At 64.5% G+C, this 54,368-nt stretch carries 63 protein-coding genes (1 of these 63 running past the window's edge); 42 read left to right on the top strand and 21 right to left on the bottom strand.

The genetic code is table 11. The annotated features are described in order from the left end of the window. The 4 genes from AC13EK_RS24145 to AC13EK_RS24130 all read left to right on the top strand — a co-directional run. A protein-coding gene (locus AC13EK_RS24145; protein ID WP_004210169.1) for a YebC/PmpR family DNA-binding transcriptional regulator crosses the window boundary here: on the top strand, window positions 1–505 show its 3' portion. The gene continues 239 nt to the left of window position 1, outside the view; the window shows 505 of its 744 coding nt (coding positions 240–744); the start codon falls outside the window, past its left edge; the stop codon is at window positions 503–505. 84 nt (window positions 506–589) lie between these two features. After that, window positions 590–1,081 (top strand): crossover junction endodeoxyribonuclease RuvC, encoded by a 492-nt coding sequence (ruvC, locus tag AC13EK_RS24140; RefSeq protein WP_004210168.1) that lies wholly within the window; start codon window positions 590–592, stop codon window positions 1,079–1,081. Between the two features lie 25 nt (window positions 1,082–1,106). Beyond that, window positions 1,107–1,337 (top strand): DUF2188 domain-containing protein, encoded by a 231-nt coding sequence (locus AC13EK_RS24135; RefSeq protein WP_029547950.1) that lies wholly within the window; start codon window positions 1,107–1,109, stop codon window positions 1,335–1,337. 69 nt (window positions 1,338–1,406) lie between these two features. Further along, a complete protein-coding gene (locus AC13EK_RS24130) occupies window positions 1,407–1,844 on the top strand; it encodes a response regulator (protein WP_010339293.1) in 438 nt (145 codons plus the stop codon). On the opposite strand, the gene AC13EK_RS24125 is transcribed toward AC13EK_RS24130, so the two are convergent. Both AC13EK_RS24125 and murA read right to left on the bottom strand, forming a co-directional pair. After that, window positions 1,789–3,306 (bottom strand): sensor histidine kinase, encoded by a 1,518-nt coding sequence (locus AC13EK_RS24125; RefSeq protein ID WP_069336862.1) that lies wholly within the window; start codon window positions 3,304–3,306, stop codon window positions 1,789–1,791. The genes AC13EK_RS24130 and AC13EK_RS24125 overlap by 56 nt on opposite strands. Next, window positions 3,299–4,582 (bottom strand): UDP-N-acetylglucosamine 1-carboxyvinyltransferase, encoded by a 1,284-nt coding sequence (gene murA / locus AC13EK_RS24120; protein ID WP_004210161.1) that lies wholly within the window; start codon window positions 4,580–4,582, stop codon window positions 3,299–3,301. The genes AC13EK_RS24125 and murA overlap by 8 nt, the downstream gene beginning before the upstream one ends. 208 nt (window positions 4,583–4,790) lie before the next feature. Here murA and AC13EK_RS24115 point away from each other — a divergent pair, with 208 nt between their 5' ends. Beyond that, window positions 4,791–5,528, top strand: a complete 738-nt coding sequence (locus tag AC13EK_RS24115) for a Crp/Fnr family transcriptional regulator (RefSeq protein WP_004210159.1) — start codon at window positions 4,791–4,793, stop codon at window positions 5,526–5,528. An 11-nt stretch (window positions 5,529–5,539) separates the two neighbouring features. Here the strand turns inward: AC13EK_RS24115 and AC13EK_RS24110 are convergent, their stop codons facing one another. Beyond that, window positions 5,540–6,106, bottom strand: coding sequence for an HNH endonuclease (locus tag AC13EK_RS24110; protein WP_037506283.1), 567 nt, complete (start codon window positions 6,104–6,106; stop codon window positions 5,540–5,542). A 93-nt stretch (window positions 6,107–6,199) separates the two neighbouring features. On the opposite strand from AC13EK_RS24110, the gene gluQRS reads away from it, so the two are divergent. The 8 genes from gluQRS to AC13EK_RS24070 all read left to right on the top strand — a co-directional run bounded on the left by gluQRS (window position 6,200) and on the right by AC13EK_RS24070 (window position 12,144). Further along, window positions 6,200–7,105, top strand: coding sequence for a tRNA glutamyl-Q(34) synthetase GluQRS (gene gluQRS, locus AC13EK_RS24105; protein WP_170828671.1), 906 nt, complete (start codon window positions 6,200–6,202; stop codon window positions 7,103–7,105). Between the two features lie 9 nt (window positions 7,106–7,114). Then, the gene (locus AC13EK_RS24100) at window positions 7,115–7,348 is read left to right on the top strand and encodes a twin transmembrane helix small protein (protein WP_004210155.1); all 234 of its coding nucleotides are present in this window, start codon (window positions 7,115–7,117) and stop codon (window positions 7,346–7,348) included. Between the two features lie 6 nt (window positions 7,349–7,354). Then, window positions 7,355–7,930: a cob(I)yrinic acid a,c-diamide adenosyltransferase gene (locus AC13EK_RS24095; protein ID WP_069336860.1), complete on the top strand. Its 576-nt coding sequence runs from the start codon at window positions 7,355–7,357 to the stop codon at window positions 7,928–7,930. Window positions 7,931–8,056: 126 nt separating this feature from the next. Next, entirely contained in the window at window positions 8,057–8,911 is an 855-nt protein-coding gene (locus AC13EK_RS24090) for a GGDEF domain-containing protein (protein WP_483022423.1), read from the top strand. Between the two features lie 93 nt (window positions 8,912–9,004). Further along, the gene (egtB, locus tag AC13EK_RS24085) at window positions 9,005–10,273 is read left to right on the top strand and encodes an ergothioneine biosynthesis protein EgtB (protein ID WP_010339288.1); all 1,269 of its coding nucleotides are present in this window, start codon (window positions 9,005–9,007) and stop codon (window positions 10,271–10,273) included. 5 nt (window positions 10,274–10,278) lie between these two features. Next, window positions 10,279–11,235, top strand: coding sequence for an L-histidine N(alpha)-methyltransferase (gene egtD, locus AC13EK_RS24080; RefSeq protein ID WP_069336859.1), 957 nt, complete (start codon window positions 10,279–10,281; stop codon window positions 11,233–11,235). A 358-nt stretch (window positions 11,236–11,593) separates the two neighbouring features. Continuing rightward, window positions 11,594–11,842, top strand: coding sequence for a ribbon-helix-helix domain-containing protein (locus AC13EK_RS24075; protein ID WP_099231618.1), 249 nt, complete (start codon window positions 11,594–11,596; stop codon window positions 11,840–11,842). Continuing rightward, on the top strand, window positions 11,839–12,144 hold the full coding sequence (locus AC13EK_RS24070) for a type II toxin-antitoxin system RelE/ParE family toxin (RefSeq protein WP_069336857.1): 306 nt from the start codon (window positions 11,839–11,841) through the stop codon (window positions 12,142–12,144). Before AC13EK_RS24075 ends, AC13EK_RS24070 begins: the two co-directional genes overlap by 4 nt. Window positions 12,145–12,161: 17 nt before the next feature. Here AC13EK_RS24070 and AC13EK_RS24065 read toward each other — a convergent pair whose 3' ends face one another. The 3 genes from AC13EK_RS24065 to AC13EK_RS24055 all read right to left on the bottom strand — a co-directional run bounded on the left by AC13EK_RS24065 (window position 12,162) and on the right by AC13EK_RS24055 (window position 15,391). Continuing rightward, entirely contained in the window at window positions 12,162–12,872 is a 711-nt protein-coding gene (locus AC13EK_RS24065; RefSeq protein WP_069336868.1) for an HAD family hydrolase, read from the bottom strand. A gap of 83 nt (window positions 12,873–12,955) precedes the next feature. After that, window positions 12,956–14,011, bottom strand: a complete 1,056-nt coding sequence (locus AC13EK_RS24060) for a DUF1176 domain-containing protein (RefSeq protein WP_069336856.1) — start codon at window positions 14,009–14,011, stop codon at window positions 12,956–12,958. A 66-nt stretch (window positions 14,012–14,077) separates the two neighbouring features. Further along, window positions 14,078–15,391 carry a NupC/NupG family nucleoside CNT transporter gene (locus AC13EK_RS24055; RefSeq protein ID WP_004210148.1) on the bottom strand — a complete coding sequence of 438 codons (1,314 nt, stop codon included), beginning with the start codon at window positions 15,389–15,391 and terminating at the stop codon, window positions 14,078–14,080. A gap of 128 nt (window positions 15,392–15,519) precedes the next feature. Here AC13EK_RS24055 and AC13EK_RS24050 point away from each other — a divergent pair, with 128 nt between their 5' ends. From AC13EK_RS24050 to AC13EK_RS24035, 4 genes are all read left to right on the top strand, one after another. Continuing rightward, a complete protein-coding gene (locus AC13EK_RS24050) occupies window positions 15,520–16,800 on the top strand; it encodes an MFS transporter (protein WP_234792234.1) in 1,281 nt (426 codons plus the stop codon). A 114-nt stretch (window positions 16,801–16,914) separates the two neighbouring features. After that, entirely contained in the window at window positions 16,915–17,817 is a 903-nt protein-coding gene (locus AC13EK_RS24045) for a dioxygenase family protein (RefSeq protein WP_069336854.1), read from the top strand. A 44-nt stretch (window positions 17,818–17,861) separates the two neighbouring features. Continuing rightward, window positions 17,862–18,593: a response regulator gene (locus AC13EK_RS24040; protein WP_037490911.1), complete on the top strand. Its 732-nt coding sequence runs from the start codon at window positions 17,862–17,864 to the stop codon at window positions 18,591–18,593. After that, entirely contained in the window at window positions 18,590–19,954 is a 1,365-nt protein-coding gene (locus tag AC13EK_RS24035) for a sensor histidine kinase (protein WP_375177936.1), read from the top strand. Before AC13EK_RS24040 ends, AC13EK_RS24035 begins: the two co-directional genes overlap by 4 nt. Here the strand turns inward: AC13EK_RS24035 and AC13EK_RS24030 are convergent. The 3 genes from AC13EK_RS24030 to typA all read right to left on the bottom strand — a co-directional run bounded on the left by AC13EK_RS24030 (window position 19,951) and on the right by typA (window position 23,328). Then, a complete protein-coding gene (locus tag AC13EK_RS24030) occupies window positions 19,951–21,126 on the bottom strand; it encodes a hypothetical protein (RefSeq protein WP_234792232.1) in 1,176 nt (391 codons plus the stop codon). The two genes, AC13EK_RS24035 and AC13EK_RS24030, sit on opposite strands and share 4 nt — an antisense overlap. 107 nt (window positions 21,127–21,233) lie before the next feature. Next, window positions 21,234–21,404: a hypothetical protein gene (locus AC13EK_RS24025; RefSeq protein WP_004210141.1), complete on the bottom strand. Its 171-nt coding sequence runs from the start codon at window positions 21,402–21,404 to the stop codon at window positions 21,234–21,236. 106 nt (window positions 21,405–21,510) lie between these two features. Then, window positions 21,511–23,328 (bottom strand): translational GTPase TypA, encoded by a 1,818-nt coding sequence (typA, locus tag AC13EK_RS24020; RefSeq protein WP_069336852.1) that lies wholly within the window; start codon window positions 23,326–23,328, stop codon window positions 21,511–21,513. Window positions 23,329–23,549: 221 nt separating this feature from the next. Between typA and AC13EK_RS24015 the strand changes: the two genes are divergently transcribed. Beyond that, a complete protein-coding gene (locus AC13EK_RS24015) occupies window positions 23,550–25,109 on the top strand; it encodes a S10 family peptidase (protein ID WP_069336851.1) in 1,560 nt (519 codons plus the stop codon). A 154-nt stretch (window positions 25,110–25,263) separates the two neighbouring features. Here the strand turns inward: AC13EK_RS24015 and AC13EK_RS24010 are convergent, their stop codons facing one another. Genes AC13EK_RS24010 through AC13EK_RS24000 form a run of 3 tightly spaced genes read right to left on the bottom strand, consistent with a single transcriptional unit; the run spans window position 25,264 to window position 28,045 of the window. After that, the gene (locus tag AC13EK_RS24010; protein ID WP_069336850.1) at window positions 25,264–25,962 is read right to left on the bottom strand and encodes a DUF899 family protein; all 699 of its coding nucleotides are present in this window, start codon (window positions 25,960–25,962) and stop codon (window positions 25,264–25,266) included. Between the two features lie 44 nt (window positions 25,963–26,006). Beyond that, window positions 26,007–27,707 carry a cation acetate symporter gene (locus AC13EK_RS24005; RefSeq protein ID WP_037515747.1) on the bottom strand — a complete coding sequence of 567 codons (1,701 nt, stop codon included), beginning with the start codon at window positions 27,705–27,707 and terminating at the stop codon, window positions 26,007–26,009. After that, window positions 27,704–28,045 carry a DUF485 domain-containing protein gene (locus AC13EK_RS24000; RefSeq protein WP_069336849.1) on the bottom strand — a complete coding sequence of 114 codons (342 nt, stop codon included), beginning with the start codon at window positions 28,043–28,045 and terminating at the stop codon, window positions 27,704–27,706. The genes AC13EK_RS24005 and AC13EK_RS24000 overlap by 4 nt, the downstream gene beginning before the upstream one ends. A 153-nt stretch (window positions 28,046–28,198) precedes the next feature. Between AC13EK_RS24000 and AC13EK_RS23995 the strand changes: the two genes are divergently transcribed. From AC13EK_RS23995 to AC13EK_RS23985, 3 genes are read left to right on the top strand one after another with little or no spacing between them, the layout of a single operon-like run. Continuing rightward, window positions 28,199–29,410: a toxic anion resistance protein gene (locus AC13EK_RS23995; RefSeq protein ID WP_037506304.1), complete on the top strand. Its 1,212-nt coding sequence runs from the start codon at window positions 28,199–28,201 to the stop codon at window positions 29,408–29,410. A gap of 40 nt (window positions 29,411–29,450) precedes the next feature. Then, window positions 29,451–30,161, top strand: a complete 711-nt coding sequence (locus AC13EK_RS23990) for a hypothetical protein (RefSeq protein ID WP_069336848.1) — start codon at window positions 29,451–29,453, stop codon at window positions 30,159–30,161. An 18-nt stretch (window positions 30,162–30,179) separates the two neighbouring features. Continuing rightward, on the top strand, window positions 30,180–30,335 hold the full coding sequence (locus tag AC13EK_RS23985; protein ID WP_004210133.1) for a hypothetical protein: 156 nt from the start codon (window positions 30,180–30,182) through the stop codon (window positions 30,333–30,335). A 67-nt stretch (window positions 30,336–30,402) separates the two neighbouring features. Here AC13EK_RS23985 and AC13EK_RS23980 read toward each other — a convergent pair whose 3' ends face one another. From AC13EK_RS23980 to AC13EK_RS23965, 4 genes are all read right to left on the bottom strand, one after another. After that, window positions 30,403–31,851 (bottom strand): alginate export family protein, encoded by a 1,449-nt coding sequence (locus AC13EK_RS23980; RefSeq protein WP_069336847.1) that lies wholly within the window; start codon window positions 31,849–31,851, stop codon window positions 30,403–30,405. Window positions 31,852–31,881: 30 nt separating this feature from the next. Beyond that, window positions 31,882–33,066, bottom strand: a complete 1,185-nt coding sequence (locus tag AC13EK_RS23975; protein WP_277788297.1) for a benzoate/H(+) symporter BenE family transporter — start codon at window positions 33,064–33,066, stop codon at window positions 31,882–31,884. 10 nt (window positions 33,067–33,076) lie between these two features. Continuing rightward, entirely contained in the window at window positions 33,077–34,405 is a 1,329-nt protein-coding gene (locus AC13EK_RS23970) for an MFS transporter (protein ID WP_069336844.1), read from the bottom strand. Window positions 34,406–34,530: 125 nt separating this feature from the next. Then, window positions 34,531–35,454 (bottom strand): LysR family transcriptional regulator, encoded by a 924-nt coding sequence (locus tag AC13EK_RS23965; protein ID WP_017499296.1) that lies wholly within the window; start codon window positions 35,452–35,454, stop codon window positions 34,531–34,533. 111 nt (window positions 35,455–35,565) lie between these two features. On the opposite strand from AC13EK_RS23965, the gene AC13EK_RS23960 reads away from it, so the two are divergent. From AC13EK_RS23960 to AC13EK_RS23900, 13 genes are all read left to right on the top strand, one after another. Beyond that, on the top strand, window positions 35,566–36,723 hold the full coding sequence (locus tag AC13EK_RS23960) for a muconate/chloromuconate family cycloisomerase (RefSeq protein WP_069336843.1): 1,158 nt from the start codon (window positions 35,566–35,568) through the stop codon (window positions 36,721–36,723). Window positions 36,724–36,728: 5 nt separating this feature from the next. Beyond that, a complete protein-coding gene (gene catC, locus AC13EK_RS23955; RefSeq protein WP_037511893.1) occupies window positions 36,729–37,019 on the top strand; it encodes a muconolactone Delta-isomerase in 291 nt (96 codons plus the stop codon). 37 nt (window positions 37,020–37,056) lie between these two features. Continuing rightward, window positions 37,057–37,983, top strand: a complete 927-nt coding sequence (locus AC13EK_RS23950; protein WP_069336842.1) for a dioxygenase family protein — start codon at window positions 37,057–37,059, stop codon at window positions 37,981–37,983. A gap of 26 nt (window positions 37,984–38,009) precedes the next feature. After that, the gene (locus AC13EK_RS23945; protein ID WP_081331669.1) at window positions 38,010–39,359 is read left to right on the top strand and encodes an SRPBCC family protein; all 1,350 of its coding nucleotides are present in this window, start codon (window positions 38,010–38,012) and stop codon (window positions 39,357–39,359) included. After that, complete coding sequence (benB, locus tag AC13EK_RS23940) at window positions 39,356–39,871, top strand: benzoate 1,2-dioxygenase small subunit (RefSeq protein WP_069336840.1); 516 nt, start codon at window positions 39,356–39,358, stop codon at window positions 39,869–39,871. The genes AC13EK_RS23945 and benB overlap by 4 nt, the downstream gene beginning before the upstream one ends. A 10-nt stretch (window positions 39,872–39,881) precedes the next feature. Further along, on the top strand, window positions 39,882–40,667 hold the full coding sequence (gene benD, locus AC13EK_RS23935; protein WP_069336839.1) for a benzoate diol dehydrogenase BenD: 786 nt from the start codon (window positions 39,882–39,884) through the stop codon (window positions 40,665–40,667). A 13-nt stretch (window positions 40,668–40,680) separates the two neighbouring features. Further along, a complete protein-coding gene (locus tag AC13EK_RS23930) occupies window positions 40,681–41,388 on the top strand; it encodes a CoA transferase subunit A (protein WP_069336838.1) in 708 nt (235 codons plus the stop codon). Then, entirely contained in the window at window positions 41,388–42,035 is a 648-nt protein-coding gene (locus AC13EK_RS23925) for a 3-oxoacid CoA-transferase subunit B (protein WP_069336837.1), read from the top strand. Before AC13EK_RS23930 ends, AC13EK_RS23925 begins: the two co-directional genes overlap by 1 nt. Window positions 42,036–42,049: 14 nt before the next feature. Further along, entirely contained in the window at window positions 42,050–42,367 is a 318-nt protein-coding gene (locus AC13EK_RS23920) for a 2Fe-2S iron-sulfur cluster-binding protein (RefSeq protein ID WP_483022422.1), read from the top strand. 2 nt (window positions 42,368–42,369) lie between these two features. After that, the gene (pcaD, locus tag AC13EK_RS23915; protein WP_483022421.1) at window positions 42,370–43,140 is read left to right on the top strand and encodes a 3-oxoadipate enol-lactonase; all 771 of its coding nucleotides are present in this window, start codon (window positions 42,370–42,372) and stop codon (window positions 43,138–43,140) included. Window positions 43,141–43,145: 5 nt separating this feature from the next. Continuing rightward, window positions 43,146–44,348 carry a 3-oxoadipyl-CoA thiolase gene (gene pcaF / locus AC13EK_RS23910; protein ID WP_483022420.1) on the top strand — a complete coding sequence of 401 codons (1,203 nt, stop codon included), beginning with the start codon at window positions 43,146–43,148 and terminating at the stop codon, window positions 44,346–44,348. Between the two features lie 5 nt (window positions 44,349–44,353). Beyond that, window positions 44,354–45,604 (top strand): NAD(P)/FAD-dependent oxidoreductase, encoded by a 1,251-nt coding sequence (locus AC13EK_RS23905; protein ID WP_069336846.1) that lies wholly within the window; start codon window positions 44,354–44,356, stop codon window positions 45,602–45,604. 311 nt (window positions 45,605–45,915) lie between these two features. Then, window positions 45,916–46,746, top strand: coding sequence for a 23S rRNA (adenine(2030)-N(6))-methyltransferase RlmJ (locus AC13EK_RS23900; RefSeq protein ID WP_069336834.1), 831 nt, complete (start codon window positions 45,916–45,918; stop codon window positions 46,744–46,746). 307 nt (window positions 46,747–47,053) lie between these two features. Here AC13EK_RS23900 and AC13EK_RS23895 read toward each other — a convergent pair whose 3' ends face one another. Beyond that, window positions 47,054–47,230 carry a hypothetical protein gene (locus AC13EK_RS23895; protein WP_279727630.1) on the bottom strand — a complete coding sequence of 59 codons (177 nt, stop codon included), beginning with the start codon at window positions 47,228–47,230 and terminating at the stop codon, window positions 47,054–47,056. A gap of 12 nt (window positions 47,231–47,242) precedes the next feature. Between AC13EK_RS23895 and AC13EK_RS23890 the strand changes: the two genes are divergently transcribed. Then, on the top strand, window positions 47,243–47,455 hold the full coding sequence (locus AC13EK_RS23890) for a hypothetical protein (RefSeq protein ID WP_048936326.1): 213 nt from the start codon (window positions 47,243–47,245) through the stop codon (window positions 47,453–47,455). A 292-nt stretch (window positions 47,456–47,747) separates the two neighbouring features. Here AC13EK_RS23890 and AC13EK_RS23885 read toward each other — a convergent pair whose 3' ends face one another. The 4 genes from AC13EK_RS23885 to AC13EK_RS23870 form a co-directional block, all read right to left on the bottom strand. After that, window positions 47,748–48,329 carry a PIN domain-containing protein gene (locus tag AC13EK_RS23885; protein ID WP_125985738.1) on the bottom strand — a complete coding sequence of 194 codons (582 nt, stop codon included), beginning with the start codon at window positions 48,327–48,329 and terminating at the stop codon, window positions 47,748–47,750. Beyond that, the gene (locus AC13EK_RS23880) at window positions 48,326–49,081 is read right to left on the bottom strand and encodes a hypothetical protein (RefSeq protein ID WP_125985739.1); all 756 of its coding nucleotides are present in this window, start codon (window positions 49,079–49,081) and stop codon (window positions 48,326–48,328) included. Before AC13EK_RS23880 ends, AC13EK_RS23885 begins: the two co-directional genes overlap by 4 nt. Before the next feature lie 91 nt (window positions 49,082–49,172). Beyond that, complete coding sequence (locus tag AC13EK_RS23875; RefSeq protein WP_139149982.1) at window positions 49,173–49,760, bottom strand: site-specific integrase; 588 nt, start codon at window positions 49,758–49,760, stop codon at window positions 49,173–49,175. Between the two features lie 306 nt (window positions 49,761–50,066). After that, entirely contained in the window at window positions 50,067–50,396 is a 330-nt protein-coding gene (locus AC13EK_RS23870) for a hypothetical protein (RefSeq protein ID WP_483022419.1), read from the bottom strand. A 313-nt stretch (window positions 50,397–50,709) separates the two neighbouring features. Here AC13EK_RS23870 and AC13EK_RS23865 point away from each other — a divergent pair, with 313 nt between their 5' ends. From AC13EK_RS23865 to AC13EK_RS23835, 7 genes are all read left to right on the top strand, one after another. Then, window positions 50,710–51,957, top strand: coding sequence for a tyrosine-type recombinase/integrase (locus tag AC13EK_RS23865; protein ID WP_483022418.1), 1,248 nt, complete (start codon window positions 50,710–50,712; stop codon window positions 51,955–51,957). Between the two features lie 173 nt (window positions 51,958–52,130). Next, window positions 52,131–52,616: a hypothetical protein gene (locus AC13EK_RS23860; protein ID WP_483022417.1), complete on the top strand. Its 486-nt coding sequence runs from the start codon at window positions 52,131–52,133 to the stop codon at window positions 52,614–52,616. A gap of 65 nt (window positions 52,617–52,681) precedes the next feature. Further along, complete coding sequence (locus AC13EK_RS23855; RefSeq protein WP_483022416.1) at window positions 52,682–52,870, top strand: helix-turn-helix domain-containing protein; 189 nt, start codon at window positions 52,682–52,684, stop codon at window positions 52,868–52,870. A gap of 3 nt (window positions 52,871–52,873) precedes the next feature. Next, window positions 52,874–53,062, top strand: a complete 189-nt coding sequence (locus tag AC13EK_RS23850) for a hypothetical protein (protein WP_483022415.1) — start codon at window positions 52,874–52,876, stop codon at window positions 53,060–53,062. Window positions 53,063–53,254: 192 nt separating this feature from the next. Then, entirely contained in the window at window positions 53,255–53,542 is a 288-nt protein-coding gene (locus AC13EK_RS23845; RefSeq protein ID WP_483022414.1) for a hypothetical protein, read from the top strand. Between the two features lie 9 nt (window positions 53,543–53,551). Then, complete coding sequence (locus AC13EK_RS23840) at window positions 53,552–53,998, top strand: hypothetical protein (RefSeq protein WP_483022413.1); 447 nt, start codon at window positions 53,552–53,554, stop codon at window positions 53,996–53,998. Between the two features lie 79 nt (window positions 53,999–54,077). Beyond that, window positions 54,078–54,368: transposase (locus AC13EK_RS23835; protein WP_483022412.1), on the top strand; the 291-nt coding region annotated here is incomplete at its 3' end.

The raw sequence follows: 54,368 nt of genomic DNA, 5'->3' as shown, positions 1-54,368 counted from the left end.
TTACGAGGAAATCCGCTATGAGGGCTATGGCCCCGGCGGCGTCGCCATCATCGTCGAGGCACTGACCGACAATCGCAATCGCACCGCGACCAATGTTCGCACCGCCTTTGCCAAGAATGGCGGCAACCTGGGCGCGTCGGGCGCGGTGAGCCATGGCTTCGACCGCCTGGGCCTGATCACCTATCCCGCCAGCGCCGGCGATGCCGACGCCGTCTTCGAAGCCGCGCTGGAAGCGGGTGCGGACGATGTCTCGTCGAACGAAGACGAGCATGAGATCTGGACCGCGATGGACGCGCTGCACGAAGTCGCCAAGGCGCTGGAAGCCAAGCTGGGCCCGGCAGAGGGCGCCAAGCTCGCCTGGAAGCCGCAGACCACGCTGGAAGTCGACGAAGCCAATGCCGCAACGCTGCTGAAGCTGGTCGACACGCTGGAAGATGATGACGACGTCCAGACCGTCTGGGGCAATTATGAAGTCTCCGACGCCGTGATGGAGAAGCTGGGCTAAGATGCCCGGCTCCCGTTCGCTTCGGGCGAGATCGCGCAGCGCCGATGCGCGCCGGTCTTGCCCGACGCGGACGATCCTGCACCCATGATCATACTTGGCCTCGACCCCGGCCTTGGCACCACCGGCTGGGGCCTGATTGCCGCCGACGGCAATCGCCTGACCCATGTCGGCAACGGCCAGATCAAGACCGACAGCGCGATGTCGCTGGCGACGCGGCTGATGGCGCTCGATCTGGCGCTGACCGACCTGATCTTGGAACATCGGCCCGATGGCGCCGCGGTCGAGGAAGTGTTCGTCAACGTCAATCCGCAATCGACGCTGAAGCTGGGCCAGGCGCGCGGCGTCATCCTGCTGAATGCCGCGCGGTCCGGCATGGAAGTGGGCGAATATGCCGCCCGCCTCGTCAAGAAATCGGTCGTCGGCGTCGGCAACGCGTCGAAGGACCAGGTCCATGCCATGGTCCAGCGGCTGCTGCCCGGCGCAAAGATCGTCGGCTCCGACGCGGCCGATGCCCTTGCGGTGGCGATCACCCATGCCCATCATCTGGCGAGCGCCCGGCGGATGCCCGCGCGCTGACCTGCCATCGGAGACCATCGCGACCATGACCGACCTGCCCCACGCCCGCTACATCATCGTCCCGCATGATGGCGCGTGGAAGATCAACCTCAACAACAGCTATTATGGCCCCTTCCCGACGCAGCAGGCAGCGATCGACAGCGCCACCGAAACGGCGAAGAAGGCGGCGGCAGGCGGCTATCCGGCATCGGTCCTGCTGATGAACGGCACCGCGTTCGACACCGCCTGGACCAGCATCGAAAACGAAGACACCTGATTTTTACATATTTCGGGAACTCTTCGTCCCTTTCCGCATTTATCGACACCAGCATAAGCGGGCGCAGGGATGAGCAAGAAGATTCTGATCGTCGAGGACGAGATTTTCGTCGCGTTGGAAATCGAACAGATCGTGCAGGATGCCGGCTTCGATGTCGGCGGCATCGCGGCCGACCGCGAGGCGGCGATGGCCGCCGCCGAATCCTGCGACATCGCCCTGGTCGACCTCAACCTGCGTGATGGCCCCACCGGCCCTGCCATCGGCATGGAACTGGCCAGTCGCTTCGGTATCAAGGTCATCTACGTGACCGCCAATCCGGCGCAGATCGGCACGGCTTCCGTTGCGGCGCTGGGCGTCGTCACCAAGCCCTTCCGCGCACAGAGCATTGCCCAGACCGTGCGTCTGGCCGCCACCGAAGCGACCGACCTCACCACAGCGGAGATTGCCGGCTTTACGCCCTTCCCGCCGCCGCGCGGTGCATCGAGCGTCGCGGTATCCGCAGGCTGAGCCGAAGCCCTTCGGGGCACCATTGCCGTTCGAGCTGACCACCCAGCTGACGCTCGACGCTGAGCGCGATCAGGCGACTGCCAAAGCCTTCGTTGGCCATCGGCGCCACACTCGGCCCGCCCTCTTCGCGCCAGTCGAGCCGGATATCCTCATCCTGCGTCACCACATGCAGCGCGATGAAGCCATCAGGCGTCGATAGCGCGCCATATTTTGCGGCATTGGTCGCCAGTTCATGAAACAGCAGCGCCAGCGGCGTCGCCGAGCGATCATCGATCGGCGGATTGTCGCCTGACAGTTGCAGTCGTTCCCGGCCGCCATAGGGCGCAAAAATCTCCTCCAGCACGCCATGAAGCGATGCCTGCTCCTCCGCCATGCTGACGCCACCGCCATGTGTGCGGACGAAGTCATGCGCCCGCCCCAGCGCCAGGATGCGGTCGCGCAGGTCGTCCGCCCCTTCCTGCATGCCCGGTCGCTCACGGGCTGACAGGCCGATAAGGCCGGCAATGACGGAGAAGATATTCTTGATCCGGTGCGACAGCTCATGCGCGATCATCTCGCGCTCTTCGAGCATGAGCTTCTGTTCGTGAATCTCGGTGCAGGTGCCGATCCAGCGGATGATCTGCCCCTGCGCGTCACGGATTGGCAAGGCGCGCCCCAGCGTCCAGCGATAGAGGCCGTCGCGGTGCCGCAGCCGATATTCGATTTCATAGGGATCGCCGCTCGCCAGCGAATGGCGCCATTTCTCCCAGGCCTTGGGCTGGTCATCGACATGGAACATGCCGTTCCAGGCATCGCCATCGGTCGATCCGGCGGGCACGCCGGTATATTCATACCAGCGCGCATTATAATAATCATGATAGCCGTCGGGCAGGGTCGACCAGACCATTTGCGGCATGGTGTCGGCCAGGGTGCGGAACATGCGATCGCTGTCCGCCACCGCTGCCGCGTCGAGCCGCTGCTGGGCGATCACGTCGCGATCGCGGCGGCGCCCTTCCAGTTCCACCATCACCTGCCGCGCCAGCAGCGACAGCCCCTGGCGCTGCAGCGGGGTCAGATCATCGCGCGGCACCGTGTCGATAACGCAGAGCGCACCCAGCGGCTCGCCATCGCCACCAACCAGCGGCGCCCCGGCATAGAAGCGGATATGCGGCGCACCGGTGACCAGCGCATTGTCGATGAAACGCACATCCTGCGTCGCGTCGGGCACGACGAAGATATTGTCGCCCAGCATGGCGAGGGCGCAGAAGGAGACGTCACGCGGCGTCTCCTCCGCATCCAGCCCGACCCGCGCCAGAAAGCGCTGCCTTACATCCTCGACAATGCTGACGAGCGCGATCGGCGCCCAGCATAGTTGCGCGGCGAAGCTGGTGATATCGTCAAGGGTACGGAAACCGCCGGCGTCGAGATCATAAAGCGCCAGCAGCGCCGCCCGATCCGTTGCCAGGCCGCGTCCGTCAGCCATCGCTGACCCGCTCGATGTCGGCGCCGACGGCCGAGAGCTTTTCCTCCAGCCGCTCATAACCGCGATCGAGATGATAGACGCGGCTGACGATGGTCTCGCCTTCGGCGGCAAGGCCGGCCAGGATCAGGCTCATCGAGGCGCGCAGATCGGTCGCCATCACCGGCGCACCGACCAGCTTGTCGACGCCGCGCACCACGGCGGTGCGGCCGTTGACGCTGATGTCGGCACCCATGCGCGCCAGTTCGGGCACATGCATGTAGCGATTCTCGAAGATCGTCTCGGTCAGGACCGACGCGCCCTCCGCCTTGGTCAGCATCGCCATGAACTGCGCCTGCATGTCGGTCGGGAAGGCCGGGAAAGGCGCGGTCGACAGCGTCAGCGGCTTGAGCTTGCCGTCGGACGAAACGCGGATGCCGTCGCGATGCTCATCGACCTGCACGCCAGCGTCGCGCAGCGCGGCCAGGATGGCGTGCATGTCGTCGGCATTGGCGCCGATCAGGTCAAGCGAACCGCCGGTGATCGCCGCAGCGCAGGCATAGCTGCCCGCCTCGATACGGTCGGGCATGACGCTGTAGGTCGCGCCGTGAAGACGATCGCGGCCATGGATCACCAGCTTGTCGGTGCCCACACCCTCGATATCGGCGCCCATTGCGATCAGCAGCTTGCAGAGATCGACGATCTCCGGCTCGCGCGCGGCATTTTCCAGGATGCAGGTGCCCTTGGCGAGCGAGGCCGCCATCAGCGCATTTTCAGTCGCACCGACCGACACCACCGGGAAGGTATAGATGCCACCGGGCAGGCCGCCATCGGGCAGGCTGGCGCGGACATAGCCGGCCGCGATCTCGATGATCGCGCCAAAGGCTTCCAGTGCCTTGAGGTGCAGGTCGATCGGGCGGTTGCCGATCGCGCAGCCGCCGGGCAGCGACACCCGTGCCTCGCCCGCGCGGGCGAGCAGCGGGCCGAGCACCAGGATCGACGCGCGCATCTTGCGCACGATGTCATAGGGCGCCTCGGTCGAGGTCACGCGGCCGGCACGCATCGTCATGACGCGGCCGAAATCCTCCGGACGGGCGCCTTCGATCATGGTCGACACGCCAAGCTGGTTGAGCAGATGGCCGAAGCTGTCGACGTCGGCCAGGCGCGGCAGATTGCGCAGCGCGACGGGCTCGTCGGTCAGCAACGCGCAGGGCAGCAGCGTCAGGGCAGCGTTCTTAGCGCCGGAGATGGGAAGGCGGCCATTGAGTTGCTTGCCGCCGCGAATGTGAATGCGGTCCATTGGCTAGGTTTCATAGCGTCTATTGCGCGCCGTGCAAGGCGCGCGCGCGGTCGTTCGGCGTGAAAAACGGGCAGGGACGGGCGCGACGGAAGACTATTTTCGCGGATCGCCGCAACCTTGATCGAGTTTAGTGCGCCTTGCCGAAATGCAGCCAAAAGGAGGTTGGGGCGTTCTGCCATCGTAACAACAATTTCAAGAAGAAGGTGTATTGGTGGCGACGAGCTGTTTCGCGGAAAGACTGGCCAAGACGGTTCCCCTGTCCGACGCAGAAAAAGCAGCATTGGCTCGGCTGGAAGAAAATCCCCGCAAGATCAAGCGCGGGGCCATGATCCAGCGCGTCAACGAGACGATCACTGAGTTGTTCGTGCTGCGCGAAGGTCGGGTCATGAGCTATGTCATCCTGCCCGATGGCAGCCGCCAGATATTGCGCGTCTACTTCCCCGGCGATTTCATCGGTTCGGCCAGCACCATCTATAGCAAGGCCCCTGAATCCTTGGTCGCCCTGTCGGACGCTATCGTCTGCCCGTTCGACAAGCATGCGCTGCGCCGGCTGCTGGAGGAATATCCGCGCGTCGCCGCCCTGCTGTTCCTGCTGTCCAATGCGGAGCGGGTAGCGATGACCGACCGGCTTGCCTCGCTCGGCCGCACATCGGCCAGGGCGCGGGTAGCCTCCTTCCTGCTCGACATGTTCGACCGGCTGCGCGTGACGGACGACAGCATCACCGACAGTTTCGACCTGAAGCTGACGCAGGAAGAGATTGGCGACGCGATCGGCCTGACGTCGGTTCATGTGAACCGGATGATACGACAGATGGAGCAGGAAAAGCTGATCAGCCGTGCCAATGGCCGGATCACGCTGGTCGACATGGCCCGGCTGGAAGAGATCGGCCATTATACCAACCGGCACAAACATATGGACCTGGACTGGCTGCCCGCAATGAGCTGACGCGCCGCGCGTCAGGCCAGCAGTTCGACATCCCAATAGAGCCAGTCGTGCCAGCTTTCGTGGAGATAGCCGGGCGGGAAGGCGCGGCCATGTTCCTGTAGCTGCCAGCTGGTCGGCCGGATCGGCTGAACATGCAACTGCATGCCCGCTTCGCGCGGCGTGCGCCCGCCCTTCTTGAGATTGCAGGGCGAACAAGCGGTCGCGACATTCTCCCAGGTGGTGCGGCCACCCGCGCGCCGCGGCACGACATGGTCGAAGGTCAGATCATGCGTCGTGCCGCAATATTGGCAGCTGAAACGATCGCGCAGGAACAGGTTGAACCGGGTGAAGGCCGGATGCTCCGAGGGTCGCACATATTGCTTGAGCGCGATGACCGAGGGGATGCGCATCTGCAGGCTGGGGCTGTGGACTTCCCGCTCATAGGAAGAGACGATATCCACCCGCTCCAGAAAAATCGCCTTGATGGCGGTCTGCCAGGGCCACAGGCTCAGGGGATAATAGCTGAGCGGGGTATAGTCCGCATTCAAAACCAGCGCCGGGCAGTTTTCCGGATGCCGTATCAGGTCGGGATGGTACATAGTCGCCTCTACCCCCTTGCCGACGCCGCTGATCGACCAACAACGTGACAAGAGCATGACAGCATTAACGAATATCCGCCGTCAAGAGCCTGTATGACTCAATCCACCGCACCACAGCATCTTGTGAGTCGTTTCGCGCCAAGCCCCACCGGTCGATTGCATGTCGGCCATGGCTGGTCGGCACTGATGGCGATGGACCTGGCACGGGCCGCGGGTGGTGCCTTTCGCCTGCGGATCGAGGATATCGACGGCACCCGCAGCCGGCCCGAACATGTCGACGGGATTGTCGAGGATCTGCGCTGGCTGGGCGTGGCATGGGATGGGGAGATCATCTTCCAGTCGCAGCGCCTGGCCGACTATGACGCGGCGCTCGACCGACTGCGCGCGATGAACCTGCTCTATCCCTGCTTCTGCACGCGCGCCGATATCCAGGCGAGCCTTACCGCGCCGCATGGCCCGGAAGGCCCGGTCTATCCCGGCACCTGTCGCGCCCTGCCGAACGCCCAGCGCGCGCAACGTATCGCGGCGGGCATGCCCCACGCCTGGCGGATCGACATGCAGGCGGCGGTCGCACAGACGGGGCCACTCCGCTGGGCCGCCCTGCCCTATCCGCCCGATCCCAACGCGGCGCCATGCGAAATAGCAGCCGATCCAGCGGCAGCGGGCGATGTCGTGCTGGCGCGCAAGGATGCGCCGGCCAGCTATCATCTGTCCTGCACGCTGGACGATGCGGCGATGGGCGTCACCCATGTGCTGCGCGGCAATGACCTGCGCGCCGCGACCGACATCCATCGCCTGCTGCAGGCGCTGCTCGACTTGCCAAGCCCCGCCTATATCCACCACCCGCTGCTGCTGGGCGCCGATGGCAAGAGGCTGGCGAAGCGGGACGGGGCGATCGCGCTCGCCGAACTGCGTGGCGCCGGCATGGACCCGCAGCGCCTGGCCGATGATCTGCGCGCCGGGCGCTTTCCGGTTGGCATCACCATCGGAGCGGCCTAGCATCCCCCCATGACCACCGTGCTCGTCATCGCCCTCATCCTTGCCATGGCCGCGACCCTGTTCGCGCTTGTCCGCGGCATCATCGCCTTCCTCCAGGCGACGAAGGAGGAACTGAACCTGCCGGAGGGGGCGCCGCGCCCGTCCAGCCTGAAGCAGAACCGGATGATGATGAACCGCATCCTGTTCCAGGCCGGCGCCGTCATCATCATCGCCCTGTTGCTGATGATGAAGGGCAATGGCTGAGGCCTGATGGTCAAGCTCAACAAGATCTACACCCGCACCGGGGACGCGGGCACCACCGGCCTGGTCGATGGGTCGCGCCTGCCCAAGCATGCGCCGCGCATGCAGGCGGTGGGCGACGTGGACGAGGCGAACAGCGCGATCGGCCTCGCCATCCTGGCGATCGGCGACAGGCCCGAAGCAGCCTGGCTGACCACCATCCAGAATGATTTGTTCGATCTGGGCGCGGACCTTGCCACCCCGATCCCGGATGGCGCGGACGAGCCCTGGGCGCTGCGCATCATTGCCGGCCAGGTCGCGCGACTGGAGCAGCAGATCGACGACATGAACGCCGATTTGGCTCCGCTCGACAGCTTCATCCTGCCGGGCGGCAGTCCGGCCGCTGCCGCCGTCCACCTCGCCCGTGCGATCACCCGCCGGGCCGAGCGCAGCGCCACGGCGGCCGCCGTCGATGTCGCGCTCAATCCGCAGGCGCTGGCCTATCTCAACCGCCTGTCCGACCTGCTGTTCGTGCTCGCCCGCCGGCTGAACGACAATGGCGCGCGCGATGTTAAATGGGTGCCGGGCGCGTCAAGACAGGTCTGATTTCAACGGCCTGGCTACCATCGGCCACGCTTTGCCTTGCAGCGCAACATTAACCCTATTCATTCAGAGCGCGTTTAGCCAATTCTCCAAATTTGCGGGTTATTCGCAATTAGTGAGAGGGCCAAGATGCAATTCTATCTGGCAACATCCTTCATCTTTCCGCACAGCCTGCGCCTGCGCCTGTTCGCACTCTGCTTCGTCGCGACCCATCTGCCGCTGATCGGCTATATCAGCTGGGGCATGGCCACCGGCCGGATCGCGCTGGCCGAGTTCCTGCTGCTGCTCGGCGCCACGCTGGTCGGCACGATCATGGCGCTGATGGGGATCGGCGCGCTGCTGAGCCCGATCCATGCGCTGGCCGATACGCTGCGCCCCGACAGTCCCGAGGCACCGGTCCTGCCCGAAGTCGGCGACGTGATCCGCACCCTCTATGCCGGCGTTCACCGCGCCGCGACATCGACCCGCGCGCAGATGGACGAATTGCAGGTGGCGGCGCATGAAGATCCGCTGACCGGCATCGCCAACCGGCGCGGCCTGCTGGCGCAGATCGACGAGCTGCCGGTCGAAAAGCGCCAGGGCTGCATCGCGATCATCGACATCGATCATTTCAAGCAGGTCAATGACCGGCTGGGCCATGACGAGGGCGACCGGGTGCTGCGCGATTTCGCCACCCGCCTGTCGGCCCAGATCCGGCGCATCGACATGGTCGCGCGCTGGGGCGGCGAGGAATTTGCCGTCTTCTTCCAGCATTGCATCGAGGATGAGGCGAGCTGGTCGCTGGCCCGCCTGGCCGAGCAGATTCGCGAACATCCGCTGGGCGATGTCGATGGCCGCCCGATCACCTTTTCCGCCGGCATCTGTCGCTGGAAGGGCGAGGAGATGGACGAGGTGCTGCGCCTTGCCGACCAGGCGCTGTACGAAGCCAAGGCCAATGGCCGCAACCAGCTGCGCCGTGCCCGGCCGGAGCGCACTGCCGCCTGATTCTGCGCCGCAGCGGGCCGGCAAGGAACCGACCTGCCCGGTCATGCGCTTACCCCTTGCGAGAGCGGTGCAACCGTATCGAAAGGGGCGTGCATGGCCAAAATCTGGATCCAGCCCGGACAGGAGGCGCTGGCGGAACGCTATCGCGCCGTCCGCGCCCTGACGCAGGCGCTGGCCGCCCCTTTGTCCGACGCGGATGCCACGGTGCAGTCGATGCCCGACGCATCGCCCGCCAAATGGCATCTGGCCCATGTCAGCTGGTTCTTCGAAACTTTTGTCCTGCGCGATCATGTCGAGGGTTATCGCCCGTTCGACGACCGCTTCGCCTATCTGTTCAACAGCTATTATGAGGCGGAAGGGCCGCGCCATGCCCGGCCGATGCGGGGCATGCTGACCCGGCCGAGCCTGAACGACGTGCGCGCCTATCGCGCCCATGTCGATGCCGCCCTGCTGGCCGCCATGCCGCATCTGCCGGAGGCCGCCTGCACGCTGGTGACGCTGGGCCTGCAGCATGAGCAGCAGCATCAGGAATTGCTGCTGACCGACCTGCAGCATCTTTTTTCGCTCAATCCCATCGCACCCGCCCTGTTCGATGCGCCCAGGGCGATGCCCGCGCCGGTGCCCGGCCCGCTGCACTGGATCGAGGGACGCGAGGGGCTGGTCGAGATCGGCGACGACGGCAAGACCGGTTTCGCCTTCGATTGCGAGGGGCCGCGCCACAAGGTCTTCCTGCGCCCCCATGCCCTGGCCCACCGGCCGATCACCAATGGCGAATGGGTCAGCTTCATCGAGGATGGCGGCTATCGCGACCCGGCGCTGTGGCTGTCGGATGGCTGGGCCTGGGTCCAGGCGGAAGGGATAGAGGCGCCGCTCTACTGGCAGCGCGGCGAGCAGGGCTGGACCCGTTTCGGCCTGGACGGACGCCAGCCGGTCAATCCCGCCGCCCCCGCCTGCCATATCAGCCTGTATGAGGCCGACGCCTATGCCAGTTGGGCGGGCGCGCGCCTGCCGACCGAGGCGGAATGGGAAAGCGCGGCGCTCAACATCGCGCCGACCAGTGGCGAACAACTGGACGGCGCCGCCTGCCCCCGCCCCCGCGCCGCCGAAGACGGCACCAGCCTGACCCAGATGTTCGGCGATGTATGGGAATGGACCGGCAGCGCCTATCGCCCCTATCCCGGCTTTCGCACCGCCCCCGGCGCGGTCGGCGAATATAATGGCAAGTTCATGTCCGGGCAGTTCGTGCTGAAGGGCGGCAGCTGCGCCACCCCGCGCGGCCATGTCCGCGCCAGTTACCGCAATTTCTTCCACCCCCATCAACGCTGGCAGTTCACGGGACTGCGGCTGGCCAAGGATCTGTAAGCCCCATGCTGCTGACACATGACATGCCCGCCGCCCGCACCATCGACCCGGCCTTTCGTCGCGATATCTTGGCCGGCCTTGCCCGATCGCCCAAGGCGACCCCGCCCATCTGGTTCTATGACCGGCGCGGATCGGAATTGTTCGAGGATATTACCGACCTGCCCGAATATTATCCGACCCGCACCGAAACCGCGCTGCTGGCCGGTCATGGCGATGATTTCGCCGCCGCCATCGGCGCCGGTCGGGCGGTGGTGGAATTCGGCGCCGGCAGCGCGCGCAAGACACCGCACCTGCTGCGCGCGATCAATCCCGCCGCCTATGTGCCGATCGACATCAGCGGCGATTTCCTGCGCACCAGCAGCGCCGAACTGGCGAGCGCCTTTCCCGGACTGCCGGTGCTGCCGCTGGTCGGCGACTTCACGGGCACATTGGCCCTGCCCGATGCGATCGACGGGCTGCCGCGGCTCGGCTTCTTCCCCGGCTCGACGATCGGCAACAGCGAACCCGACACCGCCGTCGACCTGCTGCGCGCGATGCGCAGGTTGTTGGGTGACGAGGCCATGCTGCTGATCGGCATGGACCGGATCAAGGATCGCGACCGGCTGATCGCCGCCTATGACGATGAAGCCGGTGTCACCGCCGCCTTCAACCGCAACCTGCTGGTACGGATCAACCGCGAACTGGAGGGCGACCTGCCGGTCGACGCCTTTGCCCATCGCGCCATCTGGAATGACGAGAAGGCGCGGATCGAGATGCATCTGGAAGCGACCGAGCCGCTGCATTTCCATGTCGCGGGCCAATGTTTCCACATGAAGATGGGCGAGACCATCCATACCGAGAGCAGCCATAAATATGGCGCGCGCGACGAACGGCTGCTGCTGCGCGCGGGCGGATGGGAACCCACGACCGAATGGATGGACCCGGACGGCCTGTTCGCGCTGGTGCTGGCGAAGGCGGGGTAGAATCTGCCGGGGAATTTCACGCGACAGTCGAAGTTCACAGTGTCGTGGGGCTGATTCCGGCCAAATGCGCCGGCCATGCGCCTGCCCCGCGCCGGTGAAGCGACAGTCGCGCGACAATCGGGTCAGGGCGACGCGCCTTCGACGCGACACGGACGCGACAGCGAGGCGACAGTGAAGCGACACTGGGCGGCTGGAGCGCAACGGTGCGGGGTGGGAATAGAGCGCGCCTTCCATTGCCGATGATAAATCAGAGAAAGGCTGAGTAGGAAAGCGAGGGCGAAACTCTTGCCGCGGCCCGGCAACTGGCATCGGAGCCGAAGATGCGATATGATAAAATCATATCGGAATGGAGGCAAGCATGGCCGCGAAAGCAATCACCGTGACGCTGGGCGAAATGACATCCCATGCCGAGCGCCATCTGGCATCCGGCCGCTATGCATCCATGAGTGAAGTCATGCGCGCCGGTCTGCGCGCGCTGGATCGGGAAGAGGCTGTGCTGGACGAACTGGTGCGCGTCCGCGTGGCAGAAGCGCTGGCCGATCCGCGTCCCCCGATGCCACTCGACAAGGCATTTGCGCAGGTCAGGGCCGCGATCGACAAGGCATGAGCCATCATGTCCAATTGTCGGCATTGGCGATCGAGGATCTGATTGCGATTCACCATTGGGTGCGTGCGGAAGCCGACCTCGCCACGGCCGACCGCTATCTGGCCCGGATCGAGGAGCGCGTTGCCGCACTGTCCGACTTCCCCGATCGCGGATCTCCGCGCGATGATCTGATCGCGGGCCTGAGGACGGTGACCTTCGAGCGCCGGCTATTGATCGCCTATCATGTGGACGGAGAGATGGTCACCGTCCAGCGCGTCATCCATGCGGTGCGCGATCTGGGGCCGACGCTTCAAACACCCTGAAGCCGGCGCCGACCCGCTTATTCCGTCGCCAGCAGCAGGTCGCGCAGGTCGTGCAGGCTGGGCAGGACGGCGGTGGCCGCGAGGACCAGTTCCTCGGTCGGCGGCAGGAGATCGGGAACCATCACCGTCGCCATGCCCGCCGCCACGCCGGCACGGACGCCGGCATGGCTGTCCTCCACCGCGACGCAATCGGCCGGATCGACGCCCAGTCGCTCGGCCGCCAGCAGATAGGGCTGCGGGTCGGGTTTGGGCCGGTCGACGTCATTGCGGGTGACAACGGTCTGGAAATAAGGAAGCAGCCCGGCCTTCTCCAGCCGCTGCTGGGCATAGGGGGCCATGGTCGAAGTCGCGATCGCCATCGGGATGCCGGCCCTGGCGAGATGATCCAATATGACCTCCGCGCCCGGCCGCAGTGGAATGCCCGCCTCCAGCGCGGCGACGAACAGCGCGTCGCTGTCGGCATAGAATTGATCGACCGGGAAGTCCGGCCCCATGCGGTCGGTCAGCATCCGCAGATTTTCGTCGCGATGGATGCCGACCATCGACAGCAGCATCTCGTCCGACATCGGCCAGCCCATCGCCGCGCCGGTGCGGGCGAAGGCGTCGCGATGCGCGGCCTCCGTATCCAGCAGCGTGCCGTCCATGTCGAAGATGACGGCGCGGATCGGGTTGGGCAGCGCAGCGGCGACTTGCGGCGGCGCGTCGGAAAGGGATGCGGTGCTTGCCATGCCCTTCATATGGTGTGTGCGCTGCAATATTTCCATTGCAAAGCGCGCCATCGGGGCTGCAATTTTCCTATTGCAGCCGCGTTCTATTCGACGACCTGCGCGGTCCAGACGGGAATCCAGCGCCAGGCGCCACGGCATTCGCCCATGCTGGTCGCTTCGGTCAGGCGGAAGCGGCTGCCATCCCAGACATAGGTCTGGCTGGTGCCGCAATCACCGATGCCGCGCCCCTTGGCGAAGCTTTGCAGCAGCGACTTTTCGGGCGCCCAGCCGGCATTGACCAGGGTGGGATGGCCGATCTCCTCCGTGCCCCAGCCGGGCGCATAGTCGAACGGCGCGAAGCGGAAGCTGCGGCGACCCGGAATGCCGCTGGCGATCACCGGCACGGTGGTGAAATTATAGGCGCCAGAGCCGCAGGGAACCAGGATCAGCGTGTCATTCTTCGACAGGCGATGCAGTTCGGACTGGCCGTTCGCCATCTCGTCGGTGCAGCCGGTGAACTTGCCGAGCGCGGTCCGCTCCTCGCGCCACAGTGCGGCCGGGGCATCGCCCGTCGCGATGATCGCGCGATGAATCGCCGGCGTCGGCGGTGCGACGCGCACCGCCAGCGGACCGAGCGGCCCGGTCGCGACCAGCGCGGTGGTGGTGCCGGCCCGGCCCTGGCGCGCATCCATGTAGCGGATTGCCGCGCCCGCGCCCGCAAGCGAGGGACGTCCGAGCGACCGGTTGCCGGTGCGCACTTCCATCGTGCTGCCACGCGCCATCGCGATCGCCAGCGCCGACGCCTGCGGCCCGCGCAGGGTGGCATCGCCATCGCGCGCGGTCACCGTCGCGACCTTGCGGCCGTCGACCAGGAAGCTGACGGCGGACGAACCCTTGGCATCGCGGCTGACCCAGACTTCGGCCGCGGCATCGGGACCGGCCGAACGGGCGACGCCGACCATCACCGGATTGTCGGGCCAGTCGCCACCGGGCAGCAGCGACACAGCCTCGCACCGGTTGCGATTGTCGCAACCGATGGTCCAGTCCTTGTAGGTTTCAAGCGCGCCCGGCTTGGGCGCGGGCGCGTTGGTCTGCGCCGTTGCCATGCCAATGGTGCCGATGGCCGTTAAGACGGCCGCGAAAAATCTAAGTTCCCCCATCGGTTAACCATAACCGATTTGTTAAGCCGGGGGTAGGGTCTCTGTTAAGTAATCGAAATGATTTGGTTAAAGGCTTAACATCAACCCGGCCAGCGCGGCGCTCATCAGATTGGCCAGGCTGCCGGCGACCAGCGCCTTCAGCCCCAGCTTGGCGATCATCGGCCGCTGATTGGGGGCAAGGTTGCCGGTCACCGCCATCTGGATCGCGATCGAGCTGAAATTGGCGAAACCACATAGGGCAAAGGTGATGATGGCGATGGTCGAGGGCGAGAGGCCGTCCTGCACCTGGCCAAGGTTGATATAGGCAACGAATTCGTTGAGCACGACCTTGGTGCCGAACAGGCCGCCAGCCACCTGCGCCTCGTTCCAGGGGATGTTGAGCAGGTACATGACCGGCGAGAAGACATAGCCGAGCAGCTGCTGGAAGCTGAGTTCGGGATAGCCGAAGATGCCGCCGATACCGCCGAGGATGCCGTTGGCGAGCGCCACCAGCGCGACGAAGGCCAGCACCATGGCGCCGACGGCGACGGCCAGCTTGACGCCGGTCTGGGCGCCCTGCGCCGCCGCCATGATGATGTTGGCGGGCTTTTCCTCGTCATGCGTGGCTACGGGCATGGGCTCGCCCGGTGTGGTTTCCGCATTCAGCACCGCCGCGACCGCAGCCGCACGGCGCGTTTCGGGCAGGTGGATATCATCCTCCAGCGGCAGTTCGGGTTCGCATTCCGGCTCGTCGGGCATCATGATCTTGGCCATCAGCAGGCCGCCGGGCGCCGCCATGAAGCTGGCCGCGAGCAGATAGTCGATCTTGATCCCCATCGAGGCATAGGCGGCGAGGATGGTGCCGGCGACGCCCGCCATGCCGCTGGTCATCACCGCGAACAGCTGCGGCCCGTTGAGGCCGGCAAGATAGGGACGGATCACCAGCGGGCTTTCGCTCTGGCCGACGAAGATGTTGGCGGCGGCGCACAGGCTTTCCACCTTCGACACGCCCGTCACCTTCTCGATCGCGCCGCCGACCCAGCGGACGATGAACTGCATGATGCCCAGATAATAGAGGATAGACACCAGGCTGGCGAAGAAGATGATCACCGGCAGCGCGGCGATGGCGAAGCTGGCGCCGCCGATTTCGGGCTTCGCCAGCGGGCCGAAGATGAAATTGGTCCCCGCCTGCGCATAGCCCAGCAGATTGGCGACGCCATGCGACATGCCCGCGATGATGGCGCGTCCGGCCGGCACATAGAGCACCAGCAGCGCGATGCCCGCCTGCAGCAGGAAGGCCGCGCCGACCACGCGCAGCCGGATCGCGCGGCGGTTGGAAGAGAGGGCAAAGGCAATGGCAAGAATCAGCAATATGCCGGCGAGGCCGATGAGAAGATGCATGAAGCGCTTTCGCGGGAATGGGCAAACCGCGCGACTATACAGGGCCAGCGCGCGGAAACCAGCAGGGAATCCCGCCCCGCGATATAAATGAGATAGCCTCGCTTTTTGTTCCCAAATCGATCAGAACCATGACGACACAGAAGATGCGATGGGGAGAGGCGATGCTGATGGAAACCGACAAGCCCGGTGCCGCTACGGAATGGCGGCATCATTATATGCTGCCGATCGCGGCCGCGCTCGGCTATGCCACCAGCGTCATCCATATCTATGGGCTTGGCCCCTATATCCAGCCGATCAGCGACCAGTTTGGCTGGACGCGGACGCAGGTGACGGTGGGCCTGACCCTGTCCACCCTGGTCCAGGCGGTCTTTTCCGTGCCGATCGGCCTGATGGTCGACCGGTTGGGGCCGCGCCTGTTCGGGCTGGTCGGCGTGCTGCTGACCTGCGGCGCCTTTGCCCTGCTGGGCACGGCGACCGGCAGCCCCGGCCAATGGTATCTGCTCTGGGCGCTGCTGGCGCTCGCGACCCTGCCGGTGCAGGCGACGATCTGGACCAGCGCCGTCGCCACCCGGTTCGAGGCGTCACGCGGCCTGGCCTTTGCCATCACCCTGTGTGGCGCATCGATCGCGGTCGCCATCTTTCCGCTGATGGGCAGTTGGCTGATCGGCCACTATGGCTGGCAACGCGCCGCGCCGATCCAGGCGGCGATCTGGGCGGCGTGCAGCTTCCCGCTGATCTTCCTCTTCTTCCGCGGCGCGCGAGATCGGCGGCGCGGCGAGGCCGTTGCGGCCACCGCTGCAACACCCGCAGTCGGCTCCACACTGGCCGAAGGGGTGCGATCCTCCATCTATCATCGCCTGCTGCTCGCCAGCCTGCTCTTCACCTTCACCATCATCGCGCTGGTCGTGCATTTCGTGCCGATCCTGACCGATCGCGGCGCGGACCCGATGCGGGCGGCCGGCATCGCATCGGTCGTGGGTCTCTGCTCGATCATCGGCCGGCTGGCGACCGGACTGCTGCTCGACCGGTTCCGCGGATCGCTGGTCGGCGCCGGCGTTTTCCTGCTGCCGGCGGCTGCCAGCCTGTTGTTGCTGGGCGCGGGGAATAATGTCGCGCTGCTGATCGCGGCGGCAGCGCTGATCGGCCTGACACTGGGTGCGGAGGTCGATGTGATCGTCTATCTCACCACCCAGCATTTCGGCCTCAAGACCTTTGGCGGCCTTTATGGCGGGCTGCTGATGGCACTATCGGTCGGCACCGCCACCGGGCCATTGGGCGCGTCGGCGATTTTCGACCGCTTCGGCAATTATGCGCCCTTCCTGTGGATAACGCTTGTCCTGATGGTCGGTAGCAGCCTCGCGCTTGCCAGCCTGCCGCGCCCGGCCTTTGCCCGGCCGCGCGGCCATTGAGGGGGCATTGACATAAAGCGCTACAAAGCCGCCACGTCGAGACATCGGGAGGATATATGGCGCGCCTAGTCCTGCCCTTCTGACAGTCCACAGACGACAGAAGGGTAGAGCGAGATGATGCAGGATGGCGCGCATGACGACCATGGCCATGGCCTGGCCGATGACCTGGCGCAGATGCGCAAGCTGGCTGGCGAGGCGATGGGCCGCCGCCGCACGCTGCGCCTGCTCTTTTCGGCCGGCAGCGCCGCGCTGATCACCGCCTGCGGTGGCGGCGGCAGTGACAGCGACACTGACACATCGACCGCCACGCCGACGCCCACCCCTACCCCTACGCCGACACCCACGCCGACCCCGACGTCGAGCAGCTGCATCGCCGATCCGGAAGAGACCAACGGCCCCTATCCGGCCGACGGGTCCAACAGCAGCAATGGCAGCGTCGTCAATGTGCTGGACGATACCGGCATCGTGCGCACCGACATCCGGTCGAGCTTCGGATCGTCGAGCGGCACGGCCGAGGGCATCTATATGCAGCTCACCATCACGGTGGTGAACGTCAATGGCAGCTGCGCGCCGCTGGAGGGCTATGCCGTCTATATCTGGCATTGCACCCGCGACGGCCTCTATTCGCTCTACACCGTGCCGGGCGAAAATTACCTGCGCGGCGTGGGCGTGACCGATGCCAATGGCCAGGTGACCTTCACCAGCATCTTCCCCGGCTGCTATGACGGGCGCTTCCCGCATATCCATTTCGAGGTCTATCCCAGCCTCGCCAAGGCGACCAGCTATGCCAATCGCGTGCTGACGTCGCAGTTCGCGATGCCGACGGATGCCTGCAACACGGTCTATGCGACCAGCGGCTATTCCAGCAGCAAGACCAACTTCGCCAAGATCACCACTAGCAGCGACAATGTGTTCGGCGACAACACGTCGGCCCAGGTCGCGGCGATGACGCCCACCATGACCGGCGATACGACCAATGGCTTCACCGGCACGGTGACGGTCGGCATCGCCATCTGACAGGAATTATGCGGATGACTTTGCAGGGATCGCCTTCAATCGATATGCTGACCGCCAATATGGACGGATCGCGCATATTGGTGGTCGACGATGATGCGGACATCCGCATCCTGTTGTCGGATTTTCTGGAGCAGCATGGCTTTGCCGTGACCGCGGTCGCGGACGGCGTGGCGATGGATCAGGCGCTGGCGGCGCAGACGTTCGACATCGCGGTGCTGGACGTGATGATGCCGGGCGAGGACGGGCTGTCGATCCTGCGCCGGCTGGCCGCGAGCGGCGACCTGCCGATCATCATGCTGTCGGCGATCGGCGGCGATATCGACCGCATCGTCGGGCTGGAAATGGGGGCGGAGGATTATCTGCCCAAGCCGTGCAATCCGCGCGAACTGCTCGCCCGCGTCCGCACCGTGCTGCGCCGCAATCGCCGCCAGACATCGGAACCGCAGGTGCCCGCCGGGCAGCGGCTGCGCTTTGCCGGCTGGCAGGTCGACATGGGCGTGCGCCTGCTGACCGACCCTGACAATGTCGTCGTCACCTTGACCGATGGCGAGTTCCGCCTGCTGCGCGCCTTCATCGAGCATCCGCGCCGGGTGCTGAGCCGCGACCAGTTGCTCGACTATTCGGCCGGCAGCGACGCGGAAAGCTATGACCGGGCGATCGATGTCCAGGTCAGCCGGCTGCGCCGCAAGCTGGAACGTGGCGAGATGGGCGACGAACTGGTCCGTACGATCCGCAACGAAGGCTATATGTTCACCGCCGAGGTCCGCCCGGCGTGAGCCCGGCGATGCTGCCGGGCGCCGGCGAGCGGGGGCGCTACAATCCCTCGATCCTGACCCGGATCGTCTTTCTGGTCGCCGCGACCCTGTTGCTGGCGCTCGGCGCGATGATGCTGGTCGCCTTTCGCGGCCCTCCGCCCCATGCCCGGCCGATGATGCTGGTGGAGGCGACCGGCCTGCTGCGCGGCGGCACCCAGCCGCCCGGCAGCTGGCAGATCAGCCGCTATCAATCGGATCGCGCGCCCACGGCCGACGCGGGACAGGAAAGCAATCGTGCGGGCGCCGAGCGCATTGCCGGCCTGCTGGGCGTGCCGGCCAATGCGGTGGCGCTGATCCAGGAACGGCCGCCGATCGGCATGCCGCGCCCCGGACCGGAGATCGGGCCCCGACCCGACATGGGGATGGAGTTCGACCCCGGCCGGATGATGCTGCGCGGCAGCTTTGCCCTGGCCGTGCGCGAGGATGGCAGGAACTGGTCGGTGCTGCTGGGTCGGCAGGGGCCGAACTGGCGCTGGTATGCGATCACCCTGTCGCTGATGGCGGGCATCTTCATCCTGCTGCTGCTGCCGGCCTATTGGGTGGCGCGGCGCATCACCCAGCCGATCCGCCTGCTGGCCGAAGGGGCCGCGCGCGAGCGCCCCGAACGCGCAGAGCCGCTGCCGATCGGTGGCCCGCCCGAGGTGCGCGCCATGGGCATCGCCTATAATCACATGCGTGCGCGGATCGCCGATTATGTGTCGGAACGCACCGCCATGCTGGTGGCGATCGCCCATGACCTGCGCACGCCGATGACCCGCCTGTCCTTCCGCCTGGAACAATTGCCCGATGGCCCGCGCGCCAAGGCGCAGGCGGATGTGCAGGAAATGCGGGCGATGGTCACCGACCTGCTCGACTTCATGCGCGAAGGGACCGAAGGGCGCCAGCGCGCGCGCATCGACCTGTCGGCGATTGTCGAGACGCTGGCCGACGACCTGGCCGACATGGGCCATGATGTCGTCGTCACCGCCAGCCAGCGCGCAGTGATAGAGGGCGACGCGCTCGCGCTGCGCCGCTGCATCGGCAACATGGTCGAGAATGCGGTGCGCTATGGCGGATCGGCGCGGGTCAGCCTGCGCGTCGAGGGTAGCCGGGCGATCGTCGATGTCGAGGATTCCGGCCCCGGCGTTCCGCCCGAGATTCTCGACCGGCTGTGCGAGCCCTTCTATCGCGGCGAAGCGTCGCGCAATCGCGAGACCGGCGGCGTGGGCCTGGGCCTGTCGATCGCCCGCACCATCGCCGAAGGGCATGAGGGCAGCATCGGCTTTGCCAACCGGGCCGAGGGCGGATTGCGCGCGACGGTGATCCTGCCGCTCGACCGCTAAAGCATCATCCCCTTCAGCTCCTGCAGCACCATCGCGGTCGGCATCGACAGGAACATCGCCACCAGAAAAGGTGCCAGCGTCGCCGCGATCAGGATCAGCAGGCTGCGCAGGTCGACCGGCAGGAAACGCATGGCATAGACGTTGGAGACCACGCCATAGAGGTCGGCCGCCGCCGAAAAATCCGGCGCGGAGAGAAGGTCGGGCTGTTCCTTCGCGCTGCCATCGAACCAGCGATCCTCGAACGACCGGCCCAGCGCCACCGCCAGCGCGCCATAATGCATCGCGTTGCGCCGCCAGGCCCGCGCCATGACCGGGCGGAACACGCCCAGCGGCGCCACGCACAGCAGCAGCACCAGCGCCACCGTGCCACCGATCAGGAAGCCGCCGGTCATCGGCGTCGCCGCGCCCTGCAGATGGACGTTGGCGAAACGGCCCGCGGTGATGCAGCCAATCCCCAGCGCAAAGGTGCCGAAGGCCCGGACCGACTGGGCCAGAAAGCCCAGGCCGCCGGCATTGTCGGGATGGGCGACGACCAGCCGCAGGTCCATGGCTGCAACCTTGTGCAGCAGCCGCGTCCAGATGAGGATGCGCCAGAGCCAGCCCATGAGCAGCGTCAGCAACAGCGGCAGGCTGACCAGCATATGCCACCAGCCGGCCGCCGATAGCCGCCCCGGCCCGGCGATGGTCCAGGCCGGCAGGCCATGGTTCGAAATGCCGGTCGCGAACAACCACAGGATGATCACATAGGCGGCGAGCAGCACCAGCAGTTCGGCGACCGGCGCACGCACCGCGGCGCGCGCCCTGGCCAGTTCAGCCTTCAATCCGTCCCCGGCATCGGGCGGGATCAGCCCGGAAATGGCGAAATGGCGCACCACCGCGCCCAGCCGCCGCGCGGTTTCGACATGGGCGACCAGCAGGAGCGGCACGGCAAAGGCGAAGCGGGCATGCGCCCCGACGTCGCGCAGGAAATGGCGCAGGTCACTGGCCCGGTCATGGCCAGGCAGGACGAGGATGAGCAGCAGGAGCGGCAGCCAGCCGACCGCCAGCGCAAGCAGGGCGCGGGCGCGCACCGTGGGCAGGGCCGGCACCGACAGGCGGACAAGGCCGGGCAGCCCGCGCGGCGGCCCCCATTCGAACAGGTCGTGCCCCTCCGCGTCCGCTTCGTTGGTCACATGCACGCCCTTCCGCTTCGCCTCGGCTCATCCGAACCGCGACGATAGGAAGCATGCCCTTCCCGCCTATCGGGATTTATGCTGAGCCGACCGGAAAATGGCGGCCGTCACGGGTTGGCGGACTTGCCGTCCTTCTTGGCCTTGTGCGCCTTGAGCAGCGCGTCGATCTCGACGATCCGCTCGCGTTCCGGCGTGCCCTTGGGCAGGCCCTTGAGGCGGCATTCGGCCCATAATTTGCGCCGCTCGGATTCCAACGCCTTGAGATAGAGATCGGCCATTGCAGCCTCCTGGATAAAGGAAAAGGGCCGGCGCCTCGCGACACCGGCCCTTTCGTAACTTGTCTAGCCGAAAATCAGGCGGCCTTAATAGGGCCACCCTGATAAATCAGGCGGCCTTCGAGCGGCTCATGCGCTTGCGCTCGTTCGGGTCGAGGTAGCGCTTGCGCAGACGGATGGTCTTGGGCGTGACTTCGACCATTTCATCGTCGTCGATGTAAGCGATCGCCTGTTCCAGCGTCATCTTCTTCGGCGGGGTCAGGCGGACGGCGTCGTCCTTGCCGCTGGCGCGGAAGTTGGTCAGCGCCTTCGACTTCATCGGGTTGACTTCGAGGTCTTCCGGCTTGGCGTTTTCGCCGATGATCATGCCTTCATAGAGGGCTTCACCCACGCCGACGAACAGGATGCCGCGATCTTCCAGCGGACCCAGGGCGTAGGCATTGGCTTCGCCGGCGCCGTTCGAGATCAGAACGCCATTCTTGCGGCCTTCGATCTTGCCCTTGTGGGGGCCGTACTTCTCGAACAGGCGGTTCATGATGCCGGTGCCGCGCGTGTCGGACAGGAATTCGCCATGATAGCCGATCAGGCCGCGCGAGGGCGCGGAGAAGGTGATGCGGGTCTTGCCACCGCCCGAGGGACGCATGTCGGTCATCTCGGCCTTGCGGATGTTCATCTTGTCGACGACCGTGCCCGAGAATTCGTCGTCCACGTCGATGACGACGGTTTCATAAGGCTCGGTCTTGCCGCCATTTTCGTCTTCGCCGAACAGCACGCGCGGACGCGAGATGCCGAGTTCAAAGCCTTCGCGGCGCATGGTTTCGATGAGGACGCCCAGCTGCAGTTCGCCACGGCCAGCGACTTCGAAGCTGTCCTTGTCGTCCGATTCCGTCACCTTGATGGCGACGTTGGATTCGGCTTCGCGGGCCAGACGATCGCGGATCATGCGGCTCGTCACCTTGCTGCCTTCACGGCCGGCCATCGGCGAGTCGTTCACGGCAAAGCGCATCGACAGGGTCGGCGGATCGATCGGCTGTGCCTTGATCGGGGTGCTGACCTGCGGGTCGGAAATGGTGTTGGCCACAGTCGCGACGGTCAGGCCGGCGAGCGAGATGATGTCGCCTGCCTTGGCTTCCTCGACCGGCACGCGGTCCAGCCCCTGGAACGACATGATCTTCGACGCACGGCCGGTTTCGATCACATTGCCGTCGGCGTCGAGCGCGTGGATCGGCTGGTTGACCTTGACCGTGCCCGACTGGACGCGGCCGGTCAGGATACGACCCAAGAAGTTGTCGCGATCGAGCAGCGTGACGAGGAAGCTGAACGGCGCGTCCTGATCCAGCGACGGCGGCGGGACGTGATCGACGATCTTCTGGAACAGCGGCTCCAGCGTGCCTTCACGGCGCTGCGAATCCTCGCTGGCATAGCCGTTGCGGCCCGAGGCGTAGAGGACGGGGAAGTCGAGCTGTTCGTCGGTGGCGTCGAGCGTCACGAACAGGTCGAACACTTCGTCCAGCACTTCCTGGATGCGCTCGTCGGGACGGTCGACCTTGTTGACGACGACGATGGGCTTGAGACCCAGCGCCAGCGCCTTGCCGGTGACGAACTTGGTCTGCGGCATCGCGCCTTCCGACGAGTCGACCAGCAGGATCACGCCGTCGACCATCGAAAGGATGCGCTCCACTTCGCCGCCGAAGTCGGCGTGGCCGGGCGTATCGACGATGTTGATGCGGGTGCCGTTCCATTCGACCGAGGTGGGCTTCGCCAGAATGGTGATGCCGCGTTCCTTTTCCAGGTCGTTCGAGTCCATGGCGCGCTCTTCGACGCGCTGGTTGTCGCGGAAGGTGCCGGACTGGCGGAAAAGCTGGTCGACGAGCGTGGTCTTGCCATGGTCGACGTGCGCGATGATCGCGATATTACGCAGGGACATGTCTTGCCTTTGGGATATGGGGCTCCCCTGGCCGACACAAGGCCGCGCAGAGGCTTCGGGCGCGCCCCTACAGGAAATGACGCGATGCGGCAAGGGCAGCGGAAGGATCGGCCGGAGCGCAGATGAATATCCTGTCATGTTATGATGTTTCCCTTGCCCCGCTGTGGCAGCCGCCTATGACACCGCGTCAGGTTCGCACCCTGAAAAGAAAAGGACACCCCATGCGGCTGACCGCCTCCCTTGCCTTTGCCTCCCTCCTCGCCCTTTCCCTGTCCCACCCTGCCTTCGCCCAGAAGGATGGCGCGCCCGACGCGGCCAAACAGCATGCCGAGCAGACGGCGGACGAGATCGCCAAGAACTGGGCCAGTGCCCCGGTCGAGGAAGTGACCAAGACCAGCAAGGGCACAGCCAGCGTCGACGGCAAGTCGATCGCCTACACCGCGACCGCCGGCACGCTGACCATCCGCGACGCCCAGGGCAAGCCGACCGCCAGCGTCTTCTACACCGCCTATACCGCGCCGGGTAAGCATCGGCCGCTGACCTTCTTCTATAATGGCGGTCCCGGTTCGGCCTCGCTGTGGCTGCGCATGGGCAGCTTTGCGCCCGATCATGTCCGCACCGGCAATCCCGAGGCGGTCGCGCCCGCGCCCTTCGATGTCGGCCCCAATCCTGACAGCCTGATCGGCAGCACCGACATGGTGTTCCTGGACGCGGTGGGATCGGGCTATTCGCGGCCGCTGGGCGATGCCAAGGGCGCCGACTTCTATGGCGTCGACCAGGATGTCGATGCCTTTGCCAAGGCGATCCTGCGCTACACCACTAAGAATGGCCGCTGGGGCGACCCCAAATATATTTTCGGCGAAAGCTATGGCACCACCCGATCGGGCGCGCTCGCCTATCAGCTGGAAGATCGCGGCATGGCGCTGAACGGCGTCATCCTGCTGTCGTCGATCATGAATTATGGTATCCGCCAGTCGGGCTTCGACACAATCCATATCGGCTATCTGCCCAGCTATGCGGCGACCGCCTGGTATCATAACCGGGTGCCCGGCGGCCGCCCGGCCAGCCTGGAAGCCTTTGTCGAGGAAGCGCGCCAGTTCGCCAACGGCCCCTATGCCGCCGCGCTGCTGAAGGGCCAGGACATCAGCGCCCAGGAAGAGGACGCCGTCGCCCAGCAAATGAGCCGCTTCACCGGCCTGTCGGTGGATTATTTGAAGCGCGCCAACCTGCGCGTCAGCCTCGGCCGCTTCCGCAAGGAATTGCTGCGCGATGGGCGCGAAACGCTGGGTCGGTTCGACAGCCGCTACAAGGGGATCGACGAGGATGCGGCGGGCGAGGATCCCGAATATGATCCGTCGGACACCGCGATCAGCGGCCTTTATGTCGGCAGCTTCCTCGACCAGCTGACCAACAAGCTCGGCTATCAGACCGACCTCAGCTATCGGCTGAGCGCACGGGAAGGCGGCGCCTTCAACTGGGACTGGAGCCATGAGCCGCCGTCGGGCCGCAAGCAGAATGTCGCCGACGTCACCGCCGACCTCAGCACCGCGATGCGCATCAATCCGCATCTGCGCGTGCTGTCCTTGAACGGCTATTATGACATGGCGACACCCTTCTTCTCGACCGAGCGGGACTTGAAGCACATGATGCTGGAGCCGGCACTGCGGCCGAACCTGCAGTTCAAATATTATCCGGCGGGCCACATGGTCTATCTGAACCCGGAAGCGCTGCACCAGATGCGCCTCGACATGGAGCGCTACTACGCCGAGGGCGCGCGCTGACCTGATTTCCATCCTCCCCTGCAAGGGGAGGTGGCAGGGCGAAGCCCTGACGGAGGGGTGTTCTGCTATCGATAGCGAAGACACCCCTCCACCACTTCGTGGTCCCCCTCCCCTTGCAGGGGAGGATGGAGACGTCCTGCGATCCTTGGATCGCTCAATAGCGCAATTTGGGATACCAGTCGGCCGGCCGGCCCTGCGGCGTCAGGTCGAGGATCAACCAGAGCGCGGCGATGTCGGGCGCGTCGCGAGGATCCTGACCCGGATCGGCCATTTCGCGTCCCATTTCGCTCATCCAGAAGAGCCGCACCTGATCGCCGTCGCGGCGATAGACGACCAGCGCGGGATATTCGCCGTCAGGCTGGAGCAGGTCGAGATCACGGGCATAATCGTCGCCGATCGTCTGGATGAAGTCGGTGTTGCGCCAGCCCCGCTCCTGCGCGAAGGCGAATTGGCGTTCGACCGGGCTACGGCTCAGTATCTTGTAGGCGACGCGCTGCTTGATATCGCTGGCATTGCCATCGACCGCGCCGATCCAGTTGGTACACATCGGGCAGGGCCGTTCACGTTCCGGCCCATACATCCAATAGTAGCTGACCAGCACATCCTTGTCGCCGAACAGGTCGATCAGGCCGATCTCGAAGCCCTGTTCGTCCTTGAAGCGATAATCCTTTTCGATCAGCGGGCCGGGTGGCAGCGCCTGGCGCTGGGCGGTCAGGCGCGTCATGCGGCGGCGAAAGTCGATCTCCGCCGCCAGCAGTTCCTGCCGCGCCTTCGCATAGTCCGCGCTTTCGCCCGGAAATGCCGGCTGGCGATGCGCCGCCATATCGGCGGCCGGTGTCAGTTGTTGGTCCATGGCCTCTCTCCTCCCGCGCCGAACGCGGCGCGGGAGGAGAAGGTTCAATGGTCGCTGGCGGCGAAGGCACCGATGCCGGTTTCCGCCCGCACCCGCTGGGCCGGATAGCCGGCCTTGTCGACGGCCGCGCGTGGCGAACGGTCGAGCCGGGAGATCAGCCAGATGGCGATGAAGCCGGCCGGGACCGAGAAGATCGCCGCCGAGCTATAGGGGAAAGGCGCCGGGCCGAGGCCGAAGGTGGTGGTCCACACCGCCGGCGACAGCAGCGTCAGGACGAAGGCCGTCAGCAGCCCGATCGTGCCGCCCCAGGCCGCACCGCGCGTGGTGCAGCCGCTCCACAGCAGCGACAGGATCAGCACCGGGAAATTGCCCGATGCCGCCAGCGCGAAGGCGAGGCTGACCATGAAGGCGACATTCTGCTTCTCGAACACCAGCCCCAGCAGCACCGCCAGCGCGCCGAGCGCCAGCGTGGTGATCCGCGAGACGCGCAGTTCGTCGGCGGAGTTGGCCCGTCCCTGTTTCAGCACCGTGGCATAAAGGTCATGGCTGACCGCCGAGGCTGCCGACAAGGTGAGCCCCGCCACCACCGCCAGGATCGTCGCGAAGGCGACGGCCGAGATGAAGCCGAGGAAGGCATTGCCGCCGACCGCATGAGCGAGATGGATCGCGGCCATATTGCCGCCGCCGCGCAGCGTGCCGTCCGCCATCTTGTAGCCGACATCGGTGCCGACCAGAATGATCGCGCCGAAGCCGATGATGAAGGTGAGGATATAGAAATAGCCGATCCAGCCCGTCGCCCACAACACCGACTTGCGCGCTTCCTTGGCATCGGGGACGGTGAAGAAGCGCATCAAGATATGCGGCAGGCCGGCCGTGCCCAGCATCAGCGCGAGGCCGAAGGAGATGGCCGAGACCGGATCCTTGATGAAGCCGCCCGGCGCCATGATCGCCCGCCCCCTTGCCGCGGCTTCGGCGGGGGGTGCACCGGCGGCCTGTGCCGCCGCGCTCTTCACCTCGACCGCGCGGGCGAACAGGGCTTCGAGTGAGAAGCCGAACTGGGCCAGCACCATCAGCGCCATGAAGCTGGCGCCGCCGAGCAACAGCACCGCCTTGATGATCTGCACCCAGGTGGTCGCGCGCATGCCACCGAACAGCACATAGAGCATCATCAGCGCGCCGACGATCACCACCGCCACCGCATAGGGCAGGCCGAACAACAATTTGATGAGCTGCCCCGCGCCCACCATCTGGGCGATCAGGTAGAAGCTGACCACCAGCAGGGTGGAGATGGCCGCGAAGCTGCGCACCGGCGGCTGGGCGAAGCGGTAGGAGGCAACATCGGCAAAGGTGAAGCGGCCAAGGTTGCGTAGCCGTTCCGCCATCAGGAACAGCAGGATCGGCCAGCCGACGAGGAAGCCGGTAGAATAGATGAGGCCGTCATAGCCGTCGGTGAAGATCTGCGCCGAAATGCCGAGGAAGGAGGCGGCGGACATATAGTCGCCCGCCATGGCGAGGCCGTTCTGGAAGCCGCTGATGCCGCCGCCGGCGGTGTAGAAGTCCGACGCGGTGCGGGTGCGCGCGGCCGCCGCCTTGGTTATCCACAGGGTCAGGCCGACAAAGGCGACGAACATCGCGATCGCCACCCAGTTGATCGGCTGGCGCTGCGCCTCCCCCTCCAGCGCGGCGGCGAAGGCGGGAGCGGGGAGCAGAGCAAGGGCGAGCGCGCCGGCAAGTCGCGCCCTCATGCGCCATGGTCCTTGAGGATGGCGGCCATCTGCGCGTCATGATGGCGGTTGGCATAGGCGACATAAAGGCCGGTCAGCGCGATCGCGAGCAGGATGAGGCCCAGGCCGATCGGGATGCCGATCGAGGTGATGCCGTCGCCGATCGGCATGCCCAGCAGCGCCTTGTCGAAGGCGATCAGCGCGAGATAGCCAACGAAGGCGGTGAAGATGATCGCCGACAGCCACCAGCCCAGCCGCGCCCGCCGCGCCACCAGTTCGCCATAACGGGGATCGGCCGCCACCGCCGCGATCATCGCGGCCTGTGCATCAGCCGGGGCATGCCCTTCCTGCTGCGTCATTCACTCTCCTCTGGTCTTTGCGCCATGCTAACCAGACGTCCCCCGATTGCAATGGCATGGCCCGAGCGCCTATATCTGCACGGAGAGAGACTTGCAGCCTTACTGTTTTATGCACATATGACAGTAAGGCCGATCTGGCCCCTGGGAGATGACATGGCTTCGACCGCGCCGACCGCGACCGCTGATACGCTGAACCTGACGCCGCCCGATCCGGTGCCGGTGGTCGCGCCCGAAAAGGCAGCCGGGCTGGTGCCGATCGACGAGGAGAAGCGATCCAAGCTGGACGAGAAGGTCGACGCCTTCATCGACGATCTGGTGGCGCAGGACGCCAATTCGCCCGCCTTTGGCCAGCGCGTCGACCAGCTGACCAATATGGGTCGTAAGGAAATCGCCGAGGCCGCCGGGCACAGCAACCGCTTCCTCGATCGGCCGGTGCGCGCGATGGACAGCGACAACAAGGTCGGTGCGGACCTCGCAGAACTGCGCCGCACGGTGGAGGATCTGGACCCCGGCAAGCGCGGCAGCCTGACCGCGCCCAAGAAGCTGTTCGGCATCATCCCGTTCGGCAACAAGATGCGCGACTATTTCGACAGCTACAAGTCGAGCCAGACGCATATCAACTCGATCCTGGGCAGCCTTGCCAGCGGCAAGGACGTGCTGATCAAGGACAATGCCGCGATCGACGTGGAACGCCAGAATATGTGGCAGACCATGGGCAAGCTGGAGCAGATGATCCACATCAGCAAGACCATGGACGCGCGCCTCGAGTCCAAAGCGCTGGAGCTGGATTCGACTGATCCGACCAAGGCCAAGGCGATCCGCGAGAGCGCACTCTTCTACATCCGCCAGCGCACCCAGGATCTGCTGACCCAGATGGCGGTCACGGTGCAGGGCTATCTGGCGCTCGACCTGGTAAAGAAGAATAATGTCGAGCTGGTGAAGGGCGTGGACCGCGCCAGCACCACCACCGTCGCCGCGCTGCGCACCGCCGTCACCGTGGCGCAGGCGCTGGTCGGCCAGCGGCTGGTACTCGAGCAGATCACCGCGCTCAATACCACCACCGCCAACATCATCGATTCGACCGGCGAACTGCTCAAGAGCCAGACCGCACAGATCCACGAGCAGGCCGCCAGCAGCACCATCCCGATCGAGACGCTGCAGCGTGCCTTCCAGAATATCTACGACACGATGGACAATATCGACACGTTCAAGCTCAAGGCGCTCGAAAACATGAAGACGACGGTCAATGTGCTGTCGAGCGAGGTGGAAAAGTCCAAGGGCTATATCGCCCGGTCCGAGGGCCAGGCCCAGGCCGCCAAGGAAGCGCGGGCGGAAAACCCGCTGTTGAGCGCGATCGAGGGATAAGGATGCGCCCCACCCTGCCCCTTTTCGCGGAGTTGATGGCATGAGCCGGTCCGACCGCGTGCTGGCCGATGCCGAGGCGGTGCTGCGCCGCCATAGCGAGCGCGGCAAGAGCCTGACCAGCCGTGCGCGCGAACGGCGCAACGCGTCGATCATGCGGCGGCTGGGCCGGATCGCGGGCGCCGCCTTCGCGATCATCATCGCCGCCATGATCGCCGGCTGGTTCATGCCGCTGGGCACCAGTGGCGTGATGATCGTGCTTGGCCTGCTGCTGGTCACCACGCTGTTCTTTGCGCTGCTGCCGGGCGAACGCGCGGTCAGCCCGGACAAGCTGGCGGACACGGCGCTGACCGCCCTGCCGCTCAAGACCGAAATCTGGCTGGAAAATCAGCGCAAGGCCTTGCCCGCGCCAGCGGTCAGCCTGGTCGACAGCATCGGCGTCAAGCTGGAGACGCTGGCGCCGCAGCTCGAACGGCTGGGAGAGCAGGATCCGGCCGCGCACGAGATTCGCAAGCTGCTGGCCGATCATCTGCCCGAACTGGTCACCGGCTATCAGTCGATCCCCGCGCCGCTGCGCCGCGAGGAACGCAATGGCCGCGTGCCCGAGAAGCAGCTGATCGAGGGGCTGTCCGTGATCGACGCCGAGATCGGCCGGATGAGTGAGCAGCTGGCGAGCGGCGATCTCGACAAGCTGGCGACCCAGAATCGTTTTCTGGAGCTGAAATATCAGGAGGCGAAGGAACTTGGCGCCTAGCGCCGTCTTCCTTCCTGCATGATCCACCTCACCCTCATCATCGTCGATTTCCTGACGGGCCTGCTGGCCGCCGGGGCCTGGGCGCTGGCCTCGGCCGGCGGCGCGATCGCGGCCGTGGTGGGCGGCGGGGTGCTGGGGCTATCCTTGTTCCGCCGCTGGCGACGGCGGGGCTGACAGCCGCTGCCTGTGCCGGAGGAGACCGGCGATCCCGCCTGCCTCCGGCACACCCACACTGCCTGATCTAGAAGCGGAAGGTCAGGTAGGTGGCGGCGTAATAGAGGTCGCGGCCGGGTTTGAACTTTTCCGAGACGTCGCCATAGATGGTGTAGAAGCCCAGCGTCATGAACGGGTTGAGCGCATATTGGCCGGCCGCCGTCGCGCGCTTGCCAAAGAAGCGGCTGTCGCTTTCGTCGCCGCGCCGAAGCACCTGGCCCCCGAGCGAATAGACGCCATCCTTGGTGGAGGTGCGCCACAGGCCCGCCGCCGAGAAATCGAGCTTCAGCTTCGCGGTCGGCTGGATTGACAGCTGCGGCTGGATAATCGTCAGATTATGCGGGCCAAGGTCGCCATTATAGGTGAGCGGCTTGGGGAAGAGCGGCGCATAGGTGCCGATCTTGCCGTCATTGGGGTTCTTGTCGCCCGAGCCGACATCGACGCGCAAGGCCAGCTTGGGCTTCCATCCGCCCTGCCAGCCATAGGCGGCTGTGCCGGTGACATAATAGGCGTCGATGTCGAGATCGCCGAACGAGCCCCATTGGCGGATGCCCTCGACATCGATGCTCCAGGCGTCGCGCTTGCCGGCATAGCGCAGCGACAGGGTGCGGCGCTGGTCGCGTGCGGCGGCTTCGCTGTCGAAGGCCAGGCTGGCGCGGTCGGAGGAGACGAACAGCGCTTCGGCGCGACCGGTGCGGGCGCCGGCGCCGAAGCTGCGGCCGGCATGAAAGCCGGTCAGGTCATAATCATGGTTGGTTTCGTCATCGAAGGTGCCGAGCTTTTCCAGCACCGCATGGCCGGTGAGGAAGCCGCCATCCCATGGTCCCTGGGTCGCTATGACGCGCAGCAGGTCGAGCGAGCGGCGAGTGTTGGCGCCTTCGCGCATGTCGAACACGGTCTGGTTGCCGATGCCGATTTCCTGCCGGCCGAGGCGGGCGGTGATGCGACCCTTGCCGACCGGGACATGCGCCTCGACAAAGGCCTGATTGAAATCGAGCCGGCCTTCCTCGATCGGGGCGACGACGGAATCGAGGCCAGTGCTGGTTGCATGTTCGAGATCGACGAAAGCGCGGAACAGACCTTCGACCTGGAGATCGCCCCAGATGCGGCTGCGCTGCTGGAAATTGCCGTCATCATCCTGCGGGCCGCGGCCCCAGCGTTCGCCCAATCGCAGTTCGGGGCGCAGGCGCAGTTCACCGCCTAGCGTGGCATAGGTGTTGCCGACGATCGGCAGATATTTGAGGCGGGTCCACAGGTTCGCGTCGCGCACGTCGCGGAAGCCGGAATAATCCTCGTCATGGTTGATCGGGCGGAAGGCGGGCTTGGGTGCCTTGGGCCGCTCGCCGGTCTGCGATAGGGGCAGTTGGGCCTCGGCCGGCGCCGCATCCTTCTGCGCGACTTCGACAGGAGCGGGCGGCGGGGCGGGGGTGGCTTGTGCCGCGGAGGCGGCCAGGACGGGCGCCAGAAGATCGAACATGCATACTCTCCGGGATATGGGTTTTTCTGGTTATGCGGTGGCCTGGTCGGGCCGTTTTGCGACGAGGCTCTGGAGCAGGTGGACGGCGAGGCCGAAGATCAGGCCCCAGAAGGCGGAGCCAAGCCCGGCCAGCGTCATCCCCGATGCGCTGACAGCGAAAGTGACAAGGGCGGCGTCGCGTCCCCGTTCGGCACGCAGTGCGGTGCTGAGCGAATTGGCGACGACCGGAAACAAGGCGAGGCCCGCCAGCGCGGCGATCAGCGTCTTGGGCAGGGTGGCGAACAGCGCCAGAACGGTGGCGGCAAAGGCGCCGAAGACGAGATAGGTGACACCGCCCGCGATGCCGGCCATGTAGCGGCGGGCGGGATCGGGATGGGCGTCGGGGCCAAGGCAGATGGCGGCGGTGAAGGCGGCGAGATTGAGGCCGTGGCAGCCGAAGGGCGCAAGCGCGATCGAGGCGATGGCGCTGGTCGAGACGATCGGCCGGGCGGCGGGCTGGTCGTAACCGGCGGCGCGCAGCACGGCGATGCCGGGCAGGAACTGGCCGGTCAGCGCGACCACGGCCAGCGGCACCGCGATGCTGGCGGTCGCGGCCCAGTCGAAGCGCGGCGTCGTCCAGACCGGCATGGTGAGGTGCGGCGTGCCGATCGATCCCGACAGGCCGCCGCTGAGTGCGGTGATGGCGACGCCGGTTATCAGCACCGCGACCACGGCATAGCGCGGCGCCAGCACGCGGCCGGCGAAGAAGGCGGCGATCATCGCGATCAGCATCAGCGGCGCGGACGGCACGGCGCCAATCATATCGATAACGAAACGAAAAAGGATGCCAGCCAGCATCGCGGCGGTGATCGCGGCGGGCAGCCGCTGCATCAACCGGTCGAAGGCGCCCGACAGGCCGACCAGCAGGACCGCGAGATTGGCGACGATATAGGCGCCGATCGCGGTCGCGAAATCAGTCTGCGGCAGCATCGTCACCAGCAGCGCCGATCCCGGCGCTGACCAGGCGATGACGATCGGCACGCGCCAGCGCCAGCTTAGCAATATGCCCAACAGGCCGCTGCCGATGGAGATCGCCCAGATCCACGAGGCGACGAGGGCAGGTTCGAGGCCCTGCGCCGCCTGGAAGATGATCACCAGCGGACCGGCATAGGATATGGTGGTGGCGATGATCCCGGCGATGATCGCCGGGATCCAGCCTGTCTGGCTTGCAGTCATGATGGTCCGATCACGCCGCCAGGGCGTAGCTTTCCCGGTTGGCCTGCTGGCGACGGCTCAGCATGAAGACCAGGGTGGCCAGCACCGAGACGAGGCCCGGTATGGCGAAGGCGACGAAATTGAGCGTCATCGGCAGTTGCGCCGCGAGCAGCACGCCGCCCAGCATCGGCCCGACGATCGCGCCGACCCGGCCCATGCCCGATGCCCAACCAAGTCCGGTCGAGCGGACCGACAGGTCATAGAAGTCGGCGACGCTGGCATAGAGCAATATCTGCGTGCCGGTGGTGCCGGCGCCGGCGACGAAGATCAGCAGATAGAGGATCGGCATCGGCCCGTTGAGGCCGAGCAGGCTGATGCAGATCGCGCCGAGCAGGAAATAGGCGATGACCACCTGGGGCAGGCCGAACCGGTCGGCCAGGCGTCCGCCGGCGATCGCGCCGAACATGCCGCCGAAATTGAGTGCCAGCAGGAAGGACAGGCTGGACCCGAGGCTGTATCCGGCGCTGCGCATCAGCTGTGGTAGCCAGGAGCCGAGCGCATAGACCATCAGCAGGCAGCAGAAGAAGCAGAGCCACATCGACAGCGTGCCGAGCGTGCGATTGTGCTGGAAAAGCGCGGCAATGCTGGTCTTGGCGGCGATACCCTGCGGCTGGAGCAGCGGGCCGTCGAGGCGCTCGCCGGGCGACAGCCGCTGAAGGATGGCGCGGGCCTGTTCCTGGCGCCCCTGACGGACCAGGAAGCCGGCCGATTCCGGCAGGCCGCGCAGGACGAGCGGCAGGAGGACGAGCGGCACGGCAGCGGCAAAGAACATCGCCTGCCAGCCGAACAGCGGCAGCAGCCAGATGCCCAGGCCCGCAGCCGCCATGCCGCCCACGGCATAGCCGCTGAACATCAGCGCGACGAGTGTGCTGCGCATCCGCTTGGGCGCATATTCATTGGTCAGTGCGACCGCATTGGGCATCAGCCCCCCGCAGCCGAGGCCGGCGAGAAAGCGCAGCGCGCCGAACATGGTCGGCGTGGTGGCGAAGCCGTTGACGAAGGTGGCGGCGCTGAACAGCGCGAAGCAGATGGTGATGCAGGTCTTGCGGCCGATCCGGTCGCCCAGAGGACCGAAGAAGAGCGCGCCGGACATCATGCCGAACAAGGCCCAGCTGGCGAGCGACCCGGCCTGCGGGGCGCTAAGTCCCCATTGGTCCATCAACTGTGGAAGGACGACGCCGTAAATGAAGACGTCATAGCCATCGACTATAAGCAGGATGGCGCAAGCAATGATGATCTTGAGATGTAGGTTTCCGAACCTGGCTTCGTCGATGTGACGATTTATATCGATACCCTGCATATCGATTCCTCTCCCTTATTGATGGGTATGATTTCTCGGGAAAGTGAATGACATGCAGGGCGACGCCAAATACCAATTAAGTCCCGTTGAAATACGCTACGGGTATGGCGGGCGGTTCGGTGGCTTCAAAGCTCCTCGGTCAGGGCGGCCGGCACCTCATAGCCCCATTGTGCATATTGGCGCGCGATCACCGACGCCATCAGCGCCAGTTCGGGCGAACGGTCGCCGGGGCGGTGGCTCATGATGATCGGGGAGGTGGCCGGCTCGACCAGGTCGCGAAAGGCGACATCGTGGCTGCGGGCGCGATGGACCGATTCGGGGACGATCGCCATCCCCTCCTGCGCCGCGACCAGGCCGATGGCGATCTGCAGTTCGCGCGCCTCATGGACGATGCGCGGTTCGATCGCATGGTCGCGGAACAGTGATATGACCTGGTCGGCATAGCTGGGGCGCGGCGCGCGCGGATAGATGATCTGTGGTTCTTCGGCCAGGTCGCGGATCGAGATCGGTCCTTCGCCGCGGGCCAGCGGGTGGTCCATCGGGAAGGCGGCGACCATCTTCTCATTGCGCAGGATGATGCGACGGACGGCAGGATCCTCGAACCGGATGCGGCCGAAGCCGACATCGATGCGTCCGTCCTTGAGCGCAGCGATCTGTTCCAGGGTGGTGCTTTCCACCATGACCAGTTCGACATTGTCGGCGACCTTGCGAAATTCGCGGATCAGTTCGGGCAGGCGGGCATAGATGGTCGAGGCGACGAAGCCGATCACCAGCCGGCGGCGCTGGCTGGTTGCGGCGGTCTTCACCATCGTCTCGACATCCTCCATCCGCGCCAGCAACTGCAGCGCCTGGGCATGAAGCAGGCGCCCGACATCGGTCAGTCGCAGCGGGCGGCTGGCGCGGTCGAGCAGAGGCGCGCCGACATGCGCCTCCAGTTGCTGGATCGCGCGGGACAATGGCGGCTGGGCAATATGCAGCCGGTCGGCGGCGCGGTTGAAATTGCCTTCGTCGGCCACCGCCACGAAATAGCGCAAGAGGCGCAGGTCCATCACTGACTTATACCTCCAGAGTATGGCCCCTTGACCGCATTGATCTTTGAAACCGGCGCGGACGAGGCATAGCTATCCCATGAAACGTAAGCATTTGGGAGAGTCGCCGCAATGGCTGGATTGAGCCACGCCGATACCTTCATCGTCGATGTGCCGACGATCCGCCCGCATGTGCTGGCCATGGCGACCATGCACGCCCAATCGATGGTGATCGTCCGCCTGACCGATGCCGACGGTATCGAGGGGATTGGCGAGGGGACCACGATCGGCGGCCTCAGCTATGGCGAGGAAAGCCCCGAAAGCATCAAGTCGGCGATCGACACCTATATCGTCCCCGTACTGGAAACCTGCGACCTGGCGCAGGTCGGCGCCACCATGGCCAAAGTCGCCCGCTGCGTGCGCGGCAATCATTTCGCCAAATGCGCGGTTGAAACGGCGCTGCTCGACATGGCGGGCAAGCGGCTGGGCATCGCCGTGTCCGAACTGATCGGCGGCGGCCGGGTGCGCGACAGCCTGCCCGTCGCCTGGACGCTGGCCAGCGGTGATACCGCGCGCGACATTGCCGAGGGCGAGGAAATGCTCGACCGCCGGCGCCACCGCATCTTCAAGCTGAAGATCGGCAAGCGCGAGGTGCGCGATGACGTCGCCCATGTCGGCGCCATCTGCAAGGCGCTGGGCGACCGCGCCAGCGTGCGCGTCGACGTCAACCAGAACTGGTCGGAGGCGCAGGCCAAGATCGGCATGGCCATGCTGCATGATGTCGGCTGCGACCTGGTCGAACAGCCGATCGCCGGCGACGCGATCGCCGCAATGGCGCGCCTGTCGAAGAACCAGCCGGTGCCGCTGATGGCGGACGAGGCGTTGAATGGTCCGCGCAGCGCGATGCGGATCGCCTCGGCCCATGCCGCCGGCGTCTTCGCGCTCAAGATCGCCCAGTCGGGCGGCCTGTTCGCAGCGGCTGACGTGGCCGCGATCGGCACGGCGGCCGGCATCGGACTTTATGGCGGCACGATGCTGGAGGGCGGTGTCGGCACCGTCGCGTCGGCCCATGTCTTTGCCACCCTGCCGGACCTTGCCTGGGGCACCGAATTGTTCGGTCCGCTGCTCCAGACCGAGGACATATTGCGCGATCCGCTTGGCTATGCCGACTTCTCGCTCGCCGTGCCGACCGGGCCGGGCCTGGGCATCGCCTTTGACGAGGACAAGCTCGCCTTCTTCCGACGCGATCGCACGTCGCCGATCCTTCACGCCGTTACCGCAGGAGCCTGAAACCCATGCTGTTCATGGTCGAAATGGACGTCAACATCCCGCTGGATTTCGATGCGGCGGAAGCCGCCCGGATCAAGGCCGCGGAAAAGGCCTATTTCCAGACGCTGCAGGCCGCCGGCACCTGGCGCCATATCTGGCGCAAGGTCGGCCTCTATTCCAACGTCTCGATCTTCGATGTCGAGAGCAATGCCGCCCTGCACGACACGCTGATGGCGCTGCCGCTCTACCCCTTCATGACGATGAAGATCACGCCGCTCTGCCGCCATCCGTCCTCGATCCATGAGGATGATCGCTGATCGTCCGACACAGACCGCAAAGCTTAGGAGAGAAAATATGGGTACCAGCTTCGTAGAAACACCGGAAATCCAGAACCTGCTCGACCGTGTCGCGGGGCTGGGCTGCGACGGTGGCAACGCCCGCATGAAGGGCATCGTTCGCGACCTGATCCAATCCTGCATGACCGTCATCGCCCGCTATGACGTCAGCGAGGACGAGGTGTGGAATGCCGTCAACTTCCTGCAGGGCGCGGCGGGCGCGGGCGAACTGGGCCTGTTGATGCCGGGCGTCGGCCTGGAACATTTCATCGATCTCTACATGGATGCCAAGGATGCCGAGGCCGGCAAGTCGGGCGGCACCCCGCGCACGATCGAAGGGCCGCTCTATGTCGAGGGTGCGCCGATCGTCGAGAGCGGCGCCTATCTGACCGACGATGCCGACGATACCGACACGCTCTACATGACCGGCCGCATCATCGGCCCCGATGGCGAGGCGGTGACGGACGGGTTGGTCCATGTCTGGCATGCGGACTCGCACGGCTTCTATTCGCATTTCGACCCGACCCATGAACAGACGCCGTTCAACAATCGCCGTCGCCTCAAGATCGCGGCCGATGGCACCTATGCCTTCTCGTCGAAGATGCCGAACGGCTATTCGGTGCCGCCGGGCGGCGCGTCCGACAGGCTGATGAAGGCGCTCGGCCGGCACGGCAATCGCCCCGCCCATGTGCATTTCTTCATCGAGGCGCCGGGCTATCGCCGCCTGACCACCCAGATCAACTTCGGCGATGATCCGTTCGCTGCCGACGATTTCGCCTTCGGCACCCGCGAAGGGCTGCTGCCGGTGCCCAACCGTCAGGGTGACAGTGCCCATATCGCCTTCGATTTCCATCTGCAGCGCGCGGACGATGAGGGCGACGAGGCCTTCTCGACCCGCAAGCGCCTGGTGGTGGATGCCGTCGAACCGGTCGCAGAACCGGCCTGAGAGGAGAGAGGATCATGACCAGCCCCATGGCTTTCCTGCGCGACCGTGTTGAAACCGCGGTCGTGGACGATCCGGAAACCGGCATTTTCCGCTGCCGCCGCGACGTCTTCACCGACCCGGAACTGTTCGATCTGGAGATGAAATATATCTTCGAGAGCAACTGGGTCTATCTGGCCCATGAGAGCCAGGTCGAGAAGAAGAACGACTATTTCACCACCTGGATCGGCCATACGCCGGTGATCCTGACGCGGGCCAAGGATGGCGGCCTCAATTGCGTGGTCAATGCCTGCGCCCATCGCGGCGCCAAGCTGTGCCGCCGCAAGCGTGGCAACCAGCCGCTCTTCGTCTGCCCCTTCCATGGCTGGAGCTTCAAGACCGACGGCAAGCTGCTGCGCGCCAAGGATGCCAGCACCGGCGCCTATCCCGACAGTTTCGATCATGAAGGGTCGCACGACCTGACCAAGGTGCGGGTCGAAAGCTATCGCGGCTTCATCTTCGGGTCGCTCAATCATGATGTCCTGCCGCTGGAGGATCATCTGGGCGAGGCCAGGGTCATCATCGACCAGATGGTCGACCAGGCGCCCGAGGGTCTGGAAGTGCTGACCGGCAATTCCACCTACACCTTCCATGGCAACTGGAAGATGCAGATGGAAAATGGCTGCGACGGCTATCATGTCAGTTCGGTCCATGAAAATTACCAGTCGACCATGGGCCGCCGCGCCGAGGGCGGGACCAAGGCGGTCGACGCCAATGGCTGGTCGAAGGCACCGGCAAGCGGCGTCTATGGCTTCGAGCATGGTCATATCCTGCTCTGGACGCAGGTGCTGAACCCCGAGGTCCGGCCGGTCTGGAACTATAAGGACCAGCTGGTCGAGCGACTGGGCGAGGACAAGGCCCGCTTCATCCTGGAGCAGACGCGCAATCTGGCGCTCTATCCCAATGTCTTCCTGATGGATCAGTTTTCGACCCAGATCCGCGTCGTCCGCCCGATCGACGTGCATACGACCGAAGTCACCATCTATTGCTACGCCCCCAAGGGCGAAAGCGCGCAAGACCGGGCGCATCGCATCCGCCAATATGAGGATTTCTTCAACGTCACCGGCATGGGTACGCCCGACGATCTGGAGGAATTCCGCAGCTGCCAGTCGGCCTATGAAGGCGCGGGCGAATTGTGGAACGACCTCAGCCGCGGCGCGACCCGCTGGATCGCCGGGCCGGACAGCAATGCGACGGCGATGGGGATGAATCCGCTACTGTCGAGCGAGCGCAGCGAGGACGAAGGGCTGTTCGTGCGCCAGCATGAATTCTGGGCGCAGATCATGCTCGACGGCATGGCTCGCGAAGCCGGTGCGCCGATGATGGAGGCCGCAGAATGACACTGGTGCTCGACACGGAGCGCGCGGCGCTCTCCTATCAGGATATCTGCGCCTTTCTCTATCGCGAGGCACGGCTGCTCGACGATCGCGAACTGGACGCATGGCTCGAATGCTATTCGGAACAGTGCGAATATTGGATGCCGGCCTGGACCGACGATGATGCGCTGACCACCGATCCGCACAGCGAAATCTCGCTCATCTATTATGGCAACCGCAAGGGGCTGGAGGATCGCGTCTATCGCTTGAAGACCGAACGGTCGTCGGCGAGCACGCCGGAGGCGCGCACCTCGCACTTCCTGGCGAATATCGAGGTGATCGAGACGCGGAGCGATGCGATCGACCTGCGCTACAACTGGCACACGATGAGCCATCGCTACCAGAAGACGCAGCAGTTTTTCGGAACCAGCTTCGTCACGCTGGACATCAGTGGCGCGGCGCCGAAGATCCTGAAGAAGACGATCGTCCTCAAGGACGACTATATTCATCAGGTCATCGACGTCTATCATATCTGAGGGGCGAGCGATGATCTTCCAGGGCCGCTTTGCCGGCAAGGTGATGGTCGTGACCGGCGCGGCGCAGGGCATCGGTGCCGGCGTCGCCACCCGCGCCGCGGCAGAGGGCGCCAGCCTCTTGCTGGTCGACCGGGCGGACTTCGTGGCCGATGTCGAGCAGGCGATCGTGGCGGCGGGCGGCAAGGCGATTTCGGTCACCTGCGACCTTGAAACCTATGAGGGTGCGGCACAGGCGATGGCGGCGGCGATCGCGGCGTTCGGGCGCATCGATATCCTCATCAACAATGTCGGCGGCGCAATCCGCATGCGGCCCTATGCGCAGTTCGAGCCGGAACAGATCGACGCGGAAATCCGACGCTCGCTGATGCCGACCCTCTATTGCTGCCATGCGGTTCTGCCTGCAATGCTGGAACAGGGCGCGGGGACGATCGTCAACCTGTCGTCCAACGCCACGCGCGGCATCCGCCGCGTGCCCTATTCGGCGGCGAAGGGCGGGATCAATGGCCTGACGCAAGCGCTGGCGATGGAATATGCGGAGGCGGGCATTCGTGTCGTCGCGACCGCGCCCGGTGGCACCAGTGCACCGCCGCGCCGCGTGCCGCGTAATGCCGAGGGCGACAATGTTCAGGAACAGGAATGGATGGCCGAGGCGGTGGCGCAGGTGACGTCGTCGGCCTTCATGAAGCGCTACGGCACGCTGGACGAGCAGATCGCGCCCATCCTTTTCCTCGCCTCCGACGAGGCCAGCTATGTGACCGGATCGGTCCTGCCCGTTGCGGGCGGCGATATCGGCTGAAGGGACTGAAGACATGCAGAAAATCTACGACAGCCCGGCGCAGGCCCTTGATGGCCTGTTGTTCGACGGGATGACGATCATGTCGGGCGGCTTCGGCCTTTCCGGCAATCCCGAAAGCCTGATCCCGGAAATCCGGACGAGCGGCGTGAAGGAGTTGACCGTCATCTCCAACAATGCCGGCGCCGACGGTTTCGGCCTGTGGATGCTGCTGGAAAGCCGGCAGGTGCGGAAGATGATTTCTTCCTATGTGGGCGAGAACACGCTGTTCGAAAGCCAGTATCTCTCCGGCGAACTGGAGCTGGAGCTGAACCCGCAGGGGACGCTGGCCGAGCGTATCCGCGCTGGTGGCGCCGGCATCCCGGCCTTCTACACCAAGACCGGCGTCGGCACGGTGGTGGCCGAGGGCAAGCCGATCGAGAATTTCGAGGGCGAGGATTATGTCCGCGAAACCTGGCTGCGCGCTGATCTGTCGATCATCAAGGCGTGGCGCGCCGACCCCGCGGGCAACCTGATGTTCCGCAAGACCGCGCGCAACTTCAACCCGAACATGGCGACCGCCGGCAAGGTGACCGTGGTAGAGGTCGAGGAAATCGTGCCCGAGGGCAGCTTCGACCCCGACTGCATCCATACGCCCGGCATCTATGTCGACCGCATCGTCCTTTCCACCATCAACGAGAAGCGGATCGAGAAGCTGACCGTCCGCGAAAGGGAGATTGCCTGATGCCTTGGACCCGCGACGAGATGGCGGCGCGCGCCGCGAAGGAACTGCGCGACGGCTATTATGTGAACCTCGGCATCGGTATCCCGACCCTGGTGGCGAACCATGTGCCCGAAGGCGTCAATGTCACGCTGCAAAGCGAGAATGGGATGCTCGGCATCGGCCCCTTTCCCTATGAGGGTGAGGCGGACCCGGACCTGATCAACGCCGGCAAGCAGACGATCACCGCGCTGCCGACCAGCAGCTTTTTCTCCTCGGCGGACAGTTTCGCGATGATCCGGGGTGGCCATATCGACATGGCGGTGCTGGGCGCGATGGAAGTGGCCGCCAATGGCGATCTCGCCAACTGGACCATCCCCGGCAAGATGGTGAAGGGCATGGGCGGGGCGATGGACCTGGTCGCGGGCGTCAAGCGCGTGGTCGTGGTGATGGACCATGTGTCGAAAAATGGCAGCCCCAAGATCCTGCCGACCTGCTCGCTGCCGCTCACCGGCAAGGCGGTGGTCGACCTCATCATCACCGACCTCGCCGTGATCGCCGTCGATCGGGCGAAGGGCGGCCTCACCCTTGTCGAACTGGCGCCGGGCGTGACCGAAGCCGAAGTCGTCGAGAAGACCGGCGCGCCGCTGGCGATCCTCGAAAACGCATAAGACTGGAATTTACCGTGCCCAATCTGATCGTCGTCAACCGTGCGGGGGACGAAACCAATATCGATGCCCGTGAGGGTGTCTCCGTGATGGAGGCCATTCGCGACAATGGCTTTGACGAACTGCTCGCCTTGTGCGGCGGCTGCTGTTCCTGCGCCACCTGCCACGTCTTCGTGGATGGGGCCTGGACCGGCGCGGTCGGTGCGGCCAGCGGCGACGAGGATGACCTGCTCGATTCCTCCGACCATCGTGGCGATCGGTCGCGCCTGTCCTGCCAGATCATGATGACGGCCGCGCTCGACGGGCTGCGCGTTGCCATCGCGCCGGAGGATTGAGTATGGCCTTCATCCAGCGTCCCGGTGCGAACCTCTACTGGAAGCGTGACGGGCGGGATGACGCGCCCGCGCTGCTACTGCTGAACAGCATCGGCACCGACATGGATTTGTGGGACGGCGTGCTGCCCCATCTGCGCGATCGCTTCGCTGTGCTGCGGATCGACACGCGCGGACATGGCGCCTCGATCGCCGAGCCGGGCGATTATGCGCTCGCCATGCTGGCCGACGATGTGCTGGCGGCGGCCGATGCGGCCGGGTTCGATCGCTTCTCTGTGGCAGGCGTCTCGCTGGGCGGCATGATCGGCATGGAACTGGCGCTGCGCGCGCCGGGGCGGGTCGAGAAGCTGCTGCCGATCTGCACCTCCGCGACGATGGACAGCGCCTCCTGGAACGACCGTATCGCCAAGGTGCGGGGCGAGGGCATGGCCGCCATCGCCGATCTTGCCATGGGTCGTTTCCTGTCCGACGCCGCCGAGCCGGCCATCTATGAAGCGGTACGACGTCAGTTGCTGACGATGGATGCGCAGGGCTATGCCGGTTGCGGCGCGGCGATCCGCGACATGGACCTGGCCGACCGGATCGGCGGCATCGCCTGTCCGACCCTGGTCGTGACCGGCACGCGCGACATATCGACACCCTATGCGGGGCATGGCGAACATCTGATCGCCCGCATCCCCGGCGCGGCGCATGTGGCGCTGAAAGCCGCGCATCTTGCCCCGCTCGAAGCGCCCGAGGCGCTGGCGGGCGCCATCACCTCTTTCCTGGAAAGCTGAGACATATGGCACAGGCCTTCATCTGCGATGCCGTCCGCACCCCGATCGGCAAGCTCAACGGATCGCTGGCGACCATCCGCGCCGATGATCTGGCGGCGCTGCCGCTCAAGGCGCTGATGGCGCGCAATGAACGGGCCGACTGGTCGGCCCTCGACGATGTGATCCTGGGCTGCGCCAACCAGGCGGGCGAGGATAATCGCAATGTCGCGCGCATGGCGGTGCTGCTGGCAGGCATGGGCGAGGCCGTGCCGGGCGTGACCGTCAATCGGCTTTGCAGCTCGGGCCTCAATGCGCTGGGCATGGCGGCGCAGGCGATCCGCAGCGGCGACGCCGATTTCCTGATCGCCGGCGGCGCCGAGAGCATGACCCGCGCGCCCTATGTGCTGGGCAAGGCCGGCAGCGCCTTTGGCCGCGACCAAAAGATTGAAGACACGACGCTCGGCTGGCGCTTCATCAATCCGGCGATGCAGGCCGCCTATGGCGTCGATACCATGCCCCAGACCGGCGAGAATGTCGCCGAACAATGGGGCATCAGCCGCGAGGAACAGGATCGCTTTGCCCTCGCCAGCCAGGAAAAAGCTGCGCGCGCGCAGGCGAGCGGGCGCTTCGCTGCCGAGATCGTGCCGGTCTCGATCCCGCAGAAGAAGGGCGATCCCCTGCTGTTCGAGGCGGACGAGCATCTGCGCGCCACCAGTCTGGAGGCGCTGGCGAAGCTGAAGCCCGTGGTGAAGGCTGACGGCACGGTGACGGCGGGCAATGCATCGGGCCTGAATGACGGCGCGGCGGCGATGCTGGTCGCGTCGGAAGCGGCTGCGGTAAGGCACGGCCTGACGCCGCGTGCTCGGGTGATCGGCATGGCGGCGGCCGGCATCGCGCCCCGCATCATGGGCGCCGGTCCGATCGAGGCGGCGCGCAAGCTGCTCGCCCACAACGGCATGACCGTCGATCAACTCGACGTGATCGAACTCAATGAAGCCTTTGCCAGCCAGGCGATCGCGACGCTGCGCGACCTGGCCGTCGATCCGTTCGACCCGCGCATCAATCCCAATGGCGGCGCGATCGCGCTTGGTCATCCGCTCGGCATGTCGGGCGCGCGCATCGCGCTGTCGGCGGTCGAGGAACTGCATCGGACCGGTGGGCGCCATGCGCTGGCCTTCATGTGCATCGGCGTCGGCCAAGGGCTGGCCGTCCTGCTGGAGCGGGTGTGATGATGATGGATCGCGCCGATATCGTCATCGTCGGGGCCGGCCATGGCGGCGCGCAATGCGCGATCGCAATGCGCCAGAACGGCTTTGCCGGGACCATCATGGTGGTGGGCCGCGAGCCGGAATATCCCTATGAGCGGCCGCCGCTGTCGAAAGATTATTTCGCGCGCGAAAAGGCGTTCGAACGCTTGCTTATCCGCCCGCCGGCCTTCTGGGCGGAAAAGGATGTGAACTTCCTGCTCGGCACCGAAGTGACGGCGGTCGATCCGGCCGGTAAGCAACTGACGCTCTCCGACGGACGCAGCCTTGGCTATGGCAAGCTCATTTGGGCGACCGGCGGCGATCCGCGCCGGCTGAGCTGCGCGGGCGCCGATCTGGCCGGCGTTCATGCAGTGCGGACCCGCGCCGACTGCGACGCGCTGATGGCGCAAATCGATGCCGGCAAGCGCGAGATCGTGGTCATTGGCGGCGGCTATATCGGGCTTGAGGCGGCCGCGGTGCTGAGCAAGATGGGCCTCAAGGTCACTTTGCTGGAAGCGCTGCCAAGAGTGCTGGCGCGGGTGGCGGGCGAGGAGTTGTCCGCCTTCTACCAGCAGGTCCATCGCGACCATGGCGTCGACCTGCGCCTGGATGCCAGGGTCGATTGCCTGGAGGGGGCGGACGGTCAGGTGACGGCGGTGCGGCTGGCGGATGGCGAGCGCATCCCGGCGCAGGCGGTGATCGTGGGCATTGGCATCATCCCGGCGGTCGAGCCGCTGATCCGTGCCGGGGCCAAGGGCGCCAATGGCGTCGATGTCGATGCCGGGTGCCGCACCTCGCTGCCCGACATCTATGCCATCGGCGACTGCGCCGCCTTTGCCTGCGACTTTGCCGGCGGGCAGGTGATGCGGGTAGAATCCGTCCAGAATGCCAATGACATGGCGACCTGCGTGGCGAAGGCGATCTGCGGCGACGAACGGCCCTATCGCGCCTTCCCCTGGTTCTGGTCCAACCAATATGATCTCAAGCTCCAGACCGCCGGGATCAACGCGGGGTTCGACCAGACGGTGATGCGCGGCACGCCCGCCGACGGCGCCTTCTCGATCGTCTATCTCAGGGATGGCAAGGTCATCGCGCTCGACTGCGTGAACAGCGTGAAGGACTATGTCCAGGGGCGCAAGCTCATCGAGAATGACGTGCAGATCGATATCGACCGGCTTTCGGATAGCAGTGTCGCGCTCAAGGACACCGTCCGCGCAACACTGGCTGCCGTCGACTAAGTGCAGGCGATCGCCGTGCTTCCATGACGGCGGCGGTCGCTGACGGGCCGATCATGACCATGCCAAGGGCGTGGCCACGGCACCCGATGCGGCTGTGGCCACGCCCTTATCAATCCACGACACAAGGAGCGCCTGGCCTAGTTCCAAAGCCCGTTGCAGGTTTCCGCCCACCCCTATGCGCGCGCCGGATTGGTTGCTTCAATCACCTCGCATTCGGTTTGTGCGCCCGATAATATCGGCCCGGCCACAACTTCGCTTTGCAGAAGGTCCGGCAGCTCGTCTAAAGGCAGGCCGTCAGGATCTGAAACACAATGAATTATCGCCATTCCTTCCATGCGGGCAACAGCGCCGATGTCGTCAAGCACAGCCTGTTGATCGCCCTGATACGGGCCTTGCAACACAAGCCGGGCGCGCTCACGCTGATCGACACCCATGCCGGTTGTGGCCTGTACGACCTTGGCGGCGATGCCGCTCAACGCACCGGCGAGGCGACGCAGGGCGTGCTGCGGGCCTTTGCCGACCACAACCCCTTGCTGGACGACTATCGCGCCGCCGTGCGGGCGGTGAATGTGGGGGACGAGCCGCAGCTTTACCCCGGCTCGCCGCGGTTTCTGGCACAGCTTTTGCGCCCGCAGGATGTCCTGATCCTCAACGAGAAGCACCCGGAAGACGCTTACACCCTGCGCGGGGCGATGCGGGGGACCAGCGCTGCCGTGCATGAACGCGACGCCTACGAATTGTGGCTGGCCATGGTACCGCCCCGCACCGCACGCGGCGTGGTAGTGGTCGACCCGCCCTATGAGCAGACGGACGAACGTGCCCGCATCACCGCCACCCTCGCCGCCGCGCAGCGCAAATGGGCGCATGGCGTGACGGTAATCTGGTTTCCGCTGAAAGACTACGCCACGCATGCGCGATGGAAGGCGCAGTTGCGCAAGCTCAGCATCCCAAAATTTCTGTGCGTGGAGCATTGGCTATATGATAGCGAGCAACCCGGCATCTATAACGGTGCGGGCCTCTTCATAGTCAATCCGCCCTACGCTTTCACGCAGGCATTACCGCCCATGTTGGAGGCCTTTCGCGCGGCGTTGGCCCCCGAAGGGCATCGGGGCGAGATTCTCGCCGATTGGTTGAGCGACTAGGATAAACCCAAGCCCACTCTTCCTCCAGAGCGAGCATTGCTGCGCTCCAGATTGCAGGCAGACTGGATCGGGCTGATCGCTGAAACACGAAGTTCGCCGATCATATCGCCAAAGCCGCAGCCCGCAGGCATAACGAGCCGGCAGAGATGATGCGCCTCGAAAAGCCCACCCCTTTCCTGAAATTGTGCTACGCACAACCGTGCTTCGTTGAGCATTCCGATACCTCATCCGCTCCGCATTCCGCTAATGGAGCCGGCATGGGTGCTGCCGCGATCGCCAAGACCATGGGGATCGGTCGGGCATCGGTCTATCCGGCACTGGCTGACTGATCGGCATCCTCCGGGCCCCCGTCTTCACCGCCGACGGTCGTTACCAGCATCAGGCCGGGATCATCTCGCCCGATCGTCGACCCGACATCGTCAGGCCACATCGTCATCCGCCGACCATCACCGCCCATGCTCTGGGCGACCGTCAGCGACATCATGGAGATCAGCATATGGCATCACGTTCGAAGCCGAAGGCAACGTCGGCCACCCATGCTGCTGCCCATGATCAGGGGGAGAGCGTCGCCGGGATCATCGAACATATCGATAGCGACGCCGGGGACGATGGCGAGGAAATGATGGCCGAGGACGCTGGTTCACCGCAGCCCTCCAGAACCACCCGACGGACCCCCGCCACCCGCTCCACCTGCCTTGCATCGCCTTGATCTCCATCATGACGCTCGATCCTCCCGCGTGATGATATCCCGCGCGATCACGGCAGGGACGATCGGTGGAGAACGGTTCGAATCCCGTTGCAGAAGTCGAACTACCGCTCCACTTCAACGCTACAACCTGCTACGTTCAACCCTCGAAAAGGCACGCAATATCAGCATGTTTGACGCGAAGAACGGCTTCCCTCCCTCTCCGCCACGACTTCCTAAGTGATTGTCGTTGCTTGACCTTCTGACAGAGCGTCGCTTTTCACCACCCCAGTGCGACAAAGTGGTGCGATTTCAGCTATGACATCTCACCAATTGCATCATCGGCAAGGCAATCATCACTCCCATCAGGTCGTAGGCCGTTTGCGGTGAAGAGGTTTTCCTCTGTCTCCGGCAAGGCCAATTCCCATGTGCTAACCACATCCATGCCTAACCGCCGCGCGAAGGCAACGAGCGCCTTGTCATCAGCATAAATTCGCGTGGCATTGTTCGTTCGAGCGATGGCGATGATCTGACGGTCAACCTTTACCTTCTGCCATGCATCCGTCGAACCTCCGCGCTTATCGCCCGCCCGAATTGCCTCGCCCGTCATGATCGCTGTTTCGATAGCCGCACGCTGGTCAAATGGCCTGACCCTGACGCGTGACAGGCGCTCCAACTCTGCCACAATCGCAGATGCCCCGGCCTCCGCCCGCACCAAAACCTCTGCTAATACCGGCGTGGGAATAATCAGCGTCCCGTTGGCACCCAACTCCGATATCATGCGTTCGATGCGATCCCGCGCTTGGACGACCGGCCTGCCAGTGTTCGGATCATCAGGCGGGTTGGCGGAGGGATTTACCAGCAAGCACAGTGCTGTGCTATCGACCACAATGATCACTGATCGCCATCTCCTTGATCCTGAAGTCGCGAAATATCGTGATATGCTTCAGCATCCATCAGGCGATTGTCACGAACACCTCGAACAGCGGCCAGCGCCTCGGCAATTGGACGATTATCGAGCACTTCAAAACGATCCACTCGAAAATCCAGCATTTTCCAGACACCATCCAACTGACGCTCAAAGCGACCATTCCCATGCAGCCGCACCATGGGACCATAAAGAAGGGGCGCAAGTTCTCGTGCCACTTCCCTCTTCATTTGGATGTTCGTGTGGAAAGCGTCGCCGTCCTGAAGGACAGCGTGAGCGCTTGGATCACGCCCCCCGATGCTCACAATCTGCCCGTCGATAGTGGTATCTTCACGGAACGGCGGGAAAACCATTGGCTTTGGCCTATTCCGTCCTTCAAACGGGATAACTACCCGGCCCGAAGACACCTCGCAAAGCGTTGCAACAGCATTGTCATTGACAAGAAGCTGCTCGATTGCCTTTTGAGCGTTCAGCGCCTCCTTCGGCGCATTTCCAACAAGAACCCCATTGAGCCGTGTCTCAACCTTCGGCGCATCCACGGCATCAACGCGATGGACAAGCTTTGCGCTGCCCTCCTCCAGCCTGACGAAATGAGTATGCTCTGCGTGGCCCAGTAGTCGTGCAAGCGCGCCAAGATACTCTGCCAACCGCGCCATAGGCATGGTGTCAGGCGTAAAAGCGTCAATCCTGAGGACATACTCAACCGGCGTCACGGCTGCCACCTCTCTCACTCACTTGCGGCTGCGCCAATCATTCAAGCGCAGATTAGTCAGCCATTTCCTACAAAGGAAGTGGTTGTCAAAAAATGAGCACTCACCGAGTTAAACCCACTTCAAAGCGCGGAAGCAGTTCAATGCTCCGCAACAACACATCGATCGGCCATTCCCCATAGGATTCTCCAACGCTGCGCGGTGCGTACCCTTGAAGGGCATCACGAACCTCCGGTTCTATACCTGCACGGCGAGCGAGCGTTTTGAACAAATGCCGCCAACCGTGGTTCGGCTGCACATTTGGATCATCGACCCCAATCTCACGCACCCACGCCGCCAGCCTCTCCCCGACCTTCTTACTATGGGCATTCCCCGCAGACCCACCGCGACCACGAGCCGGATCGTAGAAAATCGGCCTTTCGCCCGCCCCCTGCGCAATCTTCAACACACCCTGCTCCAACAGATGAGAATGCAACGGCACAATGCGGGCCTGCCCGCTTTTCGTCGTTCCTGCCTCCGGTGTGATACGCATAGCCCAGACACCATCAATTGAAGCAATATCGGTCCCCCGCATCTGAGTGATCTCGCCGACGCGCGCGCCACTGTATGCACATAGCCAAGGTATCCAGCGCCGAGCGAGGGCATGTTCAGCGGCAATCCGCCCCTGATCATGCGAAAGCGATGCCAGCAATATCGTGCGCGCTTCAACCGAGGTGAAGCTGGCCCCCCGCGATCTCACACGCTTTGGGACCCGCACAGACACGCCAGCCGCCGGGTTGGTGTCAAGCTTCCGATTTTCGACGGCCCACGCGAAGACGACCTTAGAAACGGTAAGGTAGACCTCGCGGATAGTGCGCCCACTGACACCTTGATCCGCAAGAGCCTCTTTCCACCGGATGATGTCATCGGCACAGACACGCCCTCCGTCATCATGCCCGAGATGGCCAGTGAGATGCGCGATTACAGGACGCCATCGCTTGATCGTAGAAGGCGCGGGCTAACGCTCGCGCACATAGCCATCGAATAGCTCCATGAGCTTTGACGGTGACGCGCGACGCAAAGATGAACTGACGGGAGCAATTGCGCCGACGAAAGCCAATGGTGGCGGAGGCATCGCATCGAGCCCCCCGAGCCTTGCCCGCTCGATCCGTGTCCGAAACTCATCAATGATCGGCGCAGCGAGACGATTGGCTTCGGATTTCGAAAGCCGCCCAAGGCGCTTCGTCAGACTCGATTTTCCAATCGCTGATCGAAGCTTTTCAGGAACAATAATGCGGACTTCGAATCCGCCGTCACTCGTCCTTCTGACATGCGTCATCAACCGCATTTTGTCGCACCACTTTGTCGCACTGGGGTGGTGAAAAGCGACGCTCTGTCAGAAGGTCAAGCAACGACAATCACTTAGGAAGTCGTGGCGGAGAGGGAGTCCGCCAAACTGGCGTCCGACATCGTTCCTGTTTATCCAATATAATGGCTAAAATAGCGGATTATGTCGAAGGTGCACCCCTCACCTGTCCGAATGCGTCCCATTGCGTTCCCCTAAAACCGCGCTATTATTGGGGAACGTTTAGGGGAACGTCTGCCATTTTCGCCAAACCGGCAAGGCTCTGACAGGTTCGGCTCCCCTCATAGGAGCCACAATGCCCAAGAAACTCAGCAACGCACTCACTCCGCTGGCTGTGAAAAATGCCAAACCGGGAAGTCATGTCGACGGCGGCGGATTGCGGCTGCTGGTGAAGGAAAGCGGGGCAAAGTCCTGGGTCTACCGCTTCATGCTGAATGGCAAATCTCGCGACATTGGCCTTGGCCCCGCTGGACCGGACGGCATTTCCCTCGCCGATGCCCGCGATGCCCGCGACGCGCTGCGCCTCAAGGTGAAGGCGGGGATTGATCCTCTTGAGGAACGCCAGCGGGAGGCCGCTGCGGCCCTTGCGGCTGCTCAGGCGGCACAGGTCGCCGGAATTACGTTCAAGGCCGTGGCGGAAACCTACATCGGCGCGAATGAGGGAAGCTGGCGCAATGACAAGCACCGGCAGCAATGGAAGAACACGCTGGCCACCTATGCCTATCCGGTGATTGGGGACCTGCCCGTTGCTGAGGTGGCCACCTCACACGTTCTGCAAATCCTTGAGCCTATCTGGAAAACCAAGGCCGAGACTGCCAGCCGCGTGCGGGGGCGCATGGAAACGATCCTCGATGCCGCCAAGGCGCGCGGATACCGGGAAGGCGAAAATCCGGCCCGGTGGCGCGGCCATATAGCGCAAATCCTGCCTGCTCGTTCCCGGCTCACGCGCGGCCATCACAAGGCAATGCCCTATGAAGCGATCCCCGCCTTCGTCGGCGCGCTGCGCAAGCGGAAGGCTGTCGCGGCGCTGGCGCTGGAATTTACCATCCTGACCGCTGCCCGCACTGGGGAAGTGATCGGGGCAACGTGGGATGAAGTCGATCTGGACAAGGCAATCTGGACGGTCCCGGCCAGCCGCATGAAGGCAGGCAAGGAACATCGCGTGCCACTGTCACCCCGCGCGGTAGAGATTTTGAAGTCCACGCAAGGACTGCGCAAGACATGGCTGTTCCCGGCGATCAAGGGCGGGAAAATGTCCGGCATGGCCATGACCATGCTGCTTCGCAGGATGAAAGTCGATGTAACGGTGCACGGCTTCCGTTCAGGCTTCCGCGACTGGGCTGCCGAGTGCACCGGCTATGCCCATGAGGTCGCTGAAATGGCGTTGGCGCACACTATCGAGAACAAGGTGGAGCGGGCCTATCGGCGCGGCGACCTTTTCGAAAAGCGGCGGCGACTGATGGATGATTGGACGACCTACTGCACTTGTAAAGGCATCGCTCGCGGCGAGGTCACTCCAATTCGCAAGGTTGAAGCCCAATAGAGGTTCGAGATTTTCGAATGGGTGGCACCGTCTGTAGAGACTTTGCAATTGCCTCCACATAGCCCGCAAATTAGGTTGTGACGCCCGGAGAAGCAATTCAATCGCGGGGGCGGATCGAGCATGGCTGTAGGGTGGCTCCCCCTCTATCATCGGAGCCGCCACCGGAGAGCGGGATGAAAGAGTTTGAACCGCTGCCTGAGGAGCAGCCGGATGCCAGCGCCTACCACGCTGTTCGCGAACTTCACTATGGCCGCATAGACTGGTTGGCCGAACACATCCGCTGTTCCAACTTCCAAATCAATCCCGAAGTGGCGCGCAAGCTTCTTGCCATGATCGAGGGAACGGATGCCAATTGCTTCTTCGAGATCAAACTTGCCCGTCGGTCAGACATGCCGCCTCGCGCCCACGATCCGCAGCTAAGCGAAATTCGCGACGCGGAAATGGCTATTGCAGTTGCGAGGCTGGGAGGCTTCCGAAGAGGCCATCTAGAGCGTGCGTGCCACAAAGTGGCAGAGGCTTACGGCCTGAAAGCTGATTACGTGAAGAGGCAGGTCCGTTCGCATCGCGAGATGGCAATGCAGGCGATTGAGGCGGAAGAGCTGCAACAGGCTTACGAGCGCGGAGAAGTGGATTTTTTAGGGCGTCCTAAAACACCATAAACTGGCTTTGTCTAAGGCGATTAGTGCCGTTAGTTGAGGTGTTCGTTTTCATCCGGAGGTATTCCATGATGTCGAACATCAACCACACCCAGAAACTTGCCTACAGTATCCGCGAGGCTTGCTCGGTTTCCAGTTTGGGCCGAACGACACTCTACAATCACATTGCCGCTGGTCGCTTGCGCGTAACGCGCGTCGGCGGGCGAACCCTCATTCCGGCAGAAGCGCTGAAAGCCCTGATCGCGGGGGAGATGTGAGCTATGTCCCTCAATAAGCAAAACCCCGGCGGGCAGGCCGGGGCTTCGCGCAATCAACTTGGCGGCTGGTTGCTTCCCTCCATTACCGCATTGGACAGGCAGGCGCAAATGCCTGCCTCCATATTCGGCTTGGCACTTTGGATAGCGCAGAATGCGGCCCATTCTTGTTTGGGGGAGGCGCGCAATGGCTAAGCACGCCTTTTCCGATCATCGGCAGGCAGCACTCGCCCTCCTTTGCGGAAATTACCGGCTCAACCGCCGGGGCGGGGGGTTCTTGGGCCAGCTTGCGGTCGATCCTTCGCCCTTGAGCAACAAGCAAGCCGATTGGCTTGCGAAACTCTTGAACCGCGCGGGCCTGCCGCCTCTGGCAGAGGGAGGTGAGTAATGACCTATCCCGACACGCCGGGGCACAGGAATGTGGACACGGCCAGGGCCGCTGCCGATGCCATGACGCCTAAGCTGGGACGGCTCCAGCGCATGGCGCGCAGGGCAATCTGCGATGCTGGGTCCATAGGGCTTACTGCCGATGAGCTGGCCGCACGGCTTGGCATGGACCGCTGGTCGATCCAGCCGCGCACCAGCGAACTGAAGCGCAAAGGGCTTATCCGTGACAGCGGGCAGCGCAGGCCGAATGCAACCGGCAAGCTGGCCATTGTCTGGATAGCCTGCTGACTCGCCGCCATGCCCAAGGCGCAACAGAGCGCTCGGCATGGCGGCGATTTGAAACTTCACCGGAAAGGGGTTTTCGGTGAAGTTTCAAGTGCACCGCTCCGGCCGCAATCACCCGATAAACCGCCGATTAGCCGAGATGGCACGGCTCTTGCTATTATTTATCCTACTTTAGGTGTTGCAGCACATTCTGGTAACCGCACTGTCAGAGGCGGCGCACGCAATCATGCCGACCGGGCGAGTTATGAGTTGAGCGTCGCGCATGTCGGCAATCTCATAGACGCAGCGCGACACGCCGATGCCATTGGCCTGCCGCTCAATCGCATGATTACAATTCACTGGGAGGCGGCTGGCGCGCCATTGGAGGCCATCGCAAGGGCGACTGGGCGCTTCATCGATCTGATGACTAACCTCTCCTATTCACCGGGGCGGTCAGGAGGGTTGGCGGGAGTAGCGTAAGGTTCTGTTCTGAAGTAGGAAATTGGGTGTCTAAACCATCCCTTCTGCGGGACAGAAAAAGCCACGGCCCACACCCGCCATGAACGATGCTAGCCCAACCGGATTTGGATTCCCAGCGGTGGGCCGAAAGAAAATCACCGCCGCCTTCGACGGGGCACGGCTGACTTCGGACGGTGGGGTTTTGCTGGTGGCCCAGGCCGAACGCGAGCTGGATATCTGCAGGCAGCTTGCCGCTTGCATTGCCGATCCGCGCGATCCCTGTCGTGTGATCCATAAACTGGATGATATCTTGCGGGCGCGGGTTCTGGCGATTGCCTGCGCCTACGAGGACGCCGACGACCTTGATGCCCTGCGCGACGATCCGGGCTTT

It is taken from the genome of Sphingobium sp. L-44 (assembly GCF_056859495.1).
This window is presented reverse-complemented; position numbering and strand designations above follow the sequence as displayed.

Excerpts from the sequence above, each read along its gene's own strand:
- ruvC (WP_004210168.1), top strand. The coding sequence starts at position 590 with ATGATCATACTTGGCCTCGACCCCGGCCTTGGCACCACCGGCTGGGGC.
- AC13EK_RS24135 (WP_029547950.1), top strand. The coding sequence starts at position 1,107 with ATGACCGACCTGCCCCACGCCCGCTACATCATCGTCCCGCATGATGGC.
- AC13EK_RS24130 (WP_010339293.1), top strand. The coding sequence starts at position 1,407 with ATGAGCAAGAAGATTCTGATCGTCGAGGACGAGATTTTCGTCGCGTTG.
- AC13EK_RS24125 (WP_069336862.1), bottom strand. The coding sequence starts at position 3,306 with ATGGCTGACGGACGCGGCCTGGCAACGGATCGGGCGGCGCTGCTGGCG.
- murA (WP_004210161.1), bottom strand. The coding sequence starts at position 4,582 with ATGGACCGCATTCACATTCGCGGCGGCAAGCAACTCAATGGCCGCCTT.
- AC13EK_RS24110 (WP_037506283.1), bottom strand. The coding sequence starts at position 6,106 with ATGTACCATCCCGACCTGATACGGCATCCGGAAAACTGCCCGGCGCTG.
- gluQRS (WP_170828671.1), top strand. The coding sequence starts at position 6,200 with ATGACTCAATCCACCGCACCACAGCATCTTGTGAGTCGTTTCGCGCCA.
- AC13EK_RS24100 (WP_004210155.1), top strand. The coding sequence starts at position 7,115 with ATGACCACCGTGCTCGTCATCGCCCTCATCCTTGCCATGGCCGCGACC.
- AC13EK_RS24095 (WP_069336860.1), top strand. The coding sequence starts at position 7,355 with ATGGTCAAGCTCAACAAGATCTACACCCGCACCGGGGACGCGGGCACC.
- AC13EK_RS24090 (WP_483022423.1), top strand. The coding sequence starts at position 8,057 with ATGCAATTCTATCTGGCAACATCCTTCATCTTTCCGCACAGCCTGCGC.
- egtB (WP_010339288.1), top strand. The coding sequence starts at position 9,005 with ATGGCCAAAATCTGGATCCAGCCCGGACAGGAGGCGCTGGCGGAACGC.
- egtD (WP_069336859.1), top strand. The coding sequence starts at position 10,279 with ATGCTGCTGACACATGACATGCCCGCCGCCCGCACCATCGACCCGGCC.
- AC13EK_RS24075 (WP_099231618.1), top strand. The coding sequence starts at position 11,594 with ATGGCCGCGAAAGCAATCACCGTGACGCTGGGCGAAATGACATCCCAT.
- AC13EK_RS24070 (WP_069336857.1), top strand. The coding sequence starts at position 11,839 with ATGAGCCATCATGTCCAATTGTCGGCATTGGCGATCGAGGATCTGATT.
- AC13EK_RS24065 (WP_069336868.1), bottom strand. The coding sequence starts at position 12,872 with ATGGCAAGCACCGCATCCCTTTCCGACGCGCCGCCGCAAGTCGCCGCT.
- AC13EK_RS24060 (WP_069336856.1), bottom strand. The coding sequence starts at position 14,011 with ATGGGGGAACTTAGATTTTTCGCGGCCGTCTTAACGGCCATCGGCACC.
- AC13EK_RS24055 (WP_004210148.1), bottom strand. The coding sequence starts at position 15,391 with ATGCATCTTCTCATCGGCCTCGCCGGCATATTGCTGATTCTTGCCATT.
- AC13EK_RS24050 (WP_234792234.1), top strand. The coding sequence starts at position 15,520 with ATGACGACACAGAAGATGCGATGGGGAGAGGCGATGCTGATGGAAACC.
- AC13EK_RS24045 (WP_069336854.1), top strand. The coding sequence starts at position 16,915 with ATGATGCAGGATGGCGCGCATGACGACCATGGCCATGGCCTGGCCGAT.
- AC13EK_RS24040 (WP_037490911.1), top strand. The coding sequence starts at position 17,862 with ATGCTGACCGCCAATATGGACGGATCGCGCATATTGGTGGTCGACGAT.
- AC13EK_RS24025 (WP_004210141.1), bottom strand. The coding sequence starts at position 21,404 with ATGGCCGATCTCTATCTCAAGGCGTTGGAATCCGAGCGGCGCAAATTA.
- typA (WP_069336852.1), bottom strand. The coding sequence starts at position 23,328 with ATGTCCCTGCGTAATATCGCGATCATCGCGCACGTCGACCATGGCAAG.
- AC13EK_RS24015 (WP_069336851.1), top strand. The coding sequence starts at position 23,550 with ATGCGGCTGACCGCCTCCCTTGCCTTTGCCTCCCTCCTCGCCCTTTCC.
- AC13EK_RS24010 (WP_069336850.1), bottom strand. The coding sequence starts at position 25,962 with ATGGACCAACAACTGACACCGGCCGCCGATATGGCGGCGCATCGCCAG.
- AC13EK_RS24005 (WP_037515747.1), bottom strand. The coding sequence starts at position 27,707 with ATGAGGGCGCGACTTGCCGGCGCGCTCGCCCTTGCTCTGCTCCCCGCT.
- AC13EK_RS24000 (WP_069336849.1), bottom strand. The coding sequence starts at position 28,045 with ATGACGCAGCAGGAAGGGCATGCCCCGGCTGATGCACAGGCCGCGATG.
- AC13EK_RS23995 (WP_037506304.1), top strand. The coding sequence starts at position 28,199 with ATGGCTTCGACCGCGCCGACCGCGACCGCTGATACGCTGAACCTGACG.
- AC13EK_RS23990 (WP_069336848.1), top strand. The coding sequence starts at position 29,451 with ATGAGCCGGTCCGACCGCGTGCTGGCCGATGCCGAGGCGGTGCTGCGC.
- AC13EK_RS23985 (WP_004210133.1), top strand. The coding sequence starts at position 30,180 with ATGATCCACCTCACCCTCATCATCGTCGATTTCCTGACGGGCCTGCTG.
- AC13EK_RS23980 (WP_069336847.1), bottom strand. The coding sequence starts at position 31,851 with ATGTTCGATCTTCTGGCGCCCGTCCTGGCCGCCTCCGCGGCACAAGCC.
- AC13EK_RS23975 (WP_277788297.1), bottom strand. The coding sequence starts at position 33,066 with ATGACTGCAAGCCAGACAGGCTGGATCCCGGCGATCATCGCCGGGATC.
- AC13EK_RS23970 (WP_069336844.1), bottom strand. The coding sequence starts at position 34,405 with ATGCAGGGTATCGATATAAATCGTCACATCGACGAAGCCAGGTTCGGA.
- AC13EK_RS23965 (WP_017499296.1), bottom strand. The coding sequence starts at position 35,454 with ATGGACCTGCGCCTCTTGCGCTATTTCGTGGCGGTGGCCGACGAAGGC.
- AC13EK_RS23960 (WP_069336843.1), top strand. The coding sequence starts at position 35,566 with ATGGCTGGATTGAGCCACGCCGATACCTTCATCGTCGATGTGCCGACG.
- catC (WP_037511893.1), top strand. The coding sequence starts at position 36,729 with ATGCTGTTCATGGTCGAAATGGACGTCAACATCCCGCTGGATTTCGAT.
- AC13EK_RS23950 (WP_069336842.1), top strand. The coding sequence starts at position 37,057 with ATGGGTACCAGCTTCGTAGAAACACCGGAAATCCAGAACCTGCTCGAC.
- AC13EK_RS23945 (WP_081331669.1), top strand. The coding sequence starts at position 38,010 with ATGGCTTTCCTGCGCGACCGTGTTGAAACCGCGGTCGTGGACGATCCG.
- benB (WP_069336840.1), top strand. The coding sequence starts at position 39,356 with ATGACACTGGTGCTCGACACGGAGCGCGCGGCGCTCTCCTATCAGGAT.
- benD (WP_069336839.1), top strand. The coding sequence starts at position 39,882 with ATGATCTTCCAGGGCCGCTTTGCCGGCAAGGTGATGGTCGTGACCGGC.
- AC13EK_RS23930 (WP_069336838.1), top strand. The coding sequence starts at position 40,681 with ATGCAGAAAATCTACGACAGCCCGGCGCAGGCCCTTGATGGCCTGTTG.
- AC13EK_RS23925 (WP_069336837.1), top strand. The coding sequence starts at position 41,388 with ATGCCTTGGACCCGCGACGAGATGGCGGCGCGCGCCGCGAAGGAACTG.
- pcaD (WP_483022421.1), top strand. The coding sequence starts at position 42,370 with ATGGCCTTCATCCAGCGTCCCGGTGCGAACCTCTACTGGAAGCGTGAC.
- pcaF (WP_483022420.1), top strand. The coding sequence starts at position 43,146 with ATGGCACAGGCCTTCATCTGCGATGCCGTCCGCACCCCGATCGGCAAG.
- AC13EK_RS23905 (WP_069336846.1), top strand. The coding sequence starts at position 44,354 with ATGGATCGCGCCGATATCGTCATCGTCGGGGCCGGCCATGGCGGCGCG.
- AC13EK_RS23900 (WP_069336834.1), top strand. The coding sequence starts at position 45,916 with ATGAATTATCGCCATTCCTTCCATGCGGGCAACAGCGCCGATGTCGTC.
- AC13EK_RS23895 (WP_279727630.1), bottom strand. The coding sequence starts at position 47,230 with ATGATGTCGCTGACGGTCGCCCAGAGCATGGGCGGTGATGGTCGGCGG.
- AC13EK_RS23890 (WP_048936326.1), top strand. The coding sequence starts at position 47,243 with ATGGCATCACGTTCGAAGCCGAAGGCAACGTCGGCCACCCATGCTGCT.
- AC13EK_RS23870 (WP_483022419.1), bottom strand. The coding sequence starts at position 50,396 with ATGCGGTTGATGACGCATGTCAGAAGGACGAGTGACGGCGGATTCGAA.
- AC13EK_RS23865 (WP_483022418.1), top strand. The coding sequence starts at position 50,710 with ATGCCCAAGAAACTCAGCAACGCACTCACTCCGCTGGCTGTGAAAAAT.
- AC13EK_RS23860 (WP_483022417.1), top strand. The coding sequence starts at position 52,131 with ATGAAAGAGTTTGAACCGCTGCCTGAGGAGCAGCCGGATGCCAGCGCC.
- AC13EK_RS23855 (WP_483022416.1), top strand. The coding sequence starts at position 52,682 with ATGATGTCGAACATCAACCACACCCAGAAACTTGCCTACAGTATCCGC.
- AC13EK_RS23850 (WP_483022415.1), top strand. The coding sequence starts at position 52,874 with ATGTCCCTCAATAAGCAAAACCCCGGCGGGCAGGCCGGGGCTTCGCGC.
- AC13EK_RS23845 (WP_483022414.1), top strand. The coding sequence starts at position 53,255 with ATGACCTATCCCGACACGCCGGGGCACAGGAATGTGGACACGGCCAGG.
- AC13EK_RS23840 (WP_483022413.1), top strand. The coding sequence starts at position 53,552 with ATGCCCAAGGCGCAACAGAGCGCTCGGCATGGCGGCGATTTGAAACTT.